Genomic DNA, 57,671 nt, shown 5'->3' on the forward strand with positions numbered 1-57,671 from the left:
CTCGGTGGTTCTCCATCCGGAAGTACCTTTATTTACGACGGTTACTCCGTTATAGTTAAACGCCTTCTGTAACTGGGACTGTAACGCCGCGGGGTAAGGGTTAGCAACCTGAGCCCCCGTACCAATCTGCATGCCAAAAGTTATACTATCGCCGTAGCAAACGATCTTTGCCGATGTCCCATACACCATCTTTTGAATGGTTTTCCGCAGATAAGATCCGGTGTTATCAGAGTAGCTATTTTGTCCGAATTGTTGGATAGGAGTAGATACACCACCAACAACTAATGTTGCATTATCCCCGAACAAAACGACTGAATCCGCGTTTGATAACGCAGCCACCTTATATGTGCCATGCGGAAAAAACACGGACATACAACCTGCAGCAATTGCTGCATCAATCGTTTTTTGGATAGCTGCTGTATCATCAGTTACGCCATCACCTTTGGCCCCATACACTTTAACGTTGAAAAGTATGGATCCAAAAGTAATTTTATTCAAGTTGGCATTGAACTGCTCGGAGATTATTTGCGATACCTTCGTCACTTTCTCACCGCCATTCCATCTGTATTTCGGTTGCTTCTGTATCATGATTCGCCTCTAAGAATGCATCCAATAGTGTTTGATACTGCTGGATAAACCCATTGGCGACATCGAATTCCTTGTTGATCTCCGCTAATTCCTTGCATACTCCATATATCAGCAAGTCGTGGAAATCCTCGTCAAGCTGCGGCACACTGCTCAAATCGGTCGGCGATAGATCGGCCGGCGTATCGTAATGGTAGATCAATAGCCCATCTGTTACGTCTTCCGTGGGCGTTGGATACAGTCCGACATAATACCCGACATCACCCTTCAAAATGTAAAAAAATCGGCTTGTAGCCTGTGATTCAAGCTGCTTGTATGGATAAGACACATCATTCACCAGAAGTTCGCGAATCTTCGATGGATGAATGGATATCGGATACTGTGCCTGATCTGCTATGAGATCATACAACGTGCCGACCGTGTTTTTTACCACTGTACGAAACAACTGCTTTTGCAGCTTATTGATCTTTCTAACCTTCGAATCGTTAGAAAGAGCGTTCGGATATCTTTCATCAATTTCTCCAAGGATTTCATTAAGTGTCATGACGACACCCCCATATAAAGAAAAAGCGGAACTCTAAATGAGTCCCGCCTGTTCTAAGATTTCTGCAACGGTTTGAGGTACTTCGACCTCTACGCCTTTTTGAATCTGGAAGTTATGACCGTTTACGCTGACGAATTCATACGGCCACTCCATGTTTTTGCCGGATTCTTTCGCGGCTTCGAGTTTCTTCTTTTCTTCCGGAGAGAGCCACAGTTTAATTTTGACTTTAGGCTGCTCCCTGAGCAGTTGAGCCGTGGATTTCGTGACGTTATCCATTTCTGAATCGGACATTTGCGCCTTGCTATTTCTAGTCGATTTGATTTCTTCCATGATGATTCCTCCATAGTTTCGATTTTAAAGGGGAGGTGTTACCCTCCCATTATCCAGATACAGTATGCTCGATGCGCAGCATAGCCGCTTGTTGCAGGATTTTAGCAGTAAACAGAGCCTTCCACATTTTGTTACTCCTCTAATTGTGATATAATAGAACCATACGGTCAATACAAAACTATCTTGTATAAAGTAGGTGCTATTATTGAAAAAACCCACTAAAGAACAATTGGAACAGGACGTATTATCGGATATGAGTTGGAATGAGATTGCCCTAAAATATGGGTATACAGATTCTCGGTTTTTACGAAAACTCGCTGTAAGATACGATCTTCCAAAACGACGAGCAATCCTTAAACCATCCAAAGAGCAACTACATCAACTGATATGCATTGAAGGTCTAACCCCTCAAGTCGTTGCCGATAAACTCGGTTATAGTGAAGGAGGCTGGTCTAATATCTACGCATATTGTAGAGAGTATGGAATTGAGTTCGATTTTACTCCGAACGCAGATCTGAGAAATACTCCATTTACCAAGGAACAACAATCAATTGTGCTAGGAACTTTGCTCGGCGATGGATATCTTCGCCCATCGTCTCTAAATTACAATCTCGTCATTGCTCACGGAGAGAAACAACGTGATTATTTAGAGTGGCTAAAGCAAAGATTAACACCATTCATTCTTGCCGATGATCCATACCAAGCAAAGAAAACATCTTTACATAATCATGCGCCTGTCTATCGATATTGCACCATCGCTCACCCGTGGCTAACAGAACAACGTCAAAGGTTGTACCCCAATAACATAAAAACTGTATCGCCTGAATGGTTAGATGAAATTGATGAACTGGCACTTGCTGTGTGGTTTATGGATGATGGTTCTCTAAATAAACGTTACGGAACTATGGTTTTGTGTACAAACGGATTCTCTTATGATGAACATATCCTCATGCAAGAATGGTTCGAACAAAGATGGAACTTAACCACAGTTATTGAAAATCGACGAAATAACCAATACACAATACGCTTTAATGCCTCAGTAGCCAGAACCCTTCGTAATATTATCCGTCCTTTTATTCCTCAATGCATGCAATATAAAGTGGATTTCAATTAGAGTGGACGGGTCATTTCTGCCCGTCTCTCCCGTTTCATTTTTAGATTATTGCGGGAGTTCAGACTGTCGCATCACCTATCGGTGTCTCTTCGCTCAGTCGTTCACGCTGCACGGTTTCCCTGCTTGCGCCTTGTTATCCTTCTCAGGACCTCCAAGTCAATCAGAAGAGATTTTAAACGGGCTGGACTAAGCAGCTCGACCCGTTGTTCCGCGTTGATTGAGTGGATCGGCCGTACCGGCAGAACCGTGCGGCTTGATGATATTCTGCACGTTTCCGCTGCCAGCGACGTCTACAACACCGTATGCGTCTTTACCGATAACAAGCGTGCAGTATACGTCTACCCCAGCAGCACCGGCACCCGCAAATTTCTTCGCATTCGTCGTTTCAACGAAGCGCACGCCATATAGTCGGCCGATTTCGCCACTAAAAATTTGCCGCGAACCAGCGTATTGCGCCGCTTGTTCCCATTTTGTATCGGATTGAAGGTCGTATGTTGTTCCTGGTTCAACAATCGCCACATAGTCCCCACCTTCAAGAGGCTTGGAATTGTTGCGTTTAAGCGTTCGAACGGCCTTCCTGATCTCATTGACTGTCAGGTTGTCACCTGCAGCAACTGTAACGCGAGATGCGCGGCCGGCTGCGTACTGTACCGATGTTCCGGCTGCGAGAATATCGCGTACGACTTGGTCCAGTGTATCAGCCGACTGATCACCCAACACATCTGCCATTTCATCAAGAACCGGATCGATTGCAACAAGGTCGAGGATGTCGGATACTTCGATAAAATCGCCATATTGGGCGACTGTAGACGTTACGTTAGTGATCGTAATCGCATTACCTGCTGGTGTCACACCCTCTGTAAGCGGAACTGTAGCCGCTGCCAGCGCCGAGAACTTGCGGAAATCAATCGTTTTACCGCTGCCCTTCGGAATTGGACGCTTCTGTCCGAACTGAAGGTGTACAAAATTCGCGATAAGTCGCGCCAAAAGCTTTTTATCATAGTACGTTTGAATTGTAGGCGATACGCCTGGTAATAGTGTTGTTTGAACTGCCATTATTCGTCATCTCCTTAGAATACGATTCTTTCGCCCCTCTGTACTCGCCTCGAAATCTCTTGGATTTGATCAAGACTCATATTTGCGGGGTCGAATTGAACGTTTGATGGTTGGTCATTGCTCGGAAGGATCTGCTTTTGATCTCTCCCGGTGATACGGGCTAATACTTCTTGCTCCTTCTCTTGCGCAAGCTTCTGCATCCTACTTTCGTAAGAAAGAAGCTTATAAGCATCCTCCAAGTCGTATCCGCGGTTTGCGAACATGTCGAATGCTTGGTCATGGTATTGCTCGAAGTCACTGTACTTCGACTTCAATTCGTTTACTTTCGAGTCAACGTTGCGAAAAAATTCCTGTTTCCGCTGTTCATCGCGCTCTTTTTTGAGCTGATCGAGTTCTTGTTTCATTGGGTATAGGTGTTCCATAATCACGGATTCATCGACACCCATATTTTCGAACTTCTCAATTTCCCGCTTGATCTGATCTTGCCTTTGCGCCTCGTCCAACGCGCTGATGAAGGCATTGACATCGGCGTAACCGCCAAGTTTCGCAACTCTCTCCATATGCTGTTGGTATTGTTCCAACTCTGTAGATCGCTGCTTAAAAGTGTCGTAGTCACCGTATTGCTCCTTGTATTTCTTCTCAAGCTGCGCCTCGCGTCTTGCAAGCTCCGCTTTCAGCGCTTCGCCAAACTTCGGTTCTTCCGGTGCTGGAGCGGCGACCTCCGAATGTGCGCCCGATTCGTCCGTTATAACCGATTCATTTAATGATTGCTCCGCGTCGACCGAAGCTTCTACGACCGATTCTTGACTCTCATATTGACCTTCCATGGGTAATCCTCCTTGTTATGCGACGACCATAACTGTTACGTCCGATTTTTTACCGAAGTTGAAAATAGAACAGGCACCCGAAGTCTCATCGAGTGCCTGTCTTCATTGCTGCAATCTGCAGCTTTGTTTCGTTGTCCATCTGCTTCAATGCTGCTTTTTGATCAAACTCTTGCCGCGCTCTCGCCTCCTCCTGCATCATCGCTTGTTCCTGCTGCGCTTGTATCTGCTCCGGATCAGGCGGTGAGTTCTGCATCTGTGCTTGTTGCTGCTGCATCTGCTCTTGCTCACGCAAGCGCGATACGATCTTATCTTTGTTAGGAAGTCCGTCTTGCATATCGACATATTCGCTCGCAAGCAATACGCCAGCTTTGAATAAGTCTGCACCCAATTGAGCGATATACGCTTTACTTGTTGGAGTCGAAGCACCGGCCGATACTTTCACATCAAGGTCGATTTCAGCATAATGAGCTCCTGTGAAAGCTTGGAAATCCATCTGCCCGTTCTCGTCTGTGATACGAATGTATCGCTGCTCGGTGTAGAACTCCTTTATCAATTCGATCATCAACTCGTATACGTTTTTGATCGAATTGAACAACTCGCGCTGTATACCCTTGATCGGGATAGACCCTTGCTCGACCAACATCTGAATAGCTGCGGCCGCAGTTACACCGGCTGGAGTCTCACCTGTCTGAGCGTCGTATATGCCGCCCATTCGCTCGATGAGTTCGATAAGCTTATCTATCGTCATCGGGACATCGCGGCTAATTTGAGGCGGCTGGAACCATTCTGCGGCTTTCGTTTGAGCAAGATTGTTCACCGGCTGCACAACACCGGGCTTTGCAATGAATTTGTTGGCATCGATGCCGCTTTTGGTGTCCACAAACAGAATTGGATTAGCGGTTAACATCGTGTTACGTGTCAGCATCTCCAAGAACTTGTTAAGCAGCTTCTGATTGCTCATGATGTTCTTTGGCTCTCCGATGCCCGTTAAGCTCTTGCGCTTCCTCTTAGGCACGAAAGGTATGAATGGGTAGCGTCCATGTTTGTACACGTTCATGATCCGTTTGAGAATCTTGCCACCAGCCGCATATATACAGTGGATGCCGCCTTTCTCCTTGTACCAATACTCGTACAGCATGACGCGGTTTTTAGCCTGAGTCGGTGACGGGCGATCGTAAATCTCTGTCTCAAACGTGTTTTCCGCATCAACCTTAATGTTGAATTTCTCCGATACCCATTCAACCGTCTTCGGAACGGCATATATGATGTACCGGCAATCCTCCACTTTGTAAGCTTGCGGATCGTGATAGATATTACACGGGTCCGGCGCCTCGATGCATACGTCGCCTTTCCAGATGTTCTGCTGCACTGCGCTGCCGCCGCTTATGTTGTTATCCCAATACACTTTAAACCACGCTGTACCAAGCAATAGGCCAGTGGGTACGACTTCCGTTATTATCTCATCCAGCCCGACGCGCTCAGATATCACGTCCGTTACTTGTGTGAACAGTTTCGCCGCTGGCTCATCTCCGGCCGCTGTCGGTAGGATTAGTCCGGATGGTCGGTTATTCGTTAATTGCGGCGTCTTCTGATCCACGACATAAGCAACATAGTTTACCACCGGATCAGGGAGCCACGACGGACGTTGTGAGTTCCATTGATTAGCTAAATAGAATTCATCGTATTCCCGCCAATCAGCATGATCCTGGCTTAATGCGCTGAGCGATTCTTGAAAGTGTTGCTGGATTTTCTTGAACTGTTCTTTCTCATCGAGAGTATTGGCGTTTTCGTTCTGTTCCTTCTTTTCGGCTAATGCTTGCACCTGTTCACCCCCTAGTAATCCGTCCAACTGACGGTGTCTATTGTGTCTTGTAACGCAAATGGCAACTTATCCTGGTTCAAACTGGACTTGGATGCTGCGACATCATCACGCGGATCGTACGTTCCGAGCTCGGGCCGGCTCATGATGTAATATTTCAAATCGTCCATCGCATGGTCGTTCTTCTTGATCGGCTTATCGATCTGCTCGCCGCTCTCGGTCTGTGGCTTCCAACGATATGACTTAATCTCGCGGATCAAATTCACGCAGTTACGGAAAATAAAAAGCTTCGGCTTCCCTCTAGGCCATACGTCCTTTTGAGGGTTTTCCCGAAGCTTTAGATATTGTTTGACGCGCTGTATACCTGTCCAAACGTCCTTAACAACACTTGTATTTGCCAGCACTTTGTTATCGAAGAACAACTCGGTTACGGATCTCTCAGCCGCTAGCGTCTTTTGATTCGCCGCGCTATCGATTAACGAGTGCAAGAATCCGTTATGATCTCTCTGCCATCCTAACCTATCCGCGATCTCATGCAATCGCTCAGAATGCCACTCCACGCTTTCACCAGATTTATAATGCTCCTCTATCACATAAATGTTGTCGTTACCATCCACCGCATAGAAATGAGCAGATAATGGAGCGTCCAGCCCTGGGTCGATGCTGATGTTGTCGTACCACTCTTTCGGCACGTCGAACGGATCGATAACGTGAATGTCCTCGTTAAACTCCTTATATACCAATCCGCTCATAGCGACGAATTTACCGTACTGCCTTGCCTCGCGCTCCTCGTCGCTCATCGTTGCTTCGAGCTGCGCGATTGCTTCGCGTGACAAGTGTGGATTATCCGCCCACTCCATGAGCCAGTATTTAATTTCCTTGTCGCCGATCTCGTTCATGTAAATGACATCGTATACCCATGTTAATCCTTGCAACGGGGTCATTGTTCCCCACATATCGCCTTTTGTATCGAGTACGCGCATTTTGCACTCGTCGTAGATATCTCCAGGCGGTTCCTCGTCATACCATATCCAATGCTGTGACGTCCCTTGAAACTTTGCTCGTCCTTGATCGCAAGATTTGAATCCTATTAGCGATCCGTTGGTAAGCTGGATGAAGTCGATAATGCCGGTTTCGAGACTGTCCTTCGTGCCTTTACGCATCTGAACATCAGCGATCATGCTTTTTGGTAGCCATCGCAATACTTCCTTCTGCGCTACGTCCCGTTGAACCTCGTTTGTGAGTGATACAACCCACCCGCGATTCGGTGTCTTGATCTTTTTGAATGGGTGTAGCCCTGTAGCGTACCACACAGCCTCTGCTCCGCCCGATACCGTCTTACCTGTCCGGTTACCTCCGAACATCCATCGGTTACGCTTAGTCGATTTATGAAACTCCTGCTGCTTATGGTGAGGTCGATAATACTTTATTCCCTCTTCCCTAAGTCTTCGCTCCAATTCTTGCCGAAAGATCGTTAATTGCTTGTAGTGCTTCCGCAATTCCGCCGAGGACTTCATCATCACTCATCCTCTCTATGTCAACGTCAAGTGCCATCTTGCCGCTATGTTCGTTAGCCACTCGTTGCTTATACTTCTCAGGTTTCGCGCCATTCAGCAAATAAATAAGGAGCGTGTCTGAGTACTTTCGAACAGTACCTACAAGCTCCCCACGTTGGTAAACCGGTTCATCTACACCTTCAACCGCTCTGCGCCTCGCCTCAATCTCTAAGCGATCACCAGCTTCTTCATCTGCGTATACAAACGCTTTGGCGTAATTTTCATCACTCAACCATTCATAATGCGTCGATCTCGCTATTCCTGCAATCTCGGCTGCTTTTGTGATATTACCCGTTTCGGCATAAGCAGCAAGAAATGCACGTTTTTTAAGTTGTAGTGTTTCGTCCGCCTCTACGGCTAGTTTCTTCTGCTTAGCCATGTTATTACCTCCTATCGTTTGTTATCCTCAATCTCCTGATAATACAAATCGTCGTCATCCTTGCTCACTGGTTGAAATACTTGTGCCGGTGTCGTCTGCTCCTTATATTCCGTGAAGTTGCGTGACATCAGTTTATCCGTCATCGTATCAATCAGCGCATCTCGCCGTGTATCGTGGATATAATGCGTATACTCTCGTATGGCGAATACCATCAGCATGACGATGATTGCGGTTATAGCCATTCCCCTCACTCCTTCCTATGCAAAATAAAAGGGAGTCGAAGCCCCCATGTTTTATATACCAGCCTCTTGCCTATATTGCTTCAACGCCTCAGCGATTTCTTTGTGCACATCGTGGTTTGAACGTTGCGCTTCATAGAGGAGATGCAAGTACATCTCTATCGACTCTAACCGAGCAACTTTTCGGTTCATCGATTCGTGTAGTCCTTTCGAAACTTCTTGAGTGATGGTACTATGAACCCTCGGCATCAAAACCTGTTCCATAAATTGCATAAGATCCATTTCTTTCATCGTCATCATCCTCCTCATAATATAAAAAAGTGACGGCTGCTAACTATTGTACAGGGGGATGAAGTCACCTCCATGTAATAGATTCCGTCACTTTCTTATGATTTTGTACATGGACACAGGCCATTCTCCTGTGTATTGCTGGTCCCTCGATCACGTCCAGGAACTCCCGAACGTACCAGCGCTCGATCAAAGCGCGTATCTCTTCCGCCACCACGTATATGACACACATTCCTGATGATCGACCTGCACGGCGCTCGGTCAACGTTACGGAATATGCGGCATTTTAAACAAAAGAGATAGCGTAACATCCGACTGATCATGCAGCTATCGTGATGTCATCAACTATCTCCTATGGTACTAACTTATCATGATTAAGCGGGCATAAACCGTGCATTTTGAAAATTTTCTATTTCCGGAATTCGTTTTATCGGCTCCAACGCAATTGCGAGCTTTCTTAGCGCTGATTTATGCCAGCGTCTTATTGTGCTTTCGTCCTTATCCTTGATAATTGCTAGCTTATACAGTTCAATTGGATTACGGGCCAGCCATTTATTTTGGATTATATACGCTTCATCATCGCTTAACACTTGGCTCATCGTAAAGTCGATTGTCTGTACGATCGCCTGATACATACTGTAGTCGAAGAAGTCCAACGCCGACGCGAATCCCATATCTGCCATCTTACCAGGGTTAGCGAAGAATCGTTCCGGCGCTCCGCTGCCGCTCGGCATTCCACTGTAATTTGCTATGCCGGCCGAAGGGACCGGCTTATGCGTTTCGTAATTCCGGATCGCTTGCTTGTAGCTGAGATAGTGTTTTAACAACTCGGTTACTTCGTCTTTGGTCATAGTTATCTCTCCTTCCCTAGATGTGGAGAGACGGCTTACGCCGCCACCTCTCCGTATACTTTATTCTGCAGCTCTTTCACTTCGCGTTGGAGCGCTTCAAATTCTGCTCTCGTAACCGTTTCTGCCTCTCCAGCCAGTGATAATGATCCCATAGCCAATCCGTCGACGTTGCTTCCCTCGGTAGTTTCTTCGCTTTGAAACTGTAAGTCTGGTGGGTTTATCCCATCACCCAATGTAGGATACGGCTCAGTAGCTTTCTTCCGGGCCTCGTACTCCTCTCGAAATCGGTTGGCTTCATCAGCCGCTACCTCCCGGTACTTCCCTTTTTCTGTCCAGTTGAATTCAATTTCTTCGTTTGTTTCGGCCAGCTTTGCACGGAATACACTTTCTTTGAAGTCGAGTGCCACTACATCGTATATAACCGGTCTGCTCTCTTTGTATATGCGAGCGGCTTCGGCTAGATTGCCGTTAATGTTGGTGTCGATAACGTTGATTGCTTGACGTGGCCCGATTGCAATTTCGGTCCTGAGGTCTTGCACCTGACTTTCAAGCCGCTCGATTTCACGTTTCGCATCATCCAGTTCGGCGCTAGCGTTATTCCGTTTATGCTCCAGGTCGTCACGTTGACGGCGCATATCTGCATATTGTTCGTTGAGTGAATCAAATCTGACTTGTACTTCCTCTTTCTCGCGCTTCAATTCGGCGTAACCCGTTTCTAATGCGCTGTATTGCTCGGCCTGTGTCATGAACAGGTTGTTAAAGTGGATACGAAGCATTTGATAGGCACCTTCGTTCTGGGCTAGCTCTCGTAACGTGAATATTTCACCTTCAACCTCGATCGTTTCCATCGCGCTGGTGATTTGCTCCTGTGCTTGTTCCATTCGCACTTCGTGCTGCTGTTGTTTTCCCAGCTCGTCGCGTTTTTCGTTCAACCGGTTCATGATCACGTTGATTTGGTCCGTAATACGCTGCATCTCCGATGGATCGATAAAGCCGCTGCCTTGAATTGCTGTTCTCTCGCTTTCAAGTTGCTGCAGTTGTGTTTCCAGTTCCATAATCTCATTTTGTAACATGTATATACGCTCCTTTATTGTGTATGATTATTAAATTTCATTTCGTTATAGGTTATACCTATATTATAGCATATTTTGTGTCGAACAAGCGTGAATTGTGGCATATTTAGTGTTACGATGCGTCTTTATCTCCGTTTTGATAAGCGAGTGCTTGCCGATTAATTGTAAGCGTTTTATTTTGCTCTATAATCGACTTTTGTTTTCGCCTATGGATTTCATCATCTAAGATTCGCAAAACGCCTGTAACCGCTCCTGAGTCGTCTATAGCTACAGCGTCGCGCCCAACGTCTACCCAGTGTGCTATGTTCATGCTCCCACCTCCTTAAGATAATCTAATACGATTCCATTTCCTTCACTCACTCGATCCAGCAACCGTAATTCCGAGAATGGAATGCTCTTTCTGCCGCCGATCTTCTTTTCATCCCACCAGGATATAATCCAACTGTATTGCACGAAGTATATCTCGCGGTACTTGGTTAACTCGATAAGTGCGAATTTGATGCCTTGCCACTTCCGCATGAATTCGATCTGATGCTCTTCGAAGTTTTTAAGCGGCATGGACGTTTCTTCTCGCGTACTCTTGGCCTCGAAGCATATTGATCGTCCGTTATAGTCGCCCATGTAATCTACTGTGCTGTCCTTCTCATAGAATCCATCCTTGATGCGGCCTTTGACCAATCGCGTAACTTTGACCGGCGTTGGTATCTTCTGAATCTGTGCTATCCCTCTAGCTGCATACTGCCGGTTGGCGTATTCGATCAGGGTTTCTAGCCCCATGCCGCGGTTAGCGTAGTTGATTGCGCTCATCCCTCTACCAACTCCATCTTCACATCGTCATTACCCAGTGCTTCAAGGTAATAGGCGTATAAAGTTGCTTCCTCCACCGACATTTCACGCGTTACAGTTTGGCCGTGCTTCGTTACCACTGCTTTCATGTTCATGCACCCCCTTTCAATCTCATTTTTCCTCTATAACGCTGTGGCGCTGTTGTAGCTAAGTCACCGGGCTTCTGCCATACTGGATAGCTGGCGATTCGTGCTTGATCCTCTGGTGTGAGATCGGCTATCGTTTTGAATACGACGCCTTGGGCTTTCATCTGCTCTTTCTCGGCTTCGGTTAATCCTGGGTGACGGTATCTTGTCATCTTCATCGCTCCTTTTTATTTAGCTTGCACCTAATCGTTTTAATGCGTCTTCTTGCCGCTTGGATGTCGCCGTATTCTCGAATACATCGCATGATCCGATGATTCGGTCAATTAACCTGCCGTCAACGTCTAGCGGCTCATTGTTCCGGCCGGTTGAAAACCATTTACTTAATCTTCCCAAGTCTAAATTTGTCGTATAGTTCGTTTTCTTGCCCTGACGGCCGTTTATGATCGGAAATAAGATGTCGTTGAATTCGGTTTCTGTTAGGATGCCGGACCCCAATTCATCCAGCGTTAGCAAGTCGCAGTTGATGGCCGCGTTGATTATGTCCGTTAGACTTGTCTTGCTGCTGCTCTTAAAGGTATCCTTCGCGATGTTAAATAGCTGAGACACGTCCAGGAACAGGCATACATACCCTTGTCTATCAATTTCATGGTGTATCGATGCTAGTAGGTGACTCTTGCCGTTCCCCGGCTTCCCATATACAAACATTCCTTGCTTCCGCTTGTCGAACTCTGCAGCAAACTTTTTAGATTCGTTATAAATGATTTCCGTACCTCGGCGTATCTCAAAGTTGTTGAACGATGCCGCCTTTAAGTTTTCATTCATGATGTTCTTTTTATAAATCCGTTCCATTCTTTCCCGACGATTGCGGCGATCCCTGATTTCGTTCTCTTGCTCCATTCGCTCGACTTCACACTTACATGCAGAAGGCATAACGTACTTTTTCATAAGGGTGAAGTATACCCGCCGCATTTCAATCTTGCACTTTAAGCAACAGTAGATACCTTCTAGCTCGTTATCGCTGTACAAAGATGTCATAGTTTTGTTCGGAATCATTGTGAACACTTCCGTGATTGCCGAATGGAGCATTTTTAGCACCGCCTTTCTGTCTCCTGAAATTTTCAAATGGATTATTGCACGTCATGAACTGATCGATGTTCTTGGGATCTAGGAACTTGTCCAAAGTGAATTTATGCGTATACCAGTAAAGTTCACTTTTTACGATCGTGTTGTAGTTGCTGATGGCTTCGGTTAATTCATCCAGCGAACTGCTTTTTAATCGAGCATTGATCTTTGAACCCATCTTTTGAGTCAATTCACGATGAACTATGATTTCTTTCGAGTTCCAAAAGTCATATATATCTTTTATCTCTTTATTGTTTAATGTTTCTTTTACTTTACTTTGCTTTACTTTACTTTCCGGCGTTTCTTCTGGGTTTTCAACAGGGTTATCTCCTGCGTTTTCCACGTGGAAAACCTCATTTGTTAGAGGGTTATCCTTGCGTTTTCTCCAGCGTTCACGCATTTGAGTCACTTCGCTGCAGCGTCTTTTAATTCCGTTACTAGTAATCACGCCGCGATTCTCGTAATCCTCTCTTGAAAAGAGCGATAGTTCAAACGCAGCTTCTAGCATCTTTATAAAAACGTCTTCCGTAAGTAGCAACTTCTTGATGAGCGGAGCCTTTAAAACTGACTTCGACACATCCAACTCAGCATTAGGAGTTCGGTATATTCGCTCACAAAGGATGAAATAAAAGGCGTAACCGTCGTTGCCGAATAATGCTCGCATGGCCTCGATCTTCTCGTCACCTTCTGCATCCGTATCATGAGGGAAGTAATCCATACCCTCCTTCCTCGGTCTTGCCATCCCCTTCCCTCCCTTCAAGCTCCTAATAGCTTCAATTTGTGCTGTGCCCAGCGGATCCGTTCCTCGCACCATGCTTTATCGCCTTGATTGTCATACTTTTCAGCGATTTCCATACGTTCTACTGCGCGGGCGAGTTCATCTTCCCATAAGGTGATTTCATCTACAGTTGTCATGTCTTATCCTGCCTTTCTTATAGAAAAACTCTAACCGTGCCACATTGCTTGCAGAAATAAAGATGATCCGTAGAGCCGCATGATCCTTGTGTTTGCCATACATGCCAATATAGCGGCTATAGCTACAGCGTGAGGGGCGGCGGGGGCTTCAACTAACTCATATCCGAATTTGGCGTAATAGTATGACCCATCTCCACTCAGATTCGACAGTTTGAATGAACACCCTAGACGTCGTTGCATCTCCTCTACAACCAGTTTCATTCCTTCCCAGGTGGTGGAATATCGCGGAGTATATCCGAATGTTCCATCAAGGTTTAATGCAGTTGTCGGTGATTGCCACCCGATCAGGTTCGCCCAAACTTTGTCTAACTCTGGCCCCGGCTGCATCTGCTTGATATGCTCTTTATTCATGGTTATCCTCCAAATATGTGAGTATAGCGGCCTTTGTACGTTGTTCTGGAGTGGCTTGGAGGAGTCTTATTATTTCATCGTCTAACCAGTGACCTGCTTCCTCATCACTGTTTACTTGTACATCTAATTCGTCTAAATATTTGTACTTATTCTTCTCTATCGCCTTTGCTTCTAGTTCCATAGCCATGGATAAGTCCGTAGAAGGCACATATGAAGCTTCCATTACCTCTTTAGTTCGAACACCATCCTCTGCAGACACCCACCACAGAATACCAATATCATCCGATTCTAATGACCAGCCGTTTACTATTTTTGCTGCGGCATGATCCAACCCTAATTCCTGTATCTGCTCTCTTGTGTACATAGTTACCTCTCCTCCACTTTGGTATCTGACCAATATTGGGCTAAGATATCATTCGCTTGCTGTTTAACGTCTCTTAGTCCGTAGAGCCATCCAAATTCGTCAGTTTCGTCTATAGCCATTTCAACACGTTCTTTTATTGAACATACTTCCGAGATTATAGTATCCCGTTCATCTCGTAGCTTCCGGTTATCCTCTTCTGTAATCCTGACTTCGTTGTAGAATTCGTCATGCTGCCGATCTAGTTCTCTTAAGGCGAATGTCAGGTAAGCAGCAAGAGTATGGATGTTTTGGACAGTAACAGCTATTTCGAATTTGTCTTGTACGAGTTTCCATGCCTCCGCTATCTTCTTTTCCCGATCCGTCATGTTTGATCACCTTCCAATAGATGAGGATGTTCGAAACGATTTCCGATTACCTCAAATTCATACAAGTTTCCGCAGTAGTCGTGTCGGCCTCCACCCAAGACATCAACAAAAGGCAACCAACCGAATTTGTGCTGTTTCACCATTGAAATTGTGTAGTCTTCTGGATCGAAGTTTATGCCTGCCTTGTAAACCTTAAGAATATCCATCTCATAGATGTCTTTTCCGTTTCTATCTTTGAGGCCAGTAAACTGCCGGGGAATAAACCGCCCCTTCATGCCGTCTTTGAGAATGTCCACTAAACATATGACTCCAAATCCGTCCTCGTTATCGATTTCTTCCCAGTCCAACATACGCTTTTCTTTCGTGTCCCAAGCTTCGTATTTGACCTCACGCACGTTCTTTACCTCCACTATTTATTCTTCGCTCAGCTTCCAATACGAATCGTTACTGTTCGATGATGTCCCGTAGCCGCTCATTCTCCCGCTGTAAGGCTTCATATGCGTCTTCCATGGTTGTATTGGAGAGGGCTTCTACCATTTCAATCGCTTCGCGAATAGCCTTCCAGCAAAGCCATGTCTCGTAATATTCATAGGCGGTTTCTTCATCGTATCTTTCGTAAAAGTAGCCGTTTGCCTGTTCGTAAGTCCATTTTTCATATCCAGCCGGTAATCTCCAACCGATAATGACACTTGCAAGTGAATTACCGCCAATCAAACATTTTTCCAACGCCGCCCGTAGTTTTTCAATCGTGTTACTCATATCCTTGTATCCTCTCTTTAGTGATGGATTAAAAGTTCATAACCGGTTGTACAAACTGCAGACGTTCTCTTGATTTCATTGCGTAGTCGAGTTTCTTTTCGATTGCTACAAAGTTTCGATTGCAGCTTATGCATGCTTCAGCTGTTGCACCGCTGCCTGAACAGTTATCCAGTACTGTGTCGCCCTCGTTGGTGTATGTCTTGATTAAGTACTGCAGCAATTCGATGGGCTTTTGGTTAGGATGAATGCGTCCAGGGTCATCATTATTCACCACTGGAAAGTGTAAGATGCTCTTAGGGTAACGATCTGTTTCACCGTGCCTATTTGGCGTTTCTTTGACCTTCCCGTAAACGGTTGAAGTGTTTCGGCTAACAGCGAAATTTATCGGGCTATGGCCTGTCTCCATTTGTGGGTTATATGTCGGCGGCGACTTATAGAAGACAAGGATGTTTTCGTGCTGCTGCAGCGGCATGTGATTGGCGTTTAGGTGACCAGTTGACTTGTTCTTTTCCCATATCCACTCGTATCTGAAGAGTTTGGGATTACTCGCCCAAAGCATCTTATCGAACGGGGCTTTGGCAAAGAGTACAATGGCGCCGGTATCCTTAATCAATCGCTCGTATTGCGTCCATAACGGTTCAAACGGGATGATGATGTCCCATTCGCTTCGTGTTGTGCCGTAAGGTAGGTCACATAGGATCATGTCGATGCTGCCGCTGGGCAGTTGGGGCATGACTTCTAAGCAATCTCCGTGAACGATCTGGTTTATCATCTATCTCCTATCTCCCTTCAAGGGGGCTTAGTGTAGCCCCTCCTACTTTAATAATTAAAGTCTTATACGGCTGTCGCTTCGCTGGGTGATTCGGTCGATACGAAGCCTTAAAAGCAAAGCACCCACAAACTGCACGATCAATTTCACAATCGTCTGACCACCAATTGCCGCCAATGGAAAACCAGCTGCAAGGGTAAATATCACGCTATCCAGGATGCTTCCGACAACGCCGCTCACCATCACACGATTAGATAGTGAAGTTTTAAGGCGGGTGAAGATTTCTGTATCCGTCAGCTCGCTAAACACGAACGATAAGGAAGAAGCAAGTACGATTCGAATGCCGTTACCCATCAAATACGTGCATACGGCGGATATTCCAAGAGCTCCGATGATTACCATGTACGTGGTTCTTCGTCCGTATCTAAGCTGAACCAAATCTCGCATGATGAATGTGAATCCGATTAAAAGTGTTCCAGACGGTATAAGAAATCCTAAAAACGGGATCGGAGGAAACAGGGATGTAAGAACATTGGCTAAGATAATTCCGATCATATAATGTACGATTCGCATCTCATCACCTCATAAGGCTTCGTCAAATTGTAAGGCTAGTTGTTCGCATTCCAGATACTTAAGCATGTCAGGGATGTACGTTTCAGAAAACATGCTGAATTTCGAACCATCCACGCTGTCGCATCCAATGTCTCGAGCATAGGCTATTCGCTGGTAGCTATTCACCCTGCCCATGTGGACCCATTTTCCACGGAAACGAGCTTCCCTAATAATCCATCTTGCAGCCGGCCCAAGTTTCCATTCCGTCGATCCGCCTACGAACACGGCCTCACATCTTCCCCAAGGCATATCCAGCATCTCTTGTCCGTCTTGTAATACAAACGCAACAGGAAGGCCGTAAGAGCGGATAACCGGCTCCCAGATGCCGAACATGCTGATGGTTTCTTTCGCGTCTCCAACAACGTCTGGGGCAGTCACAAACAATGGCTTAGTGTTGCGTATCTTCTCGAGCATCTTCAAGAATGCCGATTCATCGAAACCATTAAAACATGCATTGTCTGCTGCCCACGGCAATCCGCACATTGACTGCAACGAATTGCCGGTATGCGGGGTTAACAAACAACCTAAGTTTTGTTTATCAGCATACTTTCGGACAGTTTTCGACGCACCGCTTACCAGTAACAGCATCCTTCGGTTCCCCTCCTAATCCTCTATAACAGCCTTCTTCGGCTCCATCAGAAGGTCGAAATTAAACTCGCTCAATATTTTCAAAAGCCTCTCTACTTTTGGCGCCCTCCACGCTGTCATGGCGTAAGTATGAGCTTCTGGCGTGTAATGGTAATGATTAAGCTCGATGTGCCGCATAGCCTCGTCTTTCGTCAGGAACATCGTATTTTCCCTGATGAAATGCTCTTTGCGCTCACCGAACATATAAGCGTCTTCATCAACATGTTCCTCGATCCAATCAAAGACGGCGCTGTGATCATCTTTATCGAGTTCATCCCATGCTTCACGAGCGTCATCTTCCAGCTCGTCGCAATCCAGATTGTCGATATAGTCGCTTATCGTAGAAGCTTCGCCTTCACTTGGGAGATATACGGAATAACGTTCAGCACAACCGTCAGGGCAGCCGGCCCATCTGTAATCACCCACGACCCAAAAACGAGGTACTGCCTGACAGTCATTGTTTTGCGTATTTAATTCATTCTGTAGCGCTTTTAGAAATTCGATGTCACTATTCATCGGACATCCTCCTTCATCATTTGCGGCTTGCCGCCTTCGATTCGACCGAACCCGCTCGAGCCGTATCAGGGTTTAATCCTCTATAACATGTCCTTTCCATTCTGCTGTATCATCTGCTGGAGTATGGTCTGTTTCTTTCATGTCTATATGGCTTCCTCCACCTGATTTAATCGTTTATGCATCTGTTCCAACCATTTACGACCATCCGCGATATTGATCGGCTTACCATCATCTTGGAATGGATCTCGGTTACTTTGCGCCGGCCGCTCTGAACTCTGTCCGCCTTCGCGATTTGACTCCAGGAAGCGCACATTGTCCGCTATGACCTCTGTGACGTAAATTCTTTTACCTTCGTTGTTGTCATAGTGGCGAATCTGTAATCGCCCTTCTACGGCAGTTAAACGGCCTTTGCGGAGGTAGTTAGCACAGTTCTCTGCGAGCTGTCGCCATGTGACGATTGTGATGAAATCGGCTTCGCGCTCGTTTTGATTTGTATGGTGCTGGCGATCGACAGCTAGGGTAAATTGCGTTATAGCGACCCCCGACGGACTGTATCGCAATTCAGGATCTTTCGTTAATCTGCCGATAAGGACGACACGGTTCAACATCGTTTAAGCTCCTTCCGCTACAGGAGGTTTCTCCTGCTTCGCTTTTAATGATTCGGTTAATTTAGCAAGGAATTCTTGTCCTTGAACTTCTGTTAATTGATTCAGTACCAAGCCGTATAGTTTATTGGACTGCAGATCAACCTTTTCGAGGTCTTGTCCCAACTCAATCCACTTTGTGTTGATCTTCATAACCGTTTCCGTTTTTACGAACTCTGCGCCTGTTTCAAGCCACTCCAAGAGTTCTTTCCCAGTTTCGATACCCAACTTGAAGTACTTACCGTCAAATAGGCTTGTACGGTCTTTGGAAGCAGATGCAACGTGTTGTTGAGAGAGGTCCAGCATTACAGTGAATTCATATTCCATGCCATCGCGCTGAATCGGAGCTAGGCCGACTTTGTTTATTTCCGTCTTACCCGTCTTTTCGTTCTTCTCTTGCACATATTCCGTTTTCGCTCTCATTGTGCAGATGATGTGGCATTTGCTTTCAAGGATCGCGTCTACGAGCGCATTATGTTGCGGCGTAACCTCTCTCCATGCTGTATAACTGTTTCCGCTGCGGCTTGCCGCTGTAACCGCTGCTTGCATGTCCAGAATGCCTCCAGTGCCAGCCCAAGCATGTGTCAATGAATCGATGATGATTACGCTAAAACCGGCATCCTCGAACGCTTTAATCGCTTTAACGTACTTATCAGGAGTGTACGGCTTGTCCAAGTCAATTTTCGAGAACTCGCCCAAGTTGGCGTATAAATCGCCACTCCGATTTTCTGTGTCGATCATGCCGACTTTGTTCCAGTCTCCGGTGATGCCGTATCCCATCAACAGGCTGCTGTATGTTTTACCGGCTCCACTTGGAGCGCTAATTCCGAGCCGCAACTTTGCTTTCTTTCGCTCCGCTTTACGTATTTGCATATCAATCTCCTCCATCGTCAGTTTTATTGTTACCTCACACGTAGGCTTTGTGTTCGAACTAGCTGTACGCCTGGTACTTGCTTGCCATTCTCGATTGCTTCTTTAATGGCGTTCTTATCCGGTTTGCTCTCTATATGCAGAACGATGAATTCCTCCGGTATTGCCAGCTCGTCCAACACTTCAACTTTCACCGGATTATTTGCCAAGCTGATGTTGAATAATGCTGATTTGACCTTATCAATACCGGTTATTTTCATCTGAGACTCTACATAGTTTTTTAACCAATCTGCCTGTTTAGTGAGCGCTTGTTCCCTTTGCTCTAGTCTCAGTCGCTCGAGTTTGATTACGTCCCTTTCAGCGATCTTAGAGCGATACAACTTAATGATGCTCTCAACCTTTTCTTGAAAGGTTCCTTCGATGGATTCAAGCGTATCTTCTAAGCCTTCCGCGCCGTTTTCGATCATGTCCGATACTTGGTTGAATTTATCGCTTAACTCGTAAAGTTTGAATGCTTGCATATATTCATCTCCCATTCGTGTGGTATAATTGACTCATAACCTTTTCCAGAGGGTTTGTCCTATGCGCTTCGTTGGGTTCCAGCCAATGGGCGCATTTTATTTGTCCATCCCCATTCGTTAAGTAACACTCGTTGATAATTGCGCAAGTATTCGCGTCTTAGATGTGGTATCTGCGTGAGTTTGGCGAGTTTGAGGAAGTCTGAGCGGCTTTGGAGGATCATACGGCTACAGGTTCACCTCCATTCTGAGGCATATTTTCCTTACACAAGTCTTTCCAACCTTGACCCCACTCTCTAATGCCTTCACAAGCAGCCCTTAATTCCTCCAATTCACTTTCCAGACCCCATAATTCTCGTTCTATATCATCCATAGCTGAGTGCAGTTCGTCTTCATCTAATCTTGCTGATTTGCCTGAAATCTTCTCGCAGTGGCGAATAGCTTTGATGATTTTATCAATTCGAGAACATTGATAATCCGGTGGGGATGGTAAACCAAGTGCTTCTTCAGAAGTTGTCATCTAAGCTATCTCCCTCCTCTCCACCGCTCTATTGTGCTCAAAGGTGAATATCTCTTGCTGCTCCTGTTTGAACATTTCGGCTTCATACTCACTCCATGTCTGCACCTTTACCGCACGATGGCCTTTCTCCGTCAGTTCCCGAAACAGTTGATCCATTCCGACAGCTGACCAGGCGAATATGCGACCGTCGATCGTTTCAACGCGGTATTCTGTGACCGGCGGCGGTGCTGAATTAGCTGGCTTTAACATAGGCTTGTCCCTCCTTTTTGATCTCGGCGATCATCATCAATGCCGCATGTATAGCGAAATCCAAGTTTTGATTATGATCGTCGATGAAACCGTGCAAATCTCCGTCGCTTTCGTACTCGCGTTTTTGTGATAACAACCGCGCCAACTGCTTCTCGATTTCCTCCATGAACTTCAACATCTTTCTTCCTCCTCCATTTGCTCTAATATTATGGGTAACTCTTGATCGATAAATCGTTTGGCTAAGATGTATTTGTGGATGATGCCAGCTTGCTTGTAACGCAGTAGAAAGGTGCTTATGGTGTAGATGAGAAGCTTCATGCACCTTTAGTTTGTTGTTGGTTCTCTGCGATGCGACCAATATATTTAGGCTTCTTTTCTGCTATCAGTCTCATTAATTTGTCGTATGTTTCTTGGGACATAGGCTTTTTGATGGTTGATGGGCTCATGGTTCTTCCTCCTTTACGTTAGTAAACATTAGTAAGCAAAAGTAAACTTGTGTGATATAATTGTGGGTGGATTACCAAGGGTTTGCATTCAATACAACCCCATTCTACTGAGCTTCATTTTTCTTTTTTGGATACCACCCGCGTATAAAGTCAATCGCTTTATCAAAGTCACCACGGCGAATTTTATTATATTTTGGAACAGTGAAATGTACTTTCAGGGCGCTAAATATGGACTGAAAGTGTGATTCATATCCCATCTTCATCAATAGGCCAACGCGACGTTTGACAGCTTCTTGTATTTCGGCGCATTGTTGATCCGTGAGGTGAATTTCGTTATCGACAACTAACTTTAAATTACGTATTTCCGATTCTTGTTCATGCTTTTCTTGTTTAAGTTGATTGATATCTGCCTTCATATCCTTCATGCTTCCTATTGCCAGAAGAAGTATATCTTCGATTGTGTTGGGTAACTGCACCTGATTGACTTGAACGACCTCGACAGCTTGTTGTTCCTTGGCTTTAAAATACGTCTTAATAAGTTGTCTCTGTACTTGCCATGCAAGGTCATCGGTGAAAGATTTTACGAGCATGAGATAACCTGATTCCGTTAAGAGGATAAGACCATTAGGAGCCTTAAGGCCATATTCATGGTTTGCTTCGTACGAATTTCGTACGAAATAATCTTCACCTTCGACTAAACGTTTTCTATTTTCGTTAAAGTTCCTTCTTGCAGTTCCTGCCGGTCTGCGGTGAAGTTGATCAATATCACGCAATGTAAGAACCCGCTGACCTTCGCATTCTTTAATCTGAATCTCATGCACTTCATTTGAAATAACCAATTGCATTGCTTTCATTTGTATCTCTCCTTTTCATTTTTACATGTTTTGTGTAATTAACTAGCTAAAAATTGATCGCCTTTGGTTTCTGTCAGTTCATCAATGCTTACTCCCAGAGCTTCAGCGATTATTTTTGCTTGATCGAATCTTAGCCTATTCCGACCCTTTTCAATATTGCAGTATCCACTTGGATGTTTAAAACCTAGTCTTTGAGCCAAGAATGTTTGACTGATGCCCTTTTGTTTTCGAAGTTCGCGGAGTTTAGTTCGGATCATTGTTCTCACCCTTTCATTTTAGTTGTTTTGTGTAACTCACATCTTTATCATACTTACATATTATGTGTAAGTCAACAACTTTTTTTGCTTTTATGTCTAAATTATTTTTCATTTCGTGTAAATATGATAATGTGAATTTGTCGGGAGGTGTAAATATGCAAACGTTAGGTGAACGTTTGAAGGAGTTAAGAAAGAAAAAAAGATGGACATTAGGAGAGGTAGCAAGTCGTTTGGAATTGCGCGGCCATAGTACCTATTCGAATTGGGAATACAATAGAACCCAACCCGACGCAGAAATGCTCGCTCGAATAGCGGAACTTTATGGCGTGACGGTTGATTGGCTTACGGGGAGAACTAAGATTTCTAAAGAAATAACAGAAGATAATCTTCCGGATGTAAAAAAAGCAATGATCGAGAAAGTGAAATCCATGAGTGAAGAGGATGCAAAATTTATTCTTGAACTATATGAACGAATGAATAAGGATTAATTTGATCGTTTGTCTCAAGAATAAATAATAGTAACTCTACTTCATTTTTGCTCATCTTTTCAATCATTGAAATTAATCGTTCATTTTCTGTCATCCTTATGCACCATCCTGTCTGATTATGTAGTATTAAAAATAAATAATGAAAAGAGGGATAAATATGAGCGATAAAAAACTTGACCGCATCGAAGAAATGGTTGGAACTTTAATCAAAATGGTCGGATCAATGCAAGCCGACATTTCAGATATCAAAACAAGAGTAGCACAAACAGAAAATTTAACCTCACAGCTAATCAAGATAGTTGGCGATAACAATAAAGAAACAATTGAAATAAAAAATAATATTAATAGTCATGAATACGCTATTGAACTATTAAACCGTAAACAACTTTGGATAGAAACAGATGTCGAAAAATTGAAAAACAAATAGCCGCGGCAAGTAAATAAATAATACCATATCGTGTTCCGAAAAGGAACAAAAATAAGAACATTAGTTCGCTATAAATTAATAAGGGGCATTGACTATGGGTTGGGAACCGGTCAAATGCCTGATTCCTCAGCATCTTACCCGTATTGGAAAAAACCAAGCATGGCTAGCTGACAAACTTCGCATGAAAGAACAGCAAGTTTCAAACTATGCCAATTTAGAAAAGGTGATGAATCTTAGAACGGCTAAGAAATTTTCCGCTATGCTTGGATGCAGCTTAGATAATCTTTACATTTGGGAATATGTTGAGGATCAGGAGGAAGAAGAGTAGTATTCTACTCTCCGACCCAACCGAAGTAAACTTTTTAGTTTACTGCCCCGCGTATATAGGTACTTATAGACAAAAAAGCCCAATCTCGGCAACTGGCTGGCATATCGCTACGATTAAGCCCCTGTAGTTTTGCGTCCCCACCTTTCAATGAGTATGCTCTTTCCGTATTGGATGATTCTTACACCCATTGTAAAGGTTCTCTATTTCGGATTTCAATAGCCACCTAGAATGGCTTCCAGAATCGTAACTTAATTGATTTTATTTGATATAATATCCACTTATTAGACATCTCTTGGTAAAATAAGGTCTATGAGACCACTTGTATGTCTGGCAAGGAGAATTGTATGTATCTGTGGTGTAAACAATGCGAACATGTACACACCTTAGAGGAATGGACACGAGGAATATTAAAATATGGAGCATGTCCAAAGTGTGCAGCTTGGCAGTACCGGCATGCGGTGAACTGGCTGCAGATCGCCGCGGTTAATGGGTACCCTCTCCAGCCTGAAATCGGTTCTTTTTACCCATACATCTCAATGGACTTCGAATAACGCACAGTTTAACCACATAGGAGGATTACAGATGAGGATTGCTTGTTACATCCGCGTATCTACCGACGAACAAGTTCAAGAGGGATACTCAATTGACGCTCAAAAAGAGCGATTGATCAGTTATTGCAAATCCCAAGACAACTGGGACATAGATGAAATATATATTGAAGAAGGACAGTCCGCGAAAGACTTGAATCGGCCAGAGCTGCAAAGATTAGTATCAGACGCACAGAAAGGCGCATTTGACGTCGTTTTGGTCTACAGACTAGATAGACTTACCAGATCGGTCGTGGACCTATACAAGCTGCTGGAGACGTTTGAAAAGAACGGAGTAAAGTTCAAGTCCGCTACAGAGTTGTATGATACGACAACGGCCATGGGAAAATTGTTTATCACGTTGGTCGCGGCGCTTGCCCAGTGGGAACGAGAAAACCTGGCGGAGCGTGTACGTTTTGGAATGGAGCAGCTTGTTCGCGAAGGGAAATGGCATGGTGGACCAGTGCCGTTTGGATATCACTGGACAGGCGAAGAAATGCAGATCATCGATGAAGAAGCGAAGATTTGTCGCGAGTTACGACGGTTCTATATGGAAGGTAACGGCTTTAATGCAGTTGCGAAACACATGAACGCATTGGGGTATCTGAGGAGAGGATACAAGTGGTCTCAACAAACTGTTTGGTACATCCTGGACAACCCTTTTTATTCCGGTAAGATTCGATATGGTCAAAAGAAATCGAATGGTAAATATGCAACGAGAAAGAAAGAAGAACGAGTCGATTGTATTATTGTTGATGGTGAACACCCGGCTATATTCACGCCAGAGGAATATGAGGAGCATACCACAAGAATGACAAAGCGATCATTCTATGGATACTCTAAAAAATATAATTACTGGTTCACTGGCGTATTGCGTTGCGGCCGGTGCGGTGCCGCGATGACAGGTAAGCCTCATGTTAATAAAAGAAAAGATGGAACAAGTTCCCCATCGATGTATCACTACATTTGTGCTAATCGGCAAATGGGTACCGGTTGCAATATGCCAATGTTCCGACAAGAACTTGTTGAAAAACTCGTTTTGGATTACATCACCCATATTAAAATTGACCACGAAAAAGTCAGGGAGATGGAAGATTCAATAACTCATGAAGTGGAAAGTATCGAAAATGAGATTGAACAAATACAGAAGGAATTACGTGCCATCCAGGAGCGCAAGAAGAAATGGCAGTACATGCTTGTCGAAGACTTGATCGATGAACAGGACTATAGAGAGAGGAAACGCGAAGAAGATCAAAAAGAGGAACTTGTAAAATCGCACCTGGAATCATTAAAAGCGAAATCTGTTGGGACGAATGTTGGTACCCTCAACCTACTATTCGAAATGTCCGACTTATGGAATGTTCTCGATGATAAGGACCGGAAAGAAATGATACAAACAGTGTTTAAAATGATCGAGGTCGATACACCGATCGAAAAAGCCAAGGGCACAAAGAACAAATTTATTCCCGCTAATATAAAAAGTGTCGAATATAACTAAAATCATATACCTAGTGTCATGTACGGGAACGCATCGATCTCGTCGATTACAACTAGGTCGAACTTGCGCCAAAACCGCAGGAGCTGATGCGTTGTCGCCAGCGTGATGTCTCCCGCTTCCCAGCGCTGCTGGCTGCCTCCGTACAGCGTGACGAGCGTATGCTGCGGAAAAGCGCGGCCTAACCGGGGCTGCAGCTCCAACACGACGTCGCGCCGCGGCGTTGCGATTAGAGCTTGTCCGCCGCGAGATAGTTCAAAATCGATCAGCGGGAAAATCATTTCCGTTTTGCCGGCACCGGTGACAGCCCAGATGAGGAAGCTCTGTGGAGAAGGCGATTCATCAGCCCGGTATACAGCCGGCAGTTCCGCTGTGTTACCTATTTCCCCTGCAGGCCTTGAACGTGAGAAATTAGCCCCACCGGTTTGCGCAGTGGTGGACTGCATGTGCGGGACAGGCACATCTCCGGATTTCACCGTGGCGGAATGAGTGCGCGAGACCGTGGCTTTACTCGGCCACCCACCAGCTCGCAAGCTCAAAAAGCGCACCGCCGCAGCAGAAGCTTCTTGCTGAGCAGGACTAAGACCCCAGCGCTGCAAATCCGGAGGCACATCGGCTGCCAGCGCAGCTGCGCCGATCGGCGCCGGTTTCCCCAATACGAGCAGGGAGCAGAATCGGCTGCGCCCCATCGTTAAGCATGCCTCGCAATAGCGGCAAACTTCACCGCAGGCTGCGCAAGCCGTCGCATATTGCTTCTCCTCCCCGCTACCGCAGCGACGACAGCGATAGACGGCCTTGTTCCCGAATTTCCAGAACCCCCTTTGCTGTTCTAAAGCCAAACCGTTCGTCAATTCGACCTCATCCAACAAATAGGCATATTGCACATATCGCCGCCATTGCTGCACCACTTCCTGCAGCCCCGACTCGCTTAGTAGATTCAGCATTTCATCACACAGCAGCGCTCTTCCGCTAAGCAACTGTCCTATGCGTGCAGCAACAGACTCTTCCGGCAAGGATTGCAATTCCGTAAATCGAGAATCCCCGCGAACATGCAGCCACTTTATTCCGCTCAGGCTATCCCCTGCAACCGAAGCCAGCTTTGCGCGCATCAGACCCTCGATTCGCTCTTGTGACATCCCGCTTCCATGATCCGTCTCCGTCCTATCCCGCATGGCATCCAGCCATAACGCTGCCCGCCCCATCGACAGCTGTTGATCGCCATAAATGAGCAATAGCGCTTCCCGCCGCACGCACCAATACTGCATGTCCACCTGAAGATCCAGCGACAATCGAAACTGCCAACGATTTTCTGCAAATACGCCATAGACATGGACTTTCATATTACAAAGTCGCCTCCTTAAAAAAGTATCTGATCACAAAAAAGCACACCCGGACCGGCCGCAATCGGCCAATCGGGGTGTGCTTCACGCCCATGACTGTATGATATTTCCATTGTACATAAACAACCGCCATACTGCAATAGTTTTACACCAATTCATTCCCGCAACCACCAAGGTAAACGCTTACGTTTATCTTGGCGAGCCGCGGCGAGCTCACCACTGCAGCCTCGGGAGCTTCGCTAAATCGTCAGCGTTATTCAACTCAATGACGACCAACTCTTCCTCCGCCCGATGGAGAGCCGTCTCTCTCTCCCACTGTCGCTCGATCAGCTCGATATGATGTCGTCCGTGCAGAACCGTCAGATCTGCGCCGAAGTATCGTTTGATTTTGGATACGATGGAGATGGTGTCGTCCGTCGAGCCTTCGTCCACGACCGTAATCTTCATAGGCTGCCCCTTCACCCAGGCGAACAGCAGCAGCAAGCGAACGTACCATTCCACCTGCAGCTGGTTGTTATGCGAAACCAGCACGAAATGTCGGATCGGCCTGACCTTCCGCTGCCCCCAAGCATGGGCGATATGAACCAACGCGATACACGCTCCGTAGCTGCCAATGATCCAAAGCAACGCTTCAATCATCGAGGCTCACCTCCCTTACTGGCAGTATATGCCGTAAGAGAGGAGAAGGTGTCGGTGAACAGGCCCGGGGGCCTATCCGTTTTTTGGGCGCATGCCTACAACGTGACCCATCCGTTCTTAATCGAGTTAATAACCGCTTGCGTACGGTCGTCAACTTCCATCTTCTGCAAAATGCTGCTGACGTGGTTTTTGACCGTTTTTTCGCTAATGAACAAATATTCGCCGATCATCTTGTTGCTCTTGCCCTCGGCCATCAGGCGCAGCACTTCCGCTTCCCTGCGGGTTAGCGGGCTGTTATCGTGCGGCACGTATTTCACGTCCGTTTCCTTCGTCGCCGAACCACCGTTCATGACGCCGATTTCGTCGAGGTAGGTCATCCGCCGCATCTGGTTGATTAGCTTGCCCGTCACCTTCGGGTGGATAAAGGCATGGCCTTGCGCGACCGCGCGGATCGCGTTAATGAGCGAGCCGGCTTCCATATCTTTCAGCAAGTAGCCGGTAGCGCCTTTGCGCAGCGTTTCGAATACGTAGCTTTCGTCGTCATGAATCGATAGAATGATGACCTTGATATCCGGGAAAATATCGCGCAGCCGCTCCGTCGCCACAACGCCGTTTTCGATGGGCATATTGATATCCATGAGCACGATTTCCGGTTTATGTACGTTGCAGAACTCCAGCACCTGAATGCCGTCGCCGCACTCGCCGATGACCTCGAGGTCGTCCTCCATGTTCAATATTCGCTTAAGTCCCTCCCGAAAAAGCTGGTGGTCGTCGGCGATCAATATTTTAATCGTGTGCTTGCCGTTCGTTCTAGCATCCATCTTGTTGACTACTCCTTCCCTTGCTCCACGCTGGTGGGGATGACGATCGTGACTCTGGTGCCTTGGCCGACCGTCGATTGGATATCCATACGCCCTTCGAGAAGTTCGACCCTCTCCCGCATGCCGATTAGGCCAAAATGAGAACCGTCCTTCGCTTGCTTCATATGCTGCTCGACCTGAAAGCCCCTGCCGTTATCCTGAACGGTCAGCTTGATCATCTTCTGCTGATAGGTAATTTCGAGCAAAACATAAGAAGCCTGCGCATGCTTCAGCGCATTCGTGAAAGCTTCTTGCACGAGACGGTACATGGCCGCCTCCATGGCGGACGGCAGGCGGATTTCCTTCCCGAACATTTCGAACGTCGTACGGATTTTTGTTTTCTCCTCAAAATCTTGAGAGTACTTGCGCAGTGTCGGCACTAAACCGAGATCATCCAAAGCCATCGGTCGAAGGTTGAATATGATTTTGCGAATTTCTTCCAGTCCGGAACGCACTTGTTCCTTCAAATCTATTAATTCGGCCTGTACCAGTGAAATCTCCTGCTTTGCGAGCATTCTTTCCGCAATTTCAGTCCGAAGTACTAGATTCGCCATCGACTGAGCCGGACCGTCGTGAATTTCCCGTGCAATGCGTTTCCGTTCCTCTTCCTGGGCCAAAATAATTTTGAGACCCAGCAGCTGCCGGTTTTTCGCGGATTCCAGAATTCGCGTCACTTGATTCAAATCGCCGGAGAGGTATTCCAGGACGACGCTGATCTGAGAGCCGATCGTACGCGCCCGCTCCACGGATTGCTCCAGGTTGCGGGCACGCTTCTGCAGATCGTCGCGGCGCGTTTTGAGATAGCTTTCTTTTTCCCGATAGACCATGAGCTCCAGTTGGAGCTGAGTCGCTTTCTCGTAAGCGGCTTTGATGTGGCTTTCGTTGTAGCGTTGAAAATCGCGGCTGACCTCGGTCAGATGGATCCGCGACCGCTTGTATTCAAGCTCCAGCCGATCCACCTTCTCGATCGTTTCCGTCGTCTCCTGCAGCACCTGCTGCAGCTCTTTCTGAAGAGACTCCATTTCGTTCCGCGCGCTTTCGAGAATCTCGAAAATTTGATATTTGCTGCTCTCCATCACTTCGATCGCATTTTTGATGACTTTGTCGATCGCGTCTGCCTGGAATTCCACTACAATCCGACTCCTATTCTTCGTCAACGCTTTTCTATCATCATATCATATCCGTAGCACGATATCATTGAATGGTGATCGATTTCGTCTTCGGGTCCCAGGCGACGGTCAATCCTAATTTTTCCGAAACGAGACGGAGAGGGACTAAAGTCCTGTTCGATTTGATGATCGGCGTGACTTCCGAAACGATCGATTGGCCGTTCAGAATCATATCCTGCTGGTTGATCCACATATCCAGAAGACGCTCGCCGCGCAGAATGGATACTTTCTTCTCCTTCGGATCCCATTGCACTTGCCCGCCGACCGCATCTACGATGAATTTGATCGGTACATAAGTCGAATCCTTGATCATGGCCGGCGCGACGTCAATCGTCATCGCTTTGCCGTTCACCTTCACCTGCTTCTTGCCCAGCGTCAGCTCCACCTTCGTGTTGACCAGCTTGGCCGGTTCATTCGGGTACAACAAACGGATGTTGTCAAAATAGAGTTCGCCCACCGCGGCCCGCTCGTCCTGACTTTCCGGAATGCTCGCGATATATAGGCGCTTCATCTTGATCGGATAAGCCAGATTGTACGGCCCAAGATCAACATTGACCGTTTTCCAGCCGGCCCAATCTACGTTTTTCGCCAGATCAATGCGAACCAGCTTGCCGTTGGCGTCGGTTACCTCTGCCCGCAGCCAGTTGAGGCTGTTGTCGCCGAAGATGTCGAGCTTCATCGCCTGAGGCTTTCCGTCAATCGCGATGCCCGAACCGTTGAACGCTGCGTAAGCCGCTTTGGTTCCCGTTCCTTGCGTAAAGTCATAGGCCAAACGCAGGACAGTCGTTTTCTCCGCCCCGGTTACGCCGGTCGCGAGACCCGCTTGACCGGTCGTTTCAGCCGGTGCCCCGGAGAACGAAATCGGGTACGTTGTTTTCTCGAACGATTCCCACATCTTCTCGGTACCTGCCCGAAGCGGCAGAACGGCACTGAAGCCGTCGTAGTGGGCGATGGCGTAGCCGAGAGTCGTATTGTCGCTTACCGACTGGATGTTCAGCGTATCGCCGTCTACCGAGCCCTTGAAGCCGCGCAGCTCCCACTTCACGGATTGCGGCGGCACAGAGCGGACGCGGCCGTCCTTCGTCGAAATCGTGACCGGCAGCTTGTAGCTTGCTCCTGCAGTTAGCGCAGGCGTTGCCGTATCGATCGACATCCGGTCGATCATGCTGCGGCCGACGACTTCCACGTCGATGCTCTGCTTCGCTTTGCCGGAAGTAACGGTGAGCTTCGCCTTGCCCGGCTTGGACGCCGTAAACGTATTGTTCTCGAACTTGCCGATCGTGCCGGAGCCGCTCCAGCTTGCCGGCATCGAAGAGCCGTCCACCGGGTTGTAGTACTCGTCGTACGCCTTCATCGTATACGTAGCCTGTTCGCCCACGAACAGCATCGTTTCGCCGGAGATGGCAATCCCCTTCACTTCGCCTTGCGGCGCCGTAGAGAATACGCCAAGTCCGTTGACGACCTTGCGCTGCGTCGTGCCGTACTCCGTCGGATGCGCGAGCTTCGTATCGAATTCACCGAGCGGACGGACCGCCATCTGCGTGGAACCGCCGCCGTCGAGGTTGACGCCCTTCCATACGCCGATCGAGGTCATTACTTTCTGGAACTCGCGCAGGCTAAGGCCGATGCTGCTGCCATAGTCTTGGGCCGTAATCAGATAGGCATATCGTCCGTCCTTGGAATAGCCGACGCCTGTACGCGAACGGAAGCTGCCCGCGTCGATCGAATTCGCCGGGCGGGTAAACTCGGCGATCGCTTTACCTTGGTCGACCAGCAGCGTATGGCCGCCGATCATCGTCTTGAACGCGTCGCTGCCGTATTGCTTCGACGAGTCGGTGTTGGACTGCAGCTTGTAATCGACCGTCACCGGATCGCCGACCTTCATATGTTGGACGACAAAATCCGCTGCTTTGCCGTGCGTTCTTAGTATGTATCCATCTGCCGGCACCGGGCCCGAGATCGGCGCTTTCACGGAGATTTGCGTGATCACATTGTTCTGGACCAGAACCTCGGTCGGCGTCGTTCCGCTGTCCTTGGGCCGATCCAATGCGCCCCAAGCGCTTGTATAGATGTAGATCGCATCGACGTGGCTATATTGCTTGGTCGGTTCCATCTGATAGGAAGCCTTGTTGATGCCTGCCAGATTGTATGTCGCGCCGTCCGCAGCCGTTACCGTGCCCTGAAACGTGAAGCTGTCGATCATCGGCGTCCCGCTTTTGGTTACTGCGAATGCATACATCCCCGTAAGCTGTGACGTCGACGATACGAACTGCCCACCCGTCACCTGCGGCCCAAGCGGCGCGCCTTCTTGCCCCGTCGCCCAATAGTCGCCGTTTATTCCCGCTACGGCGCCCGTTTCCTTCGTCATGTTCTTGACGCTGTTCAGCTTCGTATATTGCCCGCCAGAGCCGGTCATGACATCCAGCTTGACGTACGGGTTTTTCAGATCGACCTCGATGACGTTGATCGTCGTTTCCTCCGCTTTTCCGTTGCGAGTGATCGCCCATTGATACGTCTTCCGCTTAGCGCCGGAAGTGACCATCTGCTCATCTACAAGCTTTAGCGGGCTTTGCGAAGCCAAAGACTTCGTGCCGGCGCCTGAACCGTCACCCTCGTCGGTTGCAATTGCACCATCAGCAAAAACCGCGGTCTGCGCGACCAGCGGATGAATCAGCATCGTTCCCGATATCGCGACGGCAACCGCCGTTTTTCCCCATTTTTCGCCCACGCGGCGCGTTTCGTTCTTTCTTTCCATCCCGTAAACTCTCTCCCATCTCTATCTACTATAAATATTCTATAGAATTATAGACTCGCGTACCATGGAAAAAGTTACAGGAATGCAGGGAAAAAGGGCGATTTACCGCAAAAAAAAGCCGCCAATCTCACAATTTCGTGACATTGGCAGCTAGATTCTACCGCAGCTGTTATTAATTCATAAACTCTACATATTGCAGCAATCGTTTGATCATGGCGATCGCTTCCGCCCGCGTTGCATTGTTCTTCGGCTGGAACGAAGATGTCGTTACGCCGTTGATGATACCGGCATTAATCGCCTTGGCGACCGCCTCTCTGGCCCACGGGCTTATCTTCTTGTTATCGCCGAAACGGGAGAGCAGCACTTCCTGCTTGTTGCCCACATCGGAAACTTTACCCGTGAACTCCAGAGCGCGAACCATCATGAGCGCCATTTGCTCCCGTGTTACGAAATAGTTCGGCTGGAAGGATCCGTCCGGGTTGCCCTGGATGATGCCCGCAGCGGATGCCGCGCCGATGTAGGAAGCGAGTTGACCTTCACTCACGATATCGATGTAGTTTGTCGCCGAATCTTTATCTCCGGATAACCCGAGCGCTCGAGCAATGAAGATCGCGAATTCGGCGCGGGTTACCTTGGAGTTCGGCATGAAGTTATTATCGGTTGCCCCGTCGACAACCATCTTGGAGAGCAGCAGCTCAATATCTTTGCGACCCCAGTGATTGCTAATATCGGAGTAGGTCTTGTTATTCTTTACGATCGCATACGTGCTGTTGCCTCTGCGCTTAATCGTAACGATCGTATTGGTACCGTCGGATTTGAAGGTAGCCGGCACAAAAGTCAGCTTCTTCGTTTGCGGATCAAACCAGACGACGGACGTTTCATTTGCATTGACGGTTTTGTTCAGCTTCACGGTACGAGTGACGTATGCATTCAGCGCCACGTTGTCCTGATTGCCGTTGCCTGTTGCCGTCACCGTAAAATCAATCGGCTCCGCGATTGCGGCGGACAAGGATACCCCCATGTCGCTTAACGCTTGGGATCCCTTGCTTCCTGTCAGCCGTTCCATGTTGATGTTGATCCTCATGCCAACTGTCTCTACGCCAAGCGATTCTGCGAGTGCCGTGAAATCTACCGCTTGCAGAGGCAGCTCGTATTTCATGGTGTCGTACTCGACGACAAGGATTAAATCCGGCATATCGCCAACGGCTGTCTCCAGCAGTTTAGCCGGGAAGGTTACTCGTCCCGCTTTCTCCGTAGACGGAACGGTAAAGGTGAGCTTCTGCTCCTTGGCATCCTTGTCCTTCAGCAAAGCCAGCGCTTGGGTCAGCTTGTCCGTGTCCGGCGTATACTTGTTGACCGTCAGTCCGGAGAGCGAGGTTTCCGTCGCCGTGCGGGCAGCCGTCGTCTTCAGGCGAATTCCCCCGCGGTTCGGTATCGCTTCGACATAGTCGGGCAATGTGTCTCCCCAAGATGTTTCGTTCGTAGCATTGAACTTCAAGAAACTGGCGGCGACATTATTGCTTGCGTCCCTCGTTCCGGTTCCGCCCCCCGCATAGGAAACGGTAACGTTCGCCCCGATCGGAACAGCCGATTGCAACGTTAACGTAACCGTTCTGCCGCTTACCGCGGTCGAGGCGATGGGCTGCGATTTGTCGTCCACGTAAACGGTGAACAACGATTTCGGCGGAATCGACTTGGCGCTTAACTCCTCGTCATATGTCAACGTCAGCACCTTGCCTCTTGCGACAGCGTCGCTAATCTGAGGCGGCGTGCTGTCCGTTGCATTCGTTACGTAATAGGATGTAAGCCCCACAGCGTTATTTTTCGCCAAGTCCTGCAATGGCGTTGACGTTTGGGTGAAGCTGACTTCAACAACTTGTCCTTCTTTTACAGCGCTGTTCAACGTTAGTGTAACAGTATCGTTTTTGACCGCTACTGCCGTGACAAGTTTAACGGCATTATCCACTTTCACTACATAAGCGGACTTCGGCGGGATGGATTTTTCGTTCAGACCTTCGTTGTACGTGAGTGTCAGCGTCGTTCCTCTTACTTCCGCGCTCCGGATTTCCGGCGGTTTGGTGTCGATCATGTTGCGGACATAATAACCGCTTAAATTGGCTGCGTAGTTGCCGGTTGCATCCTTCAACGGATTGCCGCCCTGCGTATAGTTCACACTGATGGTTTGTCCGTCCGTTACGGCATAATCCAATGTCAGCAGCACGGAAGCGCCGCTGATCGTAGCATTCGTCACACTGCGCGAATAACCGTCAATCGTTGCAGAGAACTGGCTTGCCAGATAGGTATAGTTCAGATTGTTGTAGACTGTGAACAACGGCTCGCTATAATTCAATGTCATCAACGCTCCGGAAACCGTCGCACTCGTAATGGTTGGTAGCGTTGTATCGATCGTATTCACGACAACACGATTGGACAGATTCACCGCTTTATTCTTCGAAATATCCTGGATCGGATTAACACCCCGGATGTACGTCAATACGACGTTCTGACCTACCGGCACTTTGTACTGCAGCGTTAGCGTGATCGTCGTTCCGTTCATGGCGACATTCGTCACCGGATTGGACGAACCATTCACTGACACGCGAAAATCTACCGTTGTCGGCACAGAGGCAGTATCTAACGCTTTGTCATACGTAAGCACAATATACGACTCATTCGACATCACCGAGCTCGAAATCACGGGAACTTGTCTATCCAGGATCATGGTGCGGAAGTTCCACATATTCGTGCTTATGCCGGCGAATGCATTTTCGGCGATATCCTTGATCGCTCCCGGATCGATGATCACATAATATGGCGTGTCGTTAAGCAGATCCTGTTTCGGTTTGATGCGCAGCACTTGACTTTCCGCCAAATCGAACGTAATCGGCAAACGGGAAGTGGAACCCGCCTTATACAATGAAATCTTCGTGCTGTCCGAGATCTTGACGGGCTCCGAGAAGCGGACCAACAAGGTTTCATCCACTCTAACATTAATCGCATCGTCTGCTGGGGTAAGGGAGACGACGGTCGGTTTGATTTGATCCGTTGATGCCGTCTTAAAGCTCCATCCCGTCGGACCGCTTATACCGGCGAATTTTACGCCGAATGCATCCTTGAACGCTTCGTTGTCAATCTCAACATAATACTGTGTATCCGCGGCCAATACGCCTGGGTTGATCGTGATCTGCGTAGTCCCTCCGCCCGTAACGTCGGAGTGCGTCGCCTGGATCGTTTTCCGATATACGGAATCGGTTGTTTTCCTCAAGACAATATTACCGCTGCCGGGGTAAACCTTTTTATTGAAGTTAATTTTCAATTTATCATTGATCGTCGCGCTGCCACTTGGCCATACCGCTGTTTTATCCAGTACGACCGTATCCTTCGTCGTGAAATTCCAAGTCAAGGCATCGTTGATCCCTGCAAAATAGTTGCCGTATTCGTCCTGGAACGAATTTCCGTCTATCAATACATAATAGGCCGTCCCTGCAGCCAAAGGATTGTTCAGCGTAATCTTCAAATTCTGTCCAGAAGCATCCAGGTCCGTACTCTTAATCTGGACCGACGCAACCGGCGTATTGTCCGAAATAACTTTGACATATGCCGTGGCAGTGCCTGCAATCGATACCTTTTTGCTAAAATGGGCCGTCAATTCCGTAGGCGGAGCGATATCCGTCGAATTATCGGCAGGTACCATACTATCGATCACCGGCGGTACATTCTGAGCGGGTGAAGGCGTAGTTCTGAACTCCCATGACTTATCTACGATGCCGGCATACGGATTCCCTGATGCATCCGTGAATGCCCCGGAATCGATCTGAACGTAATATTTTTCACCGGTTGACAGCAGAGTAGGCTTGATGGTTATTTCAGTAGTTGCATTTCCGGTGACATTCGGCTGTCTCACTTCAATACTTTCTACAGGTGCGTTAGTCGCCGAGTTATAGATCTTGATGGATTTTCCTGCAACGGTGAATACCGGCTCGTCAAAGCTAATCTTCAGTGCAGCACTGGTACTATCAATTGGAGTAACAGCGTTCGCGGGAAATACCGCTGTCTTTAATGGAGCTGTGATGTCGTCTTTCCCTGTCTGGAATCGCCACGTCATTAGCGGCGATGGAACGGCTCCATTGACGAATGCTCCCTCTGGAATTTCGATCGTATACCACGTATCTTCCACTAATGTCCCGACGCCTGGGTTGATAATTACTGTATCTCCGGATATCGTTACCGATGGGTCTGCGGGGTCTATATCGATAGAGGTATTGTCCGGCTTAATAATCTTGATCTTTCCGCTCCCCGCCGCATAGGTTGTTCCGGTTGCGAAGAATACAGCAAGCTTCGTCTTGATCGGCACATTCACCGTGTTGTTCGCAGGCAATGTATCGAATGCGGCCGCGGCAATCTTAACCTCTTTACTCAACGGCTTCGCATACGCAACCGGGCTGTTAGCCGCCCCAAACAACATAGAAACGCAAAGTGATGCTGTAGTGAATAACGACATTCGTTTCTTCCAATTCAAACCAATTCCTCCCTCGTCATCAGCAAAACTATATGATTAGCGAATCGCAATTTCTATTTATACTCTTCTATTTTCGGTATTTTGGCGCTCGATTGTTAGGGACTACCGGCGTAATCTAAGTTTATTCAACATAAATTGACAACATCCTTGTGAATAAGCAAAAAAGCTCTTTTCACATAAGAGCTTGCTGAGAACATGTGCAATTATACTTACGTCCACTTTACTTGCTCAAATAGAGTGTGATGCCTTTCATGCAAAAAACCCGGCCATTCGGATCACTCCGAACAACCGGGCTCTATAGTTACAATATTAAGCCAGAGCTTCCTTCTTCAACTGCTCCGCTTTGTCGACGCGCTCCCAAGGAAGATCTACGTCGGTACGGCCGAAGTGACCGTATGCTGCGGTTTGACGGTACAGCGGTTTGCGAAGGTCAAGCATCTTGATGATGCCGGTTGGACGCAGGTCAAAGTTGTTGTTGATGACTTCAACCAGCTTCTCTTCGCTTACTTTGCCCGTGCCGTACGTATCCACGCTGATCGAAACCGGGTTCGCTACGCCAATTGCGTAAGCAAGCTGGATTTCGCATTTGTCGGCAAGGCCTGCTGCAACGATGTTCTTCGCAACATAACGAGCTGCGTACGCTGCGGAACGGTCCACTTTCGTCGGATCCTTACCGGAAAATGCGCCGCCGCCATGGCGTGCATATCCGCCGTACGTATCAACGATAATTTTACGGCCTGTTAAGCCGGCATCGCCTTGCGGTCCGCCGATAACGAAACGGCCTGTTGGGTTAATGAAAAATTTGGTTTGATCGTCAAGCCATTCCTGCGGAACGACTGGCGCAATAACATGCTCGCGAATATCCTTCTGGATTTGCTCCAAAGTCACTTCTTCGGCATGCTGTGTCGATACGACAATCGTATCTACACGTACGGGCTTGTCATCCACATACTCAATCGTAACTTGCGTTTTACCGTCCGGACGGAGGTATTCCAGCGTACCGTTCTTACGGACTTCAGACAAACGACGAGCGATGCGGTGGGACAAAGCGATCGGCAGCGGCATCAGTTCAGGCGTTTCGTTCGTTGCAAAACCGAACATTAATCCTTGGTCGCCAGCTCCAATGTTCGCTGTTTCCGCTTCGGCATCGCCTTCGCGAGTTTCGAGCGCGGAGTTAACGCCTTGCGCGATGTCAGCAGACTGCTCGTTCAGCGACGTCAATACGGCGCAAGTGCTGGCGTCGAAGCCATATTTTGCACGCGTATACCCGATTTCGCGGATCGTGTTGCGCACGATCGAAGGGATATCCACATAATCCGCCTTCGTGCTGATTTCGCCAATAACAAGAACAAGACCTGTGGCTACGGACACTTCGCAAGCTACGCGAGCATTCGGATCGTTCGCAAGGAAAGCGTCAAGCACAGCGTCGGAAATTTGATCACATATTTTATCCGGATGTCCTTCGGTAACGGACTCGGAAGTAAACAGGCGCCGGCCTTTGATTGCCATAATATCGACCTCCATAACTATAGTATGTAAAAAATAATTGACGGCTACACAAAAAATGAACCTTTTCCGGTTGGAAAAGGTTGTTCAACAGACCTTCAAATAGTTATATTACTGGATTTGTCGTTTCGTGTCAATGAAAAGCCCGATCAATCAGACTGTTAAAATAAGTGCAATTGTCCAATTATTACTTCAACCCAAGCAACGCTTGTTCCGCTTGCTGCACTAACCTTTTCGTGATCGTTCCACCTACAGCACCGGTATCGCGCGAAGCGATATGACCCCAATAATCTTCCTTCACAGAGCCCGCCGTGAAAGTGCCTAGTTCGGTTGCAAATTCCGTATCCATGCTGCCGATGCCGCTTCTGCCGACCGGTAAACCAAGCTCCGCCGCAATTTCGTATTTGAGCTGATCCAGAGCTTGCTTCGATTCCGGTACGATTTTGTTATTACGACTTCTCGCCATACACAGTTCCTCCTCACGGCTTCATGAAAGCCGATTGTGATGTTCACCCGGAAGGTGTAACTATAGTATGGTTAGATTTAAGGAAAGAAAACTGTATAAATTGTTGTTAGCGGCGGTAAAATAAGATTGCCCATTTTTATAATTTTTCGAATAGACGGTTATTCCTACTCAGAAACTGCACTACATCACTCGGTACCACTTTTATAATTTGAGATGTATACCCATTCTCCAACACACCCAGTTCAATTGCTAACAACAGGTTGAGTTGCTATTACTTTATTATTACTCCTCTTATTTTTCCTTAGTATTCCCACTTCTTCTACGAAGTAATAACTAACTGAAGATACCACAAGAAGAAGAACAATGTATAGAAGAACAAAGTATTTTAATGACAAGAAATTAAGTACCTCCATCTTTTTAAAAACTACTAGTAGAGGGTAGTTCCACAAATATAATGAGTAGGAGATCTTCCCGAACCAAGCGAGAAACGTTTTTGCGTTTTTGGCTAGGTATATAACAATAAATATAAGCACCGATAAAAGCAGGTAATATAGATTAAGTCCTAACATTGATGTGACTTTTATAAAATGCGACCCGCAGATTAACGCTATGCTGGATAGAACCATTACCCAACTCAACCATTTAGGAGGGTTTATTTTATCTAACCATTTAATTGACTTCCATAACAATATCCCGGCACCAAAGAAAACAAACTGCCCTGGTAGTTGATATGAAAGCCATAATATCGTTTCTTTGACCGGTACGTTGAATACTGGATTCGGTTTGAAAAACTCCACTAAAAAATTCAAATATCCGAATTCCAACAAAACAAGATACAACATAGATAAGACAGTTAATACAATGATATTTGCGATTGAGTTAAACCAATAAAAAATAAACGGAACCACAAGATACCAAACCATTTCGATGCACAAAGTCCAATACGAATTATTTATTCCGAATCCTAATGATTTTGCAATAAAATACTCCATGAAAAAGAAATGTTGAATAACTTGCCAGAGAAATCCCTTTGAAAAAATCCAGTTATAATCTAAAAACATGGGAACGAGCAAAATCACAAAAATGAGATTGATGTAATATGCCGGGACAATCCTCCAAAAACGGTTACTAAAATATATTTTTGTTCCGACTAACTTACCATTGCTTTCGACATTCTTCTTATAAGAAGCAACTAACAAAAAACCACTGATGATAAAAAAAAGTTTAACGCCGAGGAATCCGAAATTTTTAACCACGTCGTTATTTATTTGCATAACGAGGAAAAAGTGATAAATAACTACTAAAATCGCAGAAAGTCCTCGTAATTCGTCAACTTTATCATTTCTAAACAATAAAACTCATCCTTTACCGCTTTTCCGTTCATTATCTCCTATCATTTTCCTGTTTGTCAATCAACAACTTCCTTTTGTCGATTATCCTCTAACTCTAGCTTCTTGATTGTTGTCTATCGATTCACATTATATGGAGTTGGGTCTGAAGTAAATTCTGACGTGTAATATTTAGGTGCATATGTTATAGCACCAGGTACCACGGATTCGCCTCAGATTAATGTATACACGATTCATAATTTTTTTTCTTTTATTGGAGGCAACCGAGACCGGCTGCAGGAATGATTGCTTTTTAAATTTTCCTCATGGTTTCAGCTTCCCAAAGCGCTCATCCATCAAATAATCCTTCGCGAACTCATTGGCACGTATCCACGAAGCATGGGTTCCCGCGTCGGTCCACCAGCCTTCAATTACGTCGTATGTAAGCTGGCCATAACGAATATATGCATTATTAACATCTGTAATTTCCAACTCGCCACGTCCCGATGGCTCTAATTTTTTTATAATATCAAAAACATGCCGATCGAACATATAAATACCGGTTACCGCATAATTGCTTTTCGGCGCAGATGGCTTCTCTTCAATGCCGACAATGCTGTTTCCGTCCAGTTCAGGTACTCCGTATCGTTCAGGGTCCTCAACTTGCTTGATCAGAATTTTAGCCCCTCTGCCTTGCTCATTGTACCTTTCAACTATTGGAGCAATTTCATCTGAGAATACATTATCTCCAAGAATAACAATCATGGAATCGTCTCCGACAAAATGCTCTGCAAGCCCTAATGCTTGCGCAATGCCTCCAGCTTGATCCTGCACCTTATATGTTAAGCTCACACCGAATTCACTGCCACTGCCAAGCAAATTAACGACGTCCCCCATATGATCTTTGCCGGTTACAATTAGAATATCCGTTATATTCGCCATCAAAAGCTTTTGAATGGAATAGTAGATCATTGGATATTTCCCAACCGGCAATAAATGTTTATTGGTTACTTTTGTCAACGGGTATAAACGAGAACCGGTACCACCTGCCAAAATAATCCCTTTCATCGGTTGACCGCCTCCATCCATTTAGTCCTAATACGCATTTTTGTTTATAAAACCATTGATCACAGTTAGGTAAATAATTCGTATATCAAATAAAAACGACCAATTCTCGATGTAAAATATATCATGCTTAATTCTTTCTTCAATCGACGTATCGCCTCGTAGCCCATTTGATTGTGCCCACCCGGTTATACCAGGACGAATATGATGTTTAACCATATACTTAGGGATTTCTTCCTTAAATTGCTCGACGAAAAAGGGGCGTTCCGGCCGTGGCCCTACAACGCTCATATCGCCCTTCAGTACATTGAAAAACTGCGGTAGTTCGTCAAGACTCGTTTTTCGCAAAAAACTGCCGAATTTCGTTTTACGAGGATCGTTCTCCGTCGTCCATTGCGTTTCCGAAACATCCTTAGGTAAATCAATCATTGATCGGAACTTATACATGGCAAAGATGCGCCGGTTTAAGCCGACTCGTTCCTGCTTAAATAAAATTGGCCCCTTCGAGGTGAATTTAACACCAAGAGCAATCAGCAAGAGCAATGGAGATAGGACGATAATTACCACCAGTGCAAACACTATATCAAACATACGTTTGAATAAACGGTTTCGCAATTCATCCAACGGCACCTCACGTACATTAATGAGCGGAATGCCTGCAAAGTTGTCGAAATGCGGACGTGCTGGCAAGATATCGAAGAAATCGGGGATAATCATGAGTTTAACGCCGGCTTTCTCGCAAATCGAGACGATATTTCCGAATTTGTCATGAGCAGTAAGCGGTAGAGCAATGATTACTTCATCTATCATGGTTCTATTGAGTGTCTTCTCCAAATCATCCAACTTACCTATGATTGGTCTATAGAGTGAACCATTTGGATCATGCTCCTGCTGGTAATCATCCAAAAATCCAACAATCTCATAACCTAGCTCCGAATGTTGCTGAAGATTTTTATGAAAACGCCTGCCCAACGTCCCGGCACCAAGGATGAGAACAAACTGTTTATTGTAGCCTTTGGAACGAAAATGACGTAAACCCCGTTTAACCGAATATCGAAAAATACTCACTAATACGATATTGGTAACAATAAAAATAACCAAGTATTCTCGTGAAATATCGACTTCCTTCAAGATGAACAAGACGCTCAAGTGTATGAAAAAACTAATAGCGTGCGTTTGCATTATTTTAAAAGCCTCGAATGCAAATGTTCTTTTACGCTTTGGTGAATACAATGCAACAAGATATCCAACGATAATACTAATGGTTCCGTAAACAAGACTCCAATAAAAGTATGTTTTCATTGACAACGCGATGTCTCCGGAAATTATTCCGCTATAGAACTTGACCCACCACGCGAAGAGAAAAGCAAATTGAACCAGGAAAAAGTCAGACATCGCATAAATTTGCGACAAAAATCTTTGATTTTGTCTTATCATTCCTCGACGCTCCTCCTCCAGATTCCCGAACTTGTTATTTCGTCGGCATAAATCGTCTAACAATCATCGCAAGACTTAAATTAGTACAAATTCCTAAATAGACAAGTAAAGTCACAATTAAGTTGTATTTCTTTCTATAATGCTTATTATAAAAAAGCAGCATTGCCCTATGAAACTCATAGATAATTTTGGCCGGTTTATTCTTACTACTAGCGCTTTTATGGTGAATAATTGTTGTTTTCGGATAATATACGATTTCCCATCCGGCTTTTTTAATCCGATAGCACCAGTCGATATCATCGCCATACATAAAATAGTCTTCGTCAAGGAGGCCAACCTGTTCTATAACTTCCTTTCGAACCACCATAAAAGCCCCAACCAAACAATCTACCGGATATATTTCATCTGGGTCAAGATGCCCTAGCTGATATTGGTTGAATCTCGGATTTTTTGGAAATAATCTGTTCATGCCTGTTACATAATAGAACGAAGCACTTGGTGTCGGAAACCCCCGCCGCGATGCTTTATCCAACGTGCCGTCGGGCAATACGATCTTACAACCACTCGCACCAACCCTTTTATTTTCCTCCATAAAATTCAGAACAATATCCAGCGTATCTGTTTCAATAACCGTGTCAGAATTTAATAAGAGTACATAGTCACCCTGCGATTGTCGTATGGCTTGATTGTTAGCTCTTGAAAATCCCAAATTTTCTGTATTTGAAATTAATTTTACTTGTGGGAATTCTTCTCTGATTCTTTCCACCGACTGATCTTTCGAGGCATTGTCAACGACAAAAACCTCGAAAAGATAGTTGGTCTTTGAAGCAAAAACTGAACGAATTGCATTTAGAGTCAAATCACATGTATTATAACTAACAATAATGATACTTAAGTCCATCGGATCCACCATTTCGGATTTATTATAATTCCACCTATTGGAGATGTCCTTTAAGTGCTAAATAATCCTTCAGCCCTTGTTGCCAAGAAGGCATTTGAATATATCTGTTCAACTTCGAATTGTCCAAGTCGCTCCGAGCGGGTCTCTTAGCTTTGGTAACAAACTCGCCAGTCGTTACAGGGCTCAAATCAGCTTCTGTACCTGTTTGCTTAAAAATCTCTCTGGCAAAGTCATACCAGCTGCATTCGCCTTCTCCAGAACAGTTATATACTCCATAATCATTGACATTTAGATCTATAAACGTTTTAATCGCTTTGGCAATATCAAATGTATGTGTTGGAGACATGATTTGATCGGCGACAACTTTTAAAGATTTCCCTTCCCTTGCCATCCGTAGCATCGTTTCGACAAAGTTTCCACCTTTTCCGCTTGCTCCGGCTTCTCCGAACAAAGATGAAACTCGAAATATAAAATATTGATCGTGATAAGCCTGTATAAAATATTCTCCTGCCAGCTTTGAATTCCCATAAACACTAAGCGGACTAGGAGCATCTTCTTCTGTGTAGGCAGCACCTTTCTGTCCACTAAATACATAATCCGTGCTGATGTGAATAAGTGTTCTACCGTTTTTTTTGCAATACTTTGCCATTTCGGCTACAGCAATTGCATTTACGGTAAAAGCTTTGGCTGCGAAGTCCTCACATTCATCCGTCTTATGGTAAGAGGTACAATTGATTAAATAATCAAAATCTCGGTATCCTTCAAGAAAACCGATAATTTTATCTGGAGTCTCAACATCCATGTCTTTTCGAAAAACAGGAAAGACCTCGTGTGTAGAGCCATGAAAACACCTTTGAACATCGCTTCCGAGTTGTCCGTTTGCTCCAAGAAGCAGAATCTTTGCCATGATATCATTCCTTTACAGATCAATAATACCGCCGTACATCTCTATACTCTTGATGATCTTATGCCACTTAATCAAATCTTTATACCACCCGAGTGTAATCGTTTGATCCATACTGTTAAGCTTTCCGCTTTCCAATGCTTCGTATATTTCTTTGGCTCCATCTGCGGCCGTCCACCTAGCTTCCCAATTAAGCATTGTATTAATTTTATCGAAGCTTACACGGTACGATCGGTGGTCAGGGTCACCGTACCAGTCAATTTTAACTTCTTTGGGTAGAGCGCTGGATATTTCTTCAGCCAACTTACCGAGTTGATAGTTGTTCCGATTAGATCCAACATTAAAAATTTGTTTATTAATTACCTTAGAATCAGCTTCAAGCAATAAACACATCACATCAGTCGTATCTTGCACGTGAACCATTGGTCTCCATTGGGACCCGTCTCGCATTAATGGGATTACACCAGTCTTCCATGCTCCAAGCGTCATGCCGTTGATCGCAAGATCGAACCTCATCCGCGGCGAGTAGCCATAAACTGTCGCCTGTCTCATAACAACAACCGTGAATTGTTCATCCGCTAATGGAAGTACTCCTTCTTCAGCCTTTTCGTTGGCTTTGGCGTAGGTCGTAAGTGGATTGGTCGGCGATTGTTCATCAACAATGACATCATTGTCGACAAAACCATATATACTGCAGGACGATGGCAAAATATAGCGGGTAACACCTAGTTTCTTAGCGATGGTTGCCGTGCTCACCCTTGAAATGTGGTTGATTTGATAGGTGGCTTCGCTAAAGAGTTCACCGCTTGGATCATTTGAAATAGCAACCAAGTCAATGACCGCATCGACACCGGCAAAGTACTCCTCTTTGATTCTTCTTGTATCATCTTTGATAATCGTCAGCCGTTCGTGATTTTCTAGCTTGTCCTCTCCAAAAAAGTAACGATCTAACGCTTTTACGCGATACCCTCGATCTAACAGCTTCGGTACGAGGACGCTACCAATATATCCTCCTGCACCAGTAACCAGAATTGTTTTCATCTATTATTTCCCCTTTATTCGAAGTTGATTTCTGCATCTTTTAATAACGGTTGATTTTTGTCTTTGTCCGATAGAATCGGAGTGGATGTAGGCCAATCAATACCAAGAGCCGGGTCGTTCCACAAAATCCCGCGGTCATGCTCCGGCGAATAATATTCATCCACCTTATACATAATTTGAGTATTGGGCACCAATGTACAAATTCCATGTGCAAAGCCTTTCGGCACTACAATCTGTCTCTTGTTCTCAGCCGATAGGATAACGCCGACCCATTGACCAAAAGTCGAAGAACTTTGGCGGATATCAACAACGACATCATAGATTGCACCAGTTAGAGCGCGTACGATTTTTGTTTGAGCTTTCGGATTCATTTGATAATGCAAGCCTCGAATTGTACTAGCTTCAGCAGAAAGGGACTGATTATCTTGAATAAGCTTATATTCTAAGCCGAGCTCATCCATAACCTTTTGATTATAGCTTTCCATAAAATAGCCACGGTGATCACCAAATACTTTAGGTTCAAGAATATAAACGCCTGAAAGCTTTGTTTCAATAATCTTCATACTTCACACTCCTTGTTTTTTTCAATTTCATCAACGACAAATTTTGCAAATGGTATCGAGCAAGTAAATGCAGGGGAAACTGCATTCAATACATGCATTGACCTTCGATCACCTTCAATTACAAAATCTTGGACGAGTTCAAGCGTCTCTTTGTTCAATAGTTGCGCGCGGATTCCGGGTTTAAGGAATTCTCCGAACCCTTGTCGATCAATATGTTTCACCATTTTTAGCGATAAATTAATGAAATTCGATTTGATATACTTCTTCATTTCGCTCCAGGCTAGCGATCGGAAATTAAAAGAATTTTTAAAAAATAACTTCGATTCATAATATAAAATCTGAAAAAACTCGTTTAATTTAAAGCGGTGCATCCCCTTATAGTTCTCCCGCCAGAAAGCTGGTATTGCCGTTGGGCCGATTTTTATGTCGTTGTTCACTGTTTTTGTGAAATGTACCCCTAAGAAAGGATTTTTCAAATTGGGTACCGGATAAATATTGGTTACAACATCGGACTTATTTTTCGCATATTTCAAATAAATACCTTTGAAAGGTATAATCGTATACTTCTGCCCGAAACCAAACTGATGTGCCACTGAATCTGCATATAATCCGGCCGCGTTAATAAAATAGTCACAAGAGAAGTTCCCCCTGCTTGTTCGTATAATATTATCTCCGTTGTGCCCGATATACTGGGTTTCGAATAAAAATGAAATCCCATTGTTCATATTTTCTTTCTTAAATGCCTGGCAAACTTCAACAGGATCGACTGATGCCGTATTGGGCGAGTAAAGGGCCTTTTGAAATGTTCTTACATTCGGTTCAATTCTCTGTGCTTCGGCTTCATCCAGCCAAACAAGCTCCACTCCATTAAGATCGGCTCTTCTTTTCAATTCATGAAGGCCTTTAAGCTCTTCTTCATCCGTGGCTACAACCAACTTGCCGCAATAATTGATTTTTAATCCATACTGCTCGCAGAATTCTTTTAAGGCTAAATTACCATCCCTCGTAAACTTGGCTTTTAGGCTATCTGCAGTATAATAGAAACCCGCGTGAAGAACCCCACTGTTTCTTCCGCTTGAGTGCATGGCTACATCGGATTCTTTTTCTATCACAGCAATGGACGAATCAGGATAACGATTGCGCAACTCCCGCGCTATTGCCAGACCAATGATTCCAGCACCAGCAATTAAATAATCATAACGTTCCATTTGATGCACAGCCCCACTAGTTTCGTTTATTATTTTACAATGTATTTAGGAAATCAATTTAGTATTGATACTCGCTTACGCACATTACTGGCGATATTCTCTACCTTTTTCTCAATCTCACCTCTAGTATAGTACAGATGCTCAAGCAGACTATAAACTCCACCAGCAGTCATTTCATTCACAACCCACCCAGCGTCATACCTTATCACCCGTTCTGCCGGTGCCCCTAGATTGAAAGTAATAATTGGGTAACCCGAGTAAATTGATTCGCTTGTTGTATAGGAATATGTTTCCGGACAGAGCGATGGAATAACAACAATAGATATCCTATGTTTCTCAAGCAAATAGGATATTTGTTTGTTGTCGTATCTTCCTGTAACTTCAAGAACCCCATCCTCGCTAACATAGTAATCATGATGTCGATTCGTTACTCCAATAACTATAATTTTTATCGGAAGACCATTTCGCTTAACCTCTTCCTTCAACTCATAGACTATATTTGCACCCTTATACTCGCCTAGCGCACCAACAAAAGCGATACACAGTTCATCTTGATGAATAAATTCAGGTCTGTACGTATATTGGACTGGTGTAGTAAGAACATGTTCTTGAACATCAATTTGTAGATCAGGATAATAACGATTTACAATATCTTTCGTACTATTGCTCGGAGCGATGACTTGACTTGCTTGCTTTAAAAATAGATGGAATCGACTTCTCCATTGTTGAATATTAATTGTGTCAGCACTCATATTGATCCAAGGTTCTGTGATCAAATTTTTCTTAATACATTTTGCACATTTCCTAAGATCCGTTTCAGCAAAACAGTGATTTCCATCGCCATCTAGCAAAAAATAACTAGGACAAACGGCGAAATAATCGTGAATAAAAAATGTATACTTTGCTTCAGAGTATTGTATATAGTCCATTATCTCGAACAACGGATATGTTACAAGTTGATTGATGAATATATGTTTTATATTCATCAATTGCAACAATTCGTTAAAAATCACATCGTTAATCTCATTTCTAGGTAACGAATATATGATCTCCTGCTTGTAATTTTTATCGATAATTACATATTCATTGCCACGCAATTCCAGTACGTATACTCTCTTTTGATTGAGAACCTGCTCGATATATTGATCCTGATAAAATTTGGAGCCTCCCCCCAAACTATGATTAATAAACATAACGCCTTCTTTGTGGCTGTCATTTCTAGAGATCATAGAAGTAATTACAACATTTCGTACTGGTTTAATAGGATCTTGAGCTATAAACCGATGAACCCAAGGGATGTAATCAGGATATCTTTGATCGATTATTTTTAAATTTTCTTCCATCCGTTCTTCCCTTTTTTTATCCGTGCGCTGACTAAAACTAACCCCATGTTTATGGTAAACAAACAGGTTTGGGGCAAGAACATTACTGAATCCTGCTTGGTGAGCCCTTAGACACCAATCATTTTCTTCTCCATAACCTTTACCAAATGCATCCGCATCGAAAAGTCCGATCTTATCTAAAACTCCTCGATTAATTGCCATACAAAAGCCTACAGCAGAGGGAAGTTCAATTGGAATATTAGAGCCATATTTCTCAAATAGTTGATCTAACTCATCTACTGATAGATTTTCCGGCAATTCATTATCTTCGCAGAAATTTGGGAAAGAACATGTTGTTGCACTATTCGAAAATGGGGTAACTGATGCAATTGTATAGTCCCCGAGTATCGGCATTATTAGACGGCTTACCCAATTCTTTGGAACCTCAGTATCTGTATTTAATAAAATAACATGGTTTCTTGAGATTGCCATACCTTTATTTACATTTCGAACAAAACCTAGATTCTCTTCGTTATGAATAATTACGAGATTTTGCATTTGACTTGGCTTTTTTTTGCCATTTAATGAATCCAGTAGCTCTTTAACCCTCGGATCTGGACTGCAGTCATTTATTAAATACAAGTTATATGTTATATCAGTATTTTCGTACACCTTTTCTATGCATTTTTTAGTGTAATCATAAGCATTATAAATTGGTATTATAATATCAACGGTTGGCATTATATCTGTGAATATAGAACGATTTTCTTTTTTTAAGGATCGTAGAAAATAATTAGTTCCATCAAAAGATGGCTCCGAATGAAAACTATTCACCTCGCTCGTTACCTTGCTCTCCATTTTTGAAAGCAATGCTGTATAGTTTCCACGTTTTAAATGGTACATTATTTTTTTGAAATTAGACTTAGTTAAAAGTCCTTTGGTTCTCTTGGGATTGGTTAGAAAAGTAAAAGCAAGCTTCATGGCTTTCCTTCGTCTAGAATTTATCGGAAGCAGCTTATCTCTAAGTAAGTAGTAATGTAAGAGAAATCGATACCCATGAGAGTTCTTAATCAAGGCCAGTTCGCTATCTTTATGATTGATATTATCAAATAACCGTTCATTTTCTTCAATCTGTTGATTGTAGGCAACTTCCTTAGTAGCAACTTCCGCCCTCAAATCTTCATTTCGTTTACTCAATAAGTGAATATCTCGCTCCATATTCTTTTTGTCGATCAGTTCGATCTCTAAATCCTTAACCCGATTATTTAACAATTGAATTTCGCGTTCCATATTTTGTTTGGCAATCAGGTGGAGCTCTAAATCCTTAATCCGAGTATTTAACAATTGAGTTTCGCGTTCTATATTTTGTTTATCAACCTGGTTGTTTTCAATTTGTTCATTCAAAAAACGAATACTCGATTGCATATTTTCAGTTAAACGAACAATAGATTCTATCATACTCGCTTGCAGCTTCTCGGAACGCATACGTATTCTAATTACCGAAGGAACTATGATTTCTCCATAACCATCAAGAATTAATTGTGGATCACTATTTAGTGCAAGAAGCTTGAGGCAATTACTATTGCGATTAAGCAGTAAAGTATTTTCTTTAAAAGAGATTCCCTCAAAACCATTCTTATTGCTCCACTCATAGAAAACTTGCTCGGTGTCAATTCGCATTAAATTGATGTTTTCGATTTCAATAAAAGATGGAGTATCCGTTACATCAAACCTAATCGCTCCATTGGCCGCGGCGGAGATTGGGATAAGGTACTCATGAAATTGTCCATCTGCCCTCCCGGCTAAGGTTAGAGAATTTTGTTCTGTATAAGCTCCGGAATTTGGATAATAGATTTGTATTTTAAATCGATTATGTATTCTACTCGATGATGCTAATACTTTTGAGTATTCTATATAATCATCGTACAAAGTAATAATTCTTTCTTTAAATTCGATTTTATCTGCATATGAAATATCCAAACTTGCTTTTCTTAGTAGTTTGCAGACTTCTTTGATCAATATCGGCATATTATCATTATCATATTCCGTCTTACTATGGCGCAAAGAAGGTTTAATGAATTCAGCTAATCGATTTGAGAGTAACTCTTCGTCAACTATCCATTGTAAACCGAGGCCATTCCAGGTTTGATGAAGAATGGGCATAGGATTCTCTATATATTCGTTATATTCAATTATAACTTTTTTAGTGTTTTCAGCATGATATAAATATGTTAATGTGTTTAATCCCCACATTGCATAGGATTCTTCTCTTGTGAATAAATCCCGTTTGGACAAAGAGTTCGCAACGTCAATTGGATTACGAAGAACAACAACTATTCGTAGATTAACGTTAAGTTCTTTCAACACATCAAGCCATAACGGCAACAAAAGACAAGTTCTGGGATCTTTCCACGCCCATAAATCATGGGAGATGAACTCTCTAATAATTAATGACTTTAGCTCCTCTTTGAATGGAACTACATCTGGTGATTTCCACCACATCGGAGGAAGAGGCGCAAGGGTATGCCAAGCACTCGAATAAAATTCTAGTATTTTATCATGTATATCAATTATTTTGGTATGCTCCCAAAAACCTTCGGGATTTTCATAATTTCCGGGAACGAGATCATCTTCCTTACCTAAATACGCGCCAGCTAGATTAAGCCCTCGAGTTACAGAGGAAGTACCACTACGGTGCATACCAAGCACACAAATTGCAGTAGATCTATTTGAAATACTCATGAAGTGATCCTCCCATGATTGCTCAGGATATTTGCTTCAATATTAAAATCAATTATAGCCGTTGACATTGGATTACCGTTGCTTATAATTTTGAAAGCCGATATATCAATTTTCCTATCTAAAAAAATCTCTTCTTCAGCAACCATCCCAAGTACACCAGCATTCAAAAAGTAGATACCTGCATTCAGTTTAGGGGTTAGCTTAAATTGAACATTAACGGTTTCCCCCTCAAGAATAACGGGAATCCCTTCCCCCAATTTCGATGAAACTGCCCCGCCCAAATCAAACCCACTGGAGGTTTTAATCAACATGGCAAATCTTACATTATAACTCGTTTTCGAAAACTTGACGCTATACGTAAATATATATTGCTCGCCTGGGAGCAAAAGATTAACCTTTTCCCCTTTTAATGCTGTTATACTTGCATTAAGTATTTCAGCTCCTGCGGGTTCATACCTTATTGTTTCCTTGGGAATCAAATAGGGATCATACATTGATTCGACATTATCGTCTATCTCCGATCCCACATCCGTTTGAACAGGCGTGGCGTGATTTTCTTTTTTACTTTTTGCCAGTTCATAGATTTCTTTACGAACGGCACCTTTCTTTTCCGTAGGTGCATATAGCAGTTTTTGGTATAAATTAACCACTTGTTTGCTCGGGCCAATAATAACTTCCTCTCCAGAATCCAGTAACAGCGCTCTATCACAAAGCTCTATCACTGCACCTCCTGAATGAGATACAAACAAGATGGTACCACCTTGCTTTTTGAAATCTTCAATTTTTGCAAAGCATTTTCTTTGGAACAGCTCGTCACCTACTGCAAGGGCTTCATCAACAATTAATACTTCTTTAGGAATGACAGCCTGAACTGCAAATGCTAAACGGACTGCCATACCACTTGAATATGTTGAAACTGGCTGATCGATAAAATCCCCAATATCCGCGAAAGCAATGATCTCTTCGTACAATTCATCAATCTCTTTTTTATTTAATCCAAGTATTGTAGCATTCATATAGACATTTTCTTTCCCCGTAAAATCGGGGTTAAAACCACTCCCCAATTCAAGCAGAGCAGCTACCCTTCCTGTAACACTTATTGATCCGCTTGTTGGCATTAATGTTCCTGCAATTATCTGCAACAAAGTACTTTTACCAGAACCATTTCGACCAACAATGCCAAATGACTCACCCTTTTCTAATGTCAAAGAAATATTTTTAAGGGCCCAAAATTCCTTATAAAATGTTTTATGTCCTCTGAGGAGAGTCTGCTTTAATCGATCTGCTGGTTTTGAATATATTTGATAACACTTACTGACTTGATTAACTTCTATAGCAATTTCGGATTTCATAATTTGTCTCCTAAAAAGTTGTTTGTTTCATATAACATCTGGTTCTTTTAAAGGACATCAGCGAAACCTTTTCTTGTTTTCATAAACCAAATATACCCCAAATATAAAATGATCAGGCCGATTATACTGCCAATAAAAAGCCAATTCCAATCTGGTTGTTTCCCCATAATCATCACATTACGCAAATCTTCTACCACAAAGCTAATTGGGTTAATATGATACAAAACCAAGAAATCTTTAGGAACATTGGACACAGGATAAAAAATCGGACTTAAAAACATTAGCGCGGCAATCGATACGTTGATAAGTTGCCCCAAGTCTCTAAAATAAACGCCCAATGAAGAAAAAAACCAGCTCAAACCTAACGAAATGAACACTATTGGCAATATAACAATGGGCAACAAGATAACTGTCCATGAAAGGGTTCCATAGATAGCCAATAATGATAAGATAATAATAAATACGTTTATCATTAAGGTAAACAACGCTGAACAAAGAACGACAACTGGCATGATCTCCAGAGGGAAAACAACCTTTTTTACATAATTCACGTTTTCTGTGATTATACTAGGAGACCTAGTAATCATTTCTGAAAATAGATTAAAAGCAGTCATTCCACAAAACAAGATAACAGCAAAATCTAACTTACTTCCCTGTTCGATGCCCCATTTTGTCTTAAATACGACGCTGAATACGAATGTGTATATAATCAACATTATTATAGGGGTAATAAACGACCACAGAATACCAAAAAACGAACCTCGATAGCGCTTGATGATATCTCTCTTGGCAAACTGTTGAATTAAATCACGTTTGCACCAGATAAATTTTAATAGTGATAATGGACTATAATAATCTCTCATAAGCTCCTCCATTACTTTATAACTAGCTGTATACCGCTAATAAGAATAATCCCAACTATCATTATTTTCAAATATTGGCTGGGCACCCTTGACGATAGCTTACTTCCCAGAATAACGCCGGGGATTGATCCAATTAATAACCCGAACATTAATTGAAAGTCTATATTTCCATTTAAAATATGAATAGCCCCTGCTACACTTGCAAGCAGAAAGGCATGAGCTATATCCGTTCCAACCAATTGAGCAGCACTTGTTCTGAACATGTAATATATCACTAGTGCGAACAATGAACCCGAGCCTACTGAGGTTAACCCAAAAACAAATCCGAATATGAAACATAGGATTATTGATAAAATTCTACGTTTACCAATCTGCTCTTTATTCAAAGGTCTGATGACACCGTTTTTGAAAATTAAAATCTGCAATAGCATTGCCAGCGCTACAATAACTAATGTAAATCCAAGAATATTTATTATTACTCGTTCGTTCGACCTAAGATACTCACCGTATCTTGTAATAACTACGCCAGATATAAGCACCCCTGGAATACTACCCAAGGAAAAATGACCTACCAAGGTCACATTCACATTCTTTTGCTTAATATGTTGAATTGTACCAAATAATTTAGTAATTGCATTATACGCCATATCGGTGCCTATAGCCAAAATCGGCTTAATGCCCAAAAACACGAGTATTGGTGTTAACAAGGCTGCCCCACCTACACCTGTTAAACCAACTAAAATACCAACAAAGAACCCAACGATCGGTGTTGTTATAAATGATTCCATAATAATTGTTTTTCAAAACTAAAGGAAATCTCGACCTTTTAAATAATTCATGATCTTGGAAACGGACTGTTCTATTGATAGTTGATCAGTTTCAACAATTATTTCCGGATTAATCGGTTCTTCATAGGGGGCAGAAATCCCCGTGAAATCTTTAACAATTCCTTTTCTAGCCTTCTGATAAAGCCCTTTAGGATCACGTCTCTCACACTCGTCCAAACTACACTTTACGAATATTTCAATAAATTCATTTTCTTCAAAAAGCTGTCGTACCATCTCGCGATCCCCCCGATATGGCGAAATAAAAGATGTAATCGCAAATAATCCTGCATCAACAAACAGTCTTGCAACCTCACCAATCCTTCTAATGTTTTCTTTACGATCCTCGGGACTAAAGCCTAAGTTCTTGTTTAATCCATATCGTATATTATCTCCATCCATCACATATGAACGGATTCTTTGTTCGAATAATCTTTTTTCCAACTCTATAGCAAGTGTCGACTTCCCTGACGCAGATAACCCCGTAAACCAAAGAATACAGCTTTTATGTTGATTTAACCGATATCGATCCTCTCGTGCTATTTTACTTGTAGACCAAAATACATTTTGTGATTCTTCCATAGCTAGCCTCCGAATTAATTACAATATTTGCATTCTCAAGAACCCCGAAAATACATCGTGATAACATTTTTGGTTAAATGTAGGATGGGATGTGATTTTTCCTTAAAAACTTGTTAAAATAATATGTATCTCCGCAAATTTACGACATAATGTCCTGATCCCTATAAGAATATATTTGGTCAAATGTCGAAGCATGTTACTCTATATAATATTAACAAAAAAAAAGTCACGGCGATACCTTATTTTATGGAATTATTTTACTCATTTTCTATTTCGAAGAAATATCGCTGGCCGTTTGGTTGTGATTTCAATTGGGAGGGATTTTTCGCAAGAAAAATAACGAAAAGCTATCTTTACTTGATTTAGCTCAAATTGTTTAATGTTGCTGGCTTTCGCAATTTCACATGGTTTTTGCAAATCTGTAAAACTCGGACAAAGGAATCATATTCAGCTATCGCTAGATTATTTTCCACCTGATCTAGTGGTAATAGATTCGGTAGTCTGGTTACCACAAGTACCGCAATAATATGACAGCCCTTCATTGTGAGGATAATTGTCATACTAAACAAGAAAAAACCACATAGTATTATAATTCTTGGAGGACGTTATGCTACCCTATATTCAAAAAGACAAGCCATCATTTATCAATTGGTTGCAGACCATCATGGTAATGCTGTTTCTGATCATCGCTCCATTTTATTTCGCATTATTCAACGGTTACGAAATCTACTACGAGTATAGCATTTACTTCTCTGTCCTTTGGGCATCTATACTATTGCTCATCGTTTCCGTCCGATTGTTCAAAGGCTGGCAGCTCAGCAACAGTCGAGACTGGTTAAGCATTATCGTTTGGCTCATTCCATTGACTTATGCGGTTTCAATGAGCAATGCTGCTTCCCCGCACTTATCGTTGAATATGTTGTATCTTAATGTCATGTACGCCGCTTTTTTTGTATTCGGCGCCTATTATGCGGTCAACCGGTTCGGATCTGCTGTGCTACAGAACGTGATTACAATCATTGGCTACATTGTTGTACTTTTCGGTTTTGCGAACTTCTTCGGCAACGTATATTACAGGGATGCCGTTATGCTCGATCAAGGCATTCGATTAACATCAGTATTTCAGTATGCGAACAGTTACGCCGCTTTCGTTATTGCCATTCTGTTTGTTTGTATATATTATCTCGTTACTCTACAAAAAAGGTCATACATACTCATTCACGGCTTCATGCTTGTGCCTTTAATCTTGTCATTGCTACTTACTCTTTCACGCGGCGGAATCGTTGTGCTGCCGGTCATTTTCCTGCTCGTGCTTCCATTCATCCCGATGGTACGACAACTGTTGGCCGTCATCTATATTGGAATAGCCGGTCTTGTTACACTTACTATCTCCGGCAAAATTACTGAATGGGGCATGCTAATCGCCAATAAAGTGCTCCCAACCGCAACTCCTGATTGGCAAGCTGATACGTTAAGCCCATTCGATTCTCCATCCTTGTCTAGTTGGGGATTGCTCCTTGGAGCTTCGATCGCTACCACGCTCATCGTATTTATTATCCATACTTGGTTAGCGCCATGGCTTGAAAAAAAACTGGAGCGGTTCAGCAAGAATAAGTTTTCGCCAATCGCTTTACCTGCGATTTTTATCATTTTTGGCGGTATCGGTGTTTTCCTACTCTTTGGAAATACGGGATTTACAAAGATTTTGCCCGGTACAATCAAAACACGAATTGAGGGCATTAACTTCAACGAAAACAGCGTACTCGAACGCTTCACGTTTTACAAAGACTCAATCAAACTTGTTAAAGATTACCCAGCCTTCGGAGCAGGCGGCGGCGGGTGGGCAGTGTTATACGAGAAATATCAGAACAACCCGTATACAAGCCGTCAGGCTCACAGCTTTTTAATGCAAAGTTTGGTTGAAACCGGTATTGTCGGGTTTGTAGTACTGCTTCTCTTCCTGACATGGGTGTTTTACAGCTACATTCGTAATTATATTAAAAGTTCAACAGAGGAACGTGAGCGTCATTTCGTCTTTTATATCGTGGCCATTTCATTGCTCGTCCACAGCGCTATTGATTTTGACATAAGTTATGCTTACCTGGCAGTACTCATCTTTTTATGCATGGGCGGTATGATATCAAGTATTAAGTCGCGAGTCACCAATATTGATAACGAAAAGAAACAATCGCCGTTTCGACTTCTTTATCCGATTTCTACTGGTATTGTAGCAATTATTATGGTTTATATGATGCTTTTTAACTTGAAAGCAAATGCCTTGTATAGGGATACTGTAGAGCGCATTACAGCCAGTGAAACTTTTGAAAAAGTTATTGTCCCGCTGAACAAGGCATTGGAAATACAACCATACCATCCTGATATAAATTTAAAGAAAATCGATTTGTTTATATCTGCATATGATCAAACGAATAACGAGATTTTCAGCAAAGAAGCTAATCGCTTGATCGAACTTATGAAACAACATGAGCCGAATAATCGTTCCTTTATTGATCGAGAATTTTTAATTGGAATGAAAATGGGTGACAAGA

64 protein-coding genes and 1 riboswitch (2 of these 65 cut by a window edge) are annotated in these 57,671 nt (G+C 44.4%); of the genes, 6 read left to right on the forward strand and 58 right to left on the reverse strand.

What is annotated here, in order from left to right; translation table 11 throughout:
• The 3 genes in view from AC0LWM_RS04090 to AC0LWM_RS04100 are tightly spaced (at most 33 nt apart) and all read right to left on the reverse strand, a layout consistent with a single transcriptional unit that may run on beyond the window.
• Positions 1-588, reverse strand: partial view of an SGNH/GDSL hydrolase family protein gene (locus AC0LWM_RS04090; RefSeq protein WP_474673626.1) — the start only. Its footprint begins 1,440 nt before the window's first position; the window shows 588 of its 2,028 coding nt (coding positions 1-588); the start codon lies at positions 586-588; its stop codon lies off the left edge, out of view.
• Positions 548-1,129, reverse strand: a complete 582-nt coding sequence (locus tag AC0LWM_RS04095) for a phage adaptor protein (RefSeq protein ID WP_474673627.1) — start codon at positions 1,127-1,129, stop codon at positions 548-550. The genes AC0LWM_RS04090 and AC0LWM_RS04095 overlap by 41 nt, the downstream gene beginning before the upstream one ends.
• Before the next feature lie 33 nt (positions 1,130-1,162).
• Positions 1,163-1,459 carry a hypothetical protein gene (locus tag AC0LWM_RS04100; protein ID WP_474673628.1) on the reverse strand — a complete coding sequence of 99 codons (297 nt, stop codon included), beginning with the start codon at positions 1,457-1,459 and terminating at the stop codon, positions 1,163-1,165.
• 205 nt (positions 1,460-1,664) lie between these two features.
• Here AC0LWM_RS04100 and AC0LWM_RS04105 point away from each other — a divergent pair, with 205 nt between their 5' ends.
• Positions 1,665-2,573: a hypothetical protein gene (locus AC0LWM_RS04105; RefSeq protein WP_474673629.1), complete on the forward strand. Its 909-nt coding sequence runs from the start codon at positions 1,665-1,667 to the stop codon at positions 2,571-2,573.
• 186 nt (positions 2,574-2,759) lie between these two features.
• Here AC0LWM_RS04105 and AC0LWM_RS04110 read toward each other — a convergent pair whose 3' ends face one another.
• From AC0LWM_RS04110 to AC0LWM_RS04275, 34 genes are all read right to left on the reverse strand, one after another.
• A complete protein-coding gene (locus AC0LWM_RS04110) occupies positions 2,760-3,629 on the reverse strand; it encodes a N4-gp56 family major capsid protein (RefSeq protein WP_474673630.1) in 870 nt (289 codons plus the stop codon).
• 14 nt (positions 3,630-3,643) lie between these two features.
• Entirely contained in the window at positions 3,644-4,456 is an 813-nt protein-coding gene (locus AC0LWM_RS04115) for a hypothetical protein (protein ID WP_474673631.1), read from the reverse strand.
• Between the two features lie 85 nt (positions 4,457-4,541).
• Complete coding sequence (locus AC0LWM_RS04120; protein ID WP_474673632.1) at positions 4,542-6,278, reverse strand: portal protein; 1,737 nt, start codon at positions 6,276-6,278, stop codon at positions 4,542-4,544.
• An 11-nt stretch (positions 6,279-6,289) separates the two neighbouring features.
• Positions 6,290-7,795 carry a terminase large subunit domain-containing protein gene (locus tag AC0LWM_RS04125; protein WP_474673633.1) on the reverse strand — a complete coding sequence of 502 codons (1,506 nt, stop codon included), beginning with the start codon at positions 7,793-7,795 and terminating at the stop codon, positions 6,290-6,292.
• Positions 7,716-8,210 carry a hypothetical protein gene (locus AC0LWM_RS04130; protein WP_474673634.1) on the reverse strand — a complete coding sequence of 165 codons (495 nt, stop codon included), beginning with the start codon at positions 8,208-8,210 and terminating at the stop codon, positions 7,716-7,718. Before AC0LWM_RS04130 ends, AC0LWM_RS04125 begins: the two co-directional genes overlap by 80 nt.
• Before the next feature lie 11 nt (positions 8,211-8,221).
• A complete protein-coding gene (locus tag AC0LWM_RS04135; protein ID WP_474673635.1) occupies positions 8,222-8,452 on the reverse strand; it encodes a hypothetical protein in 231 nt (76 codons plus the stop codon).
• Between the two features lie 51 nt (positions 8,453-8,503).
• Positions 8,504-8,740 (reverse strand): hypothetical protein, encoded by a 237-nt coding sequence (locus AC0LWM_RS04140; protein WP_474673636.1) that lies wholly within the window; start codon positions 8,738-8,740, stop codon positions 8,504-8,506.
• Positions 8,741-9,111: 371 nt separating this feature from the next.
• A complete protein-coding gene (locus tag AC0LWM_RS04145) occupies positions 9,112-9,588 on the reverse strand; it encodes a hypothetical protein (protein ID WP_474673637.1) in 477 nt (158 codons plus the stop codon).
• Between the two features lie 35 nt (positions 9,589-9,623).
• The gene (locus AC0LWM_RS04150; protein WP_474673638.1) at positions 9,624-10,661 is read right to left on the reverse strand and encodes a hypothetical protein; all 1,038 of its coding nucleotides are present in this window, start codon (positions 10,659-10,661) and stop codon (positions 9,624-9,626) included.
• Between the two features lie 112 nt (positions 10,662-10,773).
• A complete protein-coding gene (locus tag AC0LWM_RS04155) occupies positions 10,774-10,971 on the reverse strand; it encodes a hypothetical protein (RefSeq protein WP_474673639.1) in 198 nt (65 codons plus the stop codon).
• Entirely contained in the window at positions 10,968-11,468 is a 501-nt protein-coding gene (locus AC0LWM_RS04160; protein WP_474673640.1) for a Holliday junction resolvase RecU, read from the reverse strand. Before AC0LWM_RS04160 ends, AC0LWM_RS04155 begins: the two co-directional genes overlap by 4 nt.
• On the reverse strand, positions 11,465-11,596 hold the full coding sequence (locus AC0LWM_RS04165) for a hypothetical protein (protein WP_474673641.1): 132 nt from the start codon (positions 11,594-11,596) through the stop codon (positions 11,465-11,467). The genes AC0LWM_RS04160 and AC0LWM_RS04165 overlap by 4 nt, the downstream gene beginning before the upstream one ends.
• 2 nt (positions 11,597-11,598) lie before the next feature.
• Positions 11,599-11,805: a hypothetical protein gene (locus AC0LWM_RS04170; RefSeq protein WP_474673642.1), complete on the reverse strand. Its 207-nt coding sequence runs from the start codon at positions 11,803-11,805 to the stop codon at positions 11,599-11,601.
• Positions 11,806-11,824: 19 nt separating this feature from the next.
• Positions 11,825-12,490 (reverse strand): ATP-binding protein, encoded by a 666-nt coding sequence (locus tag AC0LWM_RS04175; RefSeq protein ID WP_474673643.1) that lies wholly within the window; start codon positions 12,488-12,490, stop codon positions 11,825-11,827.
• Positions 12,491-12,605: 115 nt separating this feature from the next.
• A complete protein-coding gene (locus AC0LWM_RS04180; RefSeq protein WP_474673644.1) occupies positions 12,606-13,457 on the reverse strand; it encodes a DUF4373 domain-containing protein in 852 nt (283 codons plus the stop codon).
• 14 nt (positions 13,458-13,471) lie between these two features.
• Positions 13,472-13,630, reverse strand: coding sequence for a hypothetical protein (locus AC0LWM_RS04185; RefSeq protein ID WP_474673645.1), 159 nt, complete (start codon positions 13,628-13,630; stop codon positions 13,472-13,474).
• Between the two features lie 30 nt (positions 13,631-13,660).
• Positions 13,661-14,041, reverse strand: a complete 381-nt coding sequence (locus AC0LWM_RS04190; RefSeq protein ID WP_474673646.1) for a hypothetical protein — start codon at positions 14,039-14,041, stop codon at positions 13,661-13,663.
• The gene (locus AC0LWM_RS04195) at positions 14,034-14,405 is read right to left on the reverse strand and encodes a hypothetical protein (RefSeq protein ID WP_474673647.1); all 372 of its coding nucleotides are present in this window, start codon (positions 14,403-14,405) and stop codon (positions 14,034-14,036) included. Before AC0LWM_RS04195 ends, AC0LWM_RS04190 begins: the two co-directional genes overlap by 8 nt.
• A 2-nt stretch (positions 14,406-14,407) precedes the next feature.
• Positions 14,408-14,770 carry a hypothetical protein gene (locus AC0LWM_RS04200; RefSeq protein ID WP_474673648.1) on the reverse strand — a complete coding sequence of 121 codons (363 nt, stop codon included), beginning with the start codon at positions 14,768-14,770 and terminating at the stop codon, positions 14,408-14,410.
• Entirely contained in the window at positions 14,767-15,165 is a 399-nt protein-coding gene (locus AC0LWM_RS04205) for a YopX family protein (protein ID WP_474673649.1), read from the reverse strand. The genes AC0LWM_RS04200 and AC0LWM_RS04205 overlap by 4 nt, the downstream gene beginning before the upstream one ends.
• A gap of 49 nt (positions 15,166-15,214) precedes the next feature.
• Positions 15,215-15,529 carry a hypothetical protein gene (locus AC0LWM_RS04210; protein WP_474673650.1) on the reverse strand — a complete coding sequence of 105 codons (315 nt, stop codon included), beginning with the start codon at positions 15,527-15,529 and terminating at the stop codon, positions 15,215-15,217.
• 28 nt (positions 15,530-15,557) lie between these two features.
• On the reverse strand, positions 15,558-16,301 hold the full coding sequence (locus AC0LWM_RS04215; protein WP_474673651.1) for a DNA-methyltransferase: 744 nt from the start codon (positions 16,299-16,301) through the stop codon (positions 15,558-15,560).
• A gap of 54 nt (positions 16,302-16,355) precedes the next feature.
• Positions 16,356-16,871 (reverse strand): VUT family protein, encoded by a 516-nt coding sequence (locus AC0LWM_RS04220; protein WP_474673652.1) that lies wholly within the window; start codon positions 16,869-16,871, stop codon positions 16,356-16,358.
• Positions 16,872-16,880: 9 nt separating this feature from the next.
• Entirely contained in the window at positions 16,881-17,498 is a 618-nt protein-coding gene (locus AC0LWM_RS04225; RefSeq protein WP_474673653.1) for a hypothetical protein, read from the reverse strand.
• Between the two features lie 15 nt (positions 17,499-17,513).
• Positions 17,514-18,053 carry a hypothetical protein gene (locus AC0LWM_RS04230; RefSeq protein WP_474673654.1) on the reverse strand — a complete coding sequence of 180 codons (540 nt, stop codon included), beginning with the start codon at positions 18,051-18,053 and terminating at the stop codon, positions 17,514-17,516.
• Positions 18,054-18,196: 143 nt separating this feature from the next.
• Positions 18,197-18,661 (reverse strand): single-stranded DNA-binding protein, encoded by a 465-nt coding sequence (ssb, locus tag AC0LWM_RS04235; protein ID WP_474673655.1) that lies wholly within the window; start codon positions 18,659-18,661, stop codon positions 18,197-18,199.
• A 3-nt stretch (positions 18,662-18,664) separates the two neighbouring features.
• On the reverse strand, positions 18,665-19,570 hold the full coding sequence (locus tag AC0LWM_RS04240) for an ATP-binding protein (RefSeq protein ID WP_474673656.1): 906 nt from the start codon (positions 19,568-19,570) through the stop codon (positions 18,665-18,667).
• Positions 19,571-19,599: 29 nt separating this feature from the next.
• On the reverse strand, positions 19,600-20,088 hold the full coding sequence (locus tag AC0LWM_RS04245; RefSeq protein ID WP_474673657.1) for a siphovirus Gp157 family protein: 489 nt from the start codon (positions 20,086-20,088) through the stop codon (positions 19,600-19,602).
• A gap of 217 nt (positions 20,089-20,305) precedes the next feature.
• Positions 20,306-20,605 carry a hypothetical protein gene (locus AC0LWM_RS04250; protein ID WP_474673658.1) on the reverse strand — a complete coding sequence of 100 codons (300 nt, stop codon included), beginning with the start codon at positions 20,603-20,605 and terminating at the stop codon, positions 20,306-20,308.
• Positions 20,606-20,854, reverse strand: coding sequence for a hypothetical protein (locus AC0LWM_RS04255; protein ID WP_474673659.1), 249 nt, complete (start codon positions 20,852-20,854; stop codon positions 20,606-20,608). It abuts the gene before it with no gap.
• Positions 20,838-21,032: a hypothetical protein gene (locus tag AC0LWM_RS04260; protein ID WP_474673660.1), complete on the reverse strand. Its 195-nt coding sequence runs from the start codon at positions 21,030-21,032 to the stop codon at positions 20,838-20,840. Before AC0LWM_RS04260 ends, AC0LWM_RS04255 begins: the two co-directional genes overlap by 17 nt.
• 136 nt (positions 21,033-21,168) lie before the next feature.
• Positions 21,169-21,300 carry a hypothetical protein gene (locus AC0LWM_RS04265; RefSeq protein WP_474673661.1) on the reverse strand — a complete coding sequence of 44 codons (132 nt, stop codon included), beginning with the start codon at positions 21,298-21,300 and terminating at the stop codon, positions 21,169-21,171.
• 104 nt (positions 21,301-21,404) lie between these two features.
• Positions 21,405-22,154 carry an ORF6N domain-containing protein gene (locus AC0LWM_RS04270; protein ID WP_474673662.1) on the reverse strand — a complete coding sequence of 250 codons (750 nt, stop codon included), beginning with the start codon at positions 22,152-22,154 and terminating at the stop codon, positions 21,405-21,407.
• Between the two features lie 38 nt (positions 22,155-22,192).
• Positions 22,193-22,411, reverse strand: coding sequence for a helix-turn-helix domain-containing protein (locus AC0LWM_RS04275; RefSeq protein WP_474673663.1), 219 nt, complete (start codon positions 22,409-22,411; stop codon positions 22,193-22,195).
• 155 nt (positions 22,412-22,566) lie between these two features.
• On the opposite strand from AC0LWM_RS04275, the gene AC0LWM_RS04280 reads away from it, so the two are divergent.
• From AC0LWM_RS04280 to AC0LWM_RS04295, 4 genes are all read left to right on the forward strand, one after another.
• Positions 22,567-22,899 carry a helix-turn-helix domain-containing protein gene (locus tag AC0LWM_RS04280; protein WP_474673664.1) on the forward strand — a complete coding sequence of 111 codons (333 nt, stop codon included), beginning with the start codon at positions 22,567-22,569 and terminating at the stop codon, positions 22,897-22,899.
• A gap of 157 nt (positions 22,900-23,056) precedes the next feature.
• The gene (locus tag AC0LWM_RS04285) at positions 23,057-23,326 is read left to right on the forward strand and encodes a hypothetical protein (RefSeq protein WP_474673665.1); all 270 of its coding nucleotides are present in this window, start codon (positions 23,057-23,059) and stop codon (positions 23,324-23,326) included.
• Between the two features lie 94 nt (positions 23,327-23,420).
• Positions 23,421-23,654 carry a helix-turn-helix domain-containing protein gene (locus AC0LWM_RS04290; protein ID WP_474673666.1) on the forward strand — a complete coding sequence of 78 codons (234 nt, stop codon included), beginning with the start codon at positions 23,421-23,423 and terminating at the stop codon, positions 23,652-23,654.
• 84 nt (positions 23,655-23,738) lie between these two features.
• Positions 23,739-23,822: riboswitch (cyclic di-GMP riboswitch) on the reverse strand.
• 414 nt (positions 23,823-24,236) lie between these two features.
• Complete coding sequence (locus AC0LWM_RS04295; RefSeq protein WP_474673667.1) at positions 24,237-25,739, forward strand: recombinase family protein; 1,503 nt, start codon at positions 24,237-24,239, stop codon at positions 25,737-25,739.
• 2 nt (positions 25,740-25,741) lie between these two features.
• On the opposite strand, the gene AC0LWM_RS04300 is transcribed toward AC0LWM_RS04295, so the two are convergent.
• The 21 genes from AC0LWM_RS04300 to cysC all read right to left on the reverse strand — a co-directional run bounded on the left by AC0LWM_RS04300 (position 25,742) and on the right by cysC (position 55,122).
• Positions 25,742-27,076 carry a DEAD/DEAH box helicase gene (locus AC0LWM_RS04300; protein WP_474673668.1) on the reverse strand — a complete coding sequence of 445 codons (1,335 nt, stop codon included), beginning with the start codon at positions 27,074-27,076 and terminating at the stop codon, positions 25,742-25,744.
• Positions 27,077-27,289: 213 nt separating this feature from the next.
• On the reverse strand, positions 27,290-27,715 hold the full coding sequence (locus tag AC0LWM_RS04305) for a hypothetical protein (RefSeq protein WP_474673669.1): 426 nt from the start codon (positions 27,713-27,715) through the stop codon (positions 27,290-27,292).
• Positions 27,716-27,810: 95 nt separating this feature from the next.
• Positions 27,811-28,536: a response regulator gene (locus AC0LWM_RS04310; protein WP_474673670.1), complete on the reverse strand. Its 726-nt coding sequence runs from the start codon at positions 28,534-28,536 to the stop codon at positions 27,811-27,813.
• Positions 28,537-28,544: 8 nt separating this feature from the next.
• The gene (locus AC0LWM_RS04315) at positions 28,545-29,705 is read right to left on the reverse strand and encodes a sensor histidine kinase (protein WP_474673671.1); all 1,161 of its coding nucleotides are present in this window, start codon (positions 29,703-29,705) and stop codon (positions 28,545-28,547) included.
• Between the two features lie 64 nt (positions 29,706-29,769).
• Entirely contained in the window at positions 29,770-32,499 is a 2,730-nt protein-coding gene (locus AC0LWM_RS04320) for a stalk domain-containing protein (protein WP_474673672.1), read from the reverse strand.
• 172 nt (positions 32,500-32,671) lie between these two features.
• The gene (locus AC0LWM_RS04325; protein ID WP_474673673.1) at positions 32,672-37,018 is read right to left on the reverse strand and encodes an Ig-like domain-containing protein; all 4,347 of its coding nucleotides are present in this window, start codon (positions 37,016-37,018) and stop codon (positions 32,672-32,674) included.
• Between the two features lie 309 nt (positions 37,019-37,327).
• Positions 37,328-38,527, reverse strand: coding sequence for a methionine adenosyltransferase (metK, locus tag AC0LWM_RS04330; protein ID WP_474673674.1), 1,200 nt, complete (start codon positions 38,525-38,527; stop codon positions 37,328-37,330).
• A 184-nt stretch (positions 38,528-38,711) separates the two neighbouring features.
• Entirely contained in the window at positions 38,712-38,990 is a 279-nt protein-coding gene (locus AC0LWM_RS04335; RefSeq protein ID WP_474673675.1) for an alpha/beta-type small acid-soluble spore protein, read from the reverse strand.
• A gap of 242 nt (positions 38,991-39,232) precedes the next feature.
• Positions 39,233-40,342, reverse strand: a complete 1,110-nt coding sequence (locus AC0LWM_RS04340) for an acyltransferase family protein (RefSeq protein WP_474673676.1) — start codon at positions 40,340-40,342, stop codon at positions 39,233-39,235.
• Positions 40,343-40,642: 300 nt separating this feature from the next.
• The gene (locus AC0LWM_RS04345) at positions 40,643-41,386 is read right to left on the reverse strand and encodes a sugar phosphate nucleotidyltransferase (protein WP_474673677.1); all 744 of its coding nucleotides are present in this window, start codon (positions 41,384-41,386) and stop codon (positions 40,643-40,645) included.
• Positions 41,387-41,413: 27 nt separating this feature from the next.
• A complete protein-coding gene (locus AC0LWM_RS04350; RefSeq protein WP_474673678.1) occupies positions 41,414-42,820 on the reverse strand; it encodes an undecaprenyl-phosphate glucose phosphotransferase in 1,407 nt (468 codons plus the stop codon).
• Positions 42,821-42,854: 34 nt separating this feature from the next.
• On the reverse strand, positions 42,855-43,721 hold the full coding sequence (locus tag AC0LWM_RS04355) for a glycosyltransferase family 2 protein (protein ID WP_474673679.1): 867 nt from the start codon (positions 43,719-43,721) through the stop codon (positions 42,855-42,857).
• 34 nt (positions 43,722-43,755) lie between these two features.
• The gene (gene rfbD, locus AC0LWM_RS04360) at positions 43,756-44,628 is read right to left on the reverse strand and encodes a dTDP-4-dehydrorhamnose reductase (protein WP_474673680.1); all 873 of its coding nucleotides are present in this window, start codon (positions 44,626-44,628) and stop codon (positions 43,756-43,758) included.
• Between the two features lie 12 nt (positions 44,629-44,640).
• Positions 44,641-45,666 carry an NAD-dependent epimerase/dehydratase family protein gene (locus tag AC0LWM_RS04365; protein ID WP_474673681.1) on the reverse strand — a complete coding sequence of 342 codons (1,026 nt, stop codon included), beginning with the start codon at positions 45,664-45,666 and terminating at the stop codon, positions 44,641-44,643.
• A gap of 14 nt (positions 45,667-45,680) precedes the next feature.
• Positions 45,681-46,229 (reverse strand): dTDP-4-dehydrorhamnose 3,5-epimerase, encoded by a 549-nt coding sequence (rfbC, locus tag AC0LWM_RS04370; protein WP_474673682.1) that lies wholly within the window; start codon positions 46,227-46,229, stop codon positions 45,681-45,683.
• Positions 46,226-47,437 carry an L-2-hydroxyglutarate oxidase gene (gene lhgO, locus AC0LWM_RS04375; protein WP_474673683.1) on the reverse strand — a complete coding sequence of 404 codons (1,212 nt, stop codon included), beginning with the start codon at positions 47,435-47,437 and terminating at the stop codon, positions 46,226-46,228. The genes rfbC and lhgO overlap by 4 nt, the downstream gene beginning before the upstream one ends.
• 53 nt (positions 47,438-47,490) lie before the next feature.
• On the reverse strand, positions 47,491-51,501 hold the full coding sequence (locus AC0LWM_RS04380) for a glycosyltransferase (protein WP_474673684.1): 4,011 nt from the start codon (positions 51,499-51,501) through the stop codon (positions 47,491-47,493).
• Complete coding sequence (locus AC0LWM_RS04385; RefSeq protein ID WP_474673685.1) at positions 51,498-52,853, reverse strand: ABC transporter ATP-binding protein; 1,356 nt, start codon at positions 52,851-52,853, stop codon at positions 51,498-51,500. The genes AC0LWM_RS04380 and AC0LWM_RS04385 overlap by 4 nt, the downstream gene beginning before the upstream one ends.
• A 47-nt stretch (positions 52,854-52,900) precedes the next feature.
• Positions 52,901-53,716: an ABC transporter permease gene (locus AC0LWM_RS04390; RefSeq protein ID WP_474673686.1), complete on the reverse strand. Its 816-nt coding sequence runs from the start codon at positions 53,714-53,716 to the stop codon at positions 52,901-52,903.
• 11 nt (positions 53,717-53,727) lie between these two features.
• On the reverse strand, positions 53,728-54,504 hold the full coding sequence (locus AC0LWM_RS04395; protein WP_474673687.1) for a sulfite exporter TauE/SafE family protein: 777 nt from the start codon (positions 54,502-54,504) through the stop codon (positions 53,728-53,730).
• Between the two features lie 18 nt (positions 54,505-54,522).
• Positions 54,523-55,122, reverse strand: a complete 600-nt coding sequence (gene cysC, locus AC0LWM_RS04400) for an adenylyl-sulfate kinase (protein WP_474673688.1) — start codon at positions 55,120-55,122, stop codon at positions 54,523-54,525.
• Between the two features lie 607 nt (positions 55,123-55,729).
• Here cysC and AC0LWM_RS04405 point away from each other — a divergent pair.
• On the forward strand, positions 55,730-57,671 hold the 5' portion of the coding sequence (locus AC0LWM_RS04405) for an O-antigen ligase family protein (protein ID WP_474673689.1). The gene runs 488 nt beyond the window's last position; only the first 1,942 of its 2,430 coding nucleotides appear in the window; it begins with the start codon at positions 55,730-55,732; its stop codon lies off the right edge, out of view.

It is taken from the genome of Paenibacillus sp. sgz302148 (genome assembly GCF_056120465.1).

Coding starts and splice junctions, on each gene's coding strand:
- AC0LWM_RS04095 (WP_474673627.1), bottom strand. CDS start 1,129: ATGACACTTAATGAAATCCTTGGAGAAATTGATGAAAGATATCCGAAC.
- AC0LWM_RS04100 (WP_474673628.1), bottom strand. CDS start 1,459: ATGGAAGAAATCAAATCGACTAGAAATAGCAAGGCGCAAATGTCCGAT.
- AC0LWM_RS04110 (WP_474673630.1), bottom strand. CDS start 3,629: ATGGCAGTTCAAACAACACTATTACCAGGCGTATCGCCTACAATTCAA.
- AC0LWM_RS04115 (WP_474673631.1), bottom strand. CDS start 4,456: ATGGAAGGTCAATATGAGAGTCAAGAATCGGTCGTAGAAGCTTCGGTC.
- AC0LWM_RS04125 (WP_474673633.1), bottom strand. CDS start 7,795: ATGATGAAGTCCTCGGCGGAATTGCGGAAGCACTACAAGCAATTAACG.
- AC0LWM_RS04130 (WP_474673634.1), bottom strand. CDS start 8,210: ATGGCTAAGCAGAAGAAACTAGCCGTAGAGGCGGACGAAACACTACAA.
- AC0LWM_RS04135 (WP_474673635.1), bottom strand. CDS start 8,452: ATGGCTATAACCGCAATCATCGTCATGCTGATGGTATTCGCCATACGA.
- AC0LWM_RS04140 (WP_474673636.1), bottom strand. CDS start 8,740: ATGAAAGAAATGGATCTTATGCAATTTATGGAACAGGTTTTGATGCCG.
- AC0LWM_RS04145 (WP_474673637.1), bottom strand. CDS start 9,588: ATGACCAAAGACGAAGTAACCGAGTTGTTAAAACACTATCTCAGCTAC.
- AC0LWM_RS04150 (WP_474673638.1), bottom strand. CDS start 10,661: ATGTTACAAAATGAGATTATGGAACTGGAAACACAACTGCAGCAACTT.
- AC0LWM_RS04155 (WP_474673639.1), bottom strand. CDS start 10,971: ATGAACATAGCACACTGGGTAGACGTTGGGCGCGACGCTGTAGCTATA.
- AC0LWM_RS04160 (WP_474673640.1), bottom strand. CDS start 11,468: ATGAGCGCAATCAACTACGCTAACCGCGGCATGGGGCTAGAAACCCTG.
- AC0LWM_RS04165 (WP_474673641.1), bottom strand. CDS start 11,596: ATGAAAGCAGTGGTAACGAAGCACGGCCAAACTGTAACGCGTGAAATG.
- AC0LWM_RS04170 (WP_474673642.1), bottom strand. CDS start 11,805: ATGACAAGATACCGTCACCCAGGATTAACCGAAGCCGAGAAAGAGCAG.
- AC0LWM_RS04175 (WP_474673643.1), bottom strand. CDS start 12,490: ATGGAGCAAGAGAACGAAATCAGGGATCGCCGCAATCGTCGGGAAAGA.
- AC0LWM_RS04180 (WP_474673644.1), bottom strand. CDS start 13,457: ATGGCAAGACCGAGGAAGGAGGGTATGGATTACTTCCCTCATGATACG.
- AC0LWM_RS04185 (WP_474673645.1), bottom strand. CDS start 13,630: ATGACAACTGTAGATGAAATCACCTTATGGGAAGATGAACTCGCCCGC.
- AC0LWM_RS04190 (WP_474673646.1), bottom strand. CDS start 14,041: ATGAATAAAGAGCATATCAAGCAGATGCAGCCGGGGCCAGAGTTAGAC.
- AC0LWM_RS04195 (WP_474673647.1), bottom strand. CDS start 14,405: ATGTACACAAGAGAGCAGATACAGGAATTAGGGTTGGATCATGCCGCA.
- AC0LWM_RS04200 (WP_474673648.1), bottom strand. CDS start 14,770: ATGACGGATCGGGAAAAGAAGATAGCGGAGGCATGGAAACTCGTACAA.
- AC0LWM_RS04210 (WP_474673650.1), bottom strand. CDS start 15,529: ATGAGTAACACGATTGAAAAACTACGGGCGGCGTTGGAAAAATGTTTG.
- AC0LWM_RS04215 (WP_474673651.1), bottom strand. CDS start 16,301: ATGATAAACCAGATCGTTCACGGAGATTGCTTAGAAGTCATGCCCCAA.
- AC0LWM_RS04220 (WP_474673652.1), bottom strand. CDS start 16,871: ATGCGAATCGTACATTATATGATCGGAATTATCTTAGCCAATGTTCTT.
- AC0LWM_RS04225 (WP_474673653.1), bottom strand. CDS start 17,498: ATGCTGTTACTGGTAAGCGGTGCGTCGAAAACTGTCCGAAAGTATGCT.
- AC0LWM_RS04230 (WP_474673654.1), bottom strand. CDS start 18,053: ATGAATAGTGACATCGAATTTCTAAAAGCGCTACAGAATGAATTAAAT.
- ssb (WP_474673655.1), bottom strand. CDS start 18,661: ATGTTGAACCGTGTCGTCCTTATCGGCAGATTAACGAAAGATCCTGAA.
- AC0LWM_RS04240 (WP_474673656.1), bottom strand. CDS start 19,570: ATGCAAATACGTAAAGCGGAGCGAAAGAAAGCAAAGTTGCGGCTCGGA.
- AC0LWM_RS04245 (WP_474673657.1), bottom strand. CDS start 20,088: ATGCAAGCATTCAAACTTTACGAGTTAAGCGATAAATTCAACCAAGTA.
- AC0LWM_RS04250 (WP_474673658.1), bottom strand. CDS start 20,605: ATGACAACTTCTGAAGAAGCACTTGGTTTACCATCCCCACCGGATTAT.
- AC0LWM_RS04255 (WP_474673659.1), bottom strand. CDS start 20,854: ATGTTAAAGCCAGCTAATTCAGCACCGCCGCCGGTCACAGAATACCGC.
- AC0LWM_RS04260 (WP_474673660.1), bottom strand. CDS start 21,032: ATGTTGAAGTTCATGGAGGAAATCGAGAAGCAGTTGGCGCGGTTGTTA.
- AC0LWM_RS04265 (WP_474673661.1), bottom strand. CDS start 21,300: ATGAGCCCATCAACCATCAAAAAGCCTATGTCCCAAGAAACATACGAC.
- AC0LWM_RS04270 (WP_474673662.1), bottom strand. CDS start 22,154: ATGAAAGCAATGCAATTGGTTATTTCAAATGAAGTGCATGAGATTCAG.
- AC0LWM_RS04275 (WP_474673663.1), bottom strand. CDS start 22,411: ATGATCCGAACTAAACTCCGCGAACTTCGAAAACAAAAGGGCATCAGT.
- AC0LWM_RS04280 (WP_474673664.1), top strand. CDS start 22,567: ATGCAAACGTTAGGTGAACGTTTGAAGGAGTTAAGAAAGAAAAAAAGA.
- AC0LWM_RS04285 (WP_474673665.1), top strand. CDS start 23,057: ATGAGCGATAAAAAACTTGACCGCATCGAAGAAATGGTTGGAACTTTA.
- AC0LWM_RS04290 (WP_474673666.1), top strand. CDS start 23,421: ATGGGTTGGGAACCGGTCAAATGCCTGATTCCTCAGCATCTTACCCGT.
- AC0LWM_RS04295 (WP_474673667.1), top strand. CDS start 24,237: ATGAGGATTGCTTGTTACATCCGCGTATCTACCGACGAACAAGTTCAA.
- AC0LWM_RS04300 (WP_474673668.1), bottom strand. CDS start 27,076: ATGAAAGTCCATGTCTATGGCGTATTTGCAGAAAATCGTTGGCAGTTT.
- AC0LWM_RS04305 (WP_474673669.1), bottom strand. CDS start 27,715: ATGATTGAAGCGTTGCTTTGGATCATTGGCAGCTACGGAGCGTGTATC.
- AC0LWM_RS04310 (WP_474673670.1), bottom strand. CDS start 28,536: ATGGATGCTAGAACGAACGGCAAGCACACGATTAAAATATTGATCGCC.
- AC0LWM_RS04320 (WP_474673672.1), bottom strand. CDS start 32,499: ATGGAAAGAAAGAACGAAACGCGCCGCGTGGGCGAAAAATGGGGAAAA.
- metK (WP_474673674.1), bottom strand. CDS start 38,527: ATGGCAATCAAAGGCCGGCGCCTGTTTACTTCCGAGTCCGTTACCGAA.
- AC0LWM_RS04335 (WP_474673675.1), bottom strand. CDS start 38,990: ATGGCGAGAAGTCGTAATAACAAAATCGTACCGGAATCGAAGCAAGCT.
- AC0LWM_RS04345 (WP_474673677.1), bottom strand. CDS start 41,386: ATGAAAGGGATTATTTTGGCAGGTGGTACCGGTTCTCGTTTATACCCG.
- AC0LWM_RS04350 (WP_474673678.1), bottom strand. CDS start 42,820: ATGATAAGACAAAATCAAAGATTTTTGTCGCAAATTTATGCGATGTCT.
- AC0LWM_RS04355 (WP_474673679.1), bottom strand. CDS start 43,721: ATGGACTTAAGTATCATTATTGTTAGTTATAATACATGTGATTTGACT.
- rfbD (WP_474673680.1), bottom strand. CDS start 44,628: ATGGCAAAGATTCTGCTTCTTGGAGCAAACGGACAACTCGGAAGCGAT.
- AC0LWM_RS04365 (WP_474673681.1), bottom strand. CDS start 45,666: ATGAAAACAATTCTGGTTACTGGTGCAGGAGGATATATTGGTAGCGTC.
- rfbC (WP_474673682.1), bottom strand. CDS start 46,229: ATGAAGATTATTGAAACAAAGCTTTCAGGCGTTTATATTCTTGAACCT.
- lhgO (WP_474673683.1), bottom strand. CDS start 47,437: ATGGAACGTTATGATTATTTAATTGCTGGTGCTGGAATCATTGGTCTG.
- AC0LWM_RS04380 (WP_474673684.1), bottom strand. CDS start 51,501: ATGAGTATTTCAAATAGATCTACTGCAATTTGTGTGCTTGGTATGCAC.
- AC0LWM_RS04385 (WP_474673685.1), bottom strand. CDS start 52,853: ATGAAATCCGAAATTGCTATAGAAGTTAATCAAGTCAGTAAGTGTTAT.
- AC0LWM_RS04390 (WP_474673686.1), bottom strand. CDS start 53,716: ATGAGAGATTATTATAGTCCATTATCACTATTAAAATTTATCTGGTGC.
- AC0LWM_RS04395 (WP_474673687.1), bottom strand. CDS start 54,504: ATGGAATCATTTATAACAACACCGATCGTTGGGTTCTTTGTTGGTATT.
- cysC (WP_474673688.1), bottom strand. CDS start 55,122: ATGGAAGAATCACAAAATGTATTTTGGTCTACAAGTAAAATAGCACGA.